The organism is Trichocoleus sp. ST-U1, assembly GCF_039961835.1.
In the GTDB taxonomy this organism is placed as follows: Bacteria; Cyanobacteriota; Cyanobacteriia; order Cyanobacteriales; family FACHB-T130; genus FACHB-T130.
Window position 1 is genome coordinate 57,672 of record NZ_JAMPJZ010000006.1, and the last position, 57,671, is coordinate 115,342.

The 57,671-nt window shown below is 47.8% G+C and carries 47 protein-coding genes (2 of these 47 cut by a window edge); 23 read left to right on the plus strand and 24 right to left on the minus strand.

The genetic code is table 11. The features are described 5' to 3' along the window. Together acnB and NDA06_RS04160 are read left to right on the plus strand one after the other, a co-directional pair. Window positions 1–344, plus strand: partial view of a bifunctional aconitate hydratase 2/2-methylisocitrate dehydratase gene (gene acnB, locus NDA06_RS04155; RefSeq protein WP_190985578.1) — the 3' end only. 2,266 nt of this gene lie to the left of the window's left edge; the window shows 344 of its 2,610 coding nt (coding positions 2,267–2,610); the start codon falls outside the window, past its left edge; the stop codon is at window positions 342–344. A 66-nt stretch (window positions 345–410) separates the two neighbouring features. Then, window positions 411–1,058, plus strand: a complete 648-nt coding sequence (locus tag NDA06_RS04160; RefSeq protein WP_190985579.1) for a Uma2 family endonuclease — start codon at window positions 411–413, stop codon at window positions 1,056–1,058. Window positions 1,059–1,478: 420 nt separating this feature from the next. Here NDA06_RS04160 and NDA06_RS04165 read toward each other — a convergent pair whose 3' ends face one another. After that, complete coding sequence (locus NDA06_RS04165; RefSeq protein ID WP_190413787.1) at window positions 1,479–1,808, minus strand: phosphomannose isomerase type II C-terminal cupin domain; 330 nt, start codon at window positions 1,806–1,808, stop codon at window positions 1,479–1,481. A 277-nt stretch (window positions 1,809–2,085) separates the two neighbouring features. Here NDA06_RS04165 and NDA06_RS04170 point away from each other — a divergent pair, with 277 nt between their 5' ends. Further along, on the plus strand, window positions 2,086–2,517 hold the full coding sequence (locus tag NDA06_RS04170) for a nuclear transport factor 2 family protein (RefSeq protein WP_190985580.1): 432 nt from the start codon (window positions 2,086–2,088) through the stop codon (window positions 2,515–2,517). A gap of 161 nt (window positions 2,518–2,678) precedes the next feature. Continuing rightward, a complete protein-coding gene (locus NDA06_RS04175) occupies window positions 2,679–2,897 on the plus strand; it encodes a hypothetical protein (RefSeq protein WP_190413665.1) in 219 nt (72 codons plus the stop codon). A 451-nt stretch (window positions 2,898–3,348) separates the two neighbouring features. On the opposite strand, the gene NDA06_RS04180 is transcribed toward NDA06_RS04175, so the two are convergent. After that, window positions 3,349–3,882, minus strand: a complete 534-nt coding sequence (locus tag NDA06_RS04180; RefSeq protein WP_190985581.1) for a hypothetical protein — start codon at window positions 3,880–3,882, stop codon at window positions 3,349–3,351. A gap of 95 nt (window positions 3,883–3,977) precedes the next feature. On the opposite strand from NDA06_RS04180, the gene NDA06_RS04185 reads away from it, so the two are divergent. After that, window positions 3,978–4,211, plus strand: a complete 234-nt coding sequence (locus NDA06_RS04185; RefSeq protein WP_190528204.1) for a Nif11-like leader peptide family natural product precursor — start codon at window positions 3,978–3,980, stop codon at window positions 4,209–4,211. A 242-nt stretch (window positions 4,212–4,453) separates the two neighbouring features. Here NDA06_RS04185 and NDA06_RS04190 read toward each other — a convergent pair whose 3' ends face one another. Then, entirely contained in the window at window positions 4,454–5,338 is an 885-nt protein-coding gene (locus NDA06_RS04190; protein WP_347276127.1) for a tetratricopeptide repeat protein, read from the minus strand. Window positions 5,339–5,658: 320 nt separating this feature from the next. Between NDA06_RS04190 and NDA06_RS04195 the strand changes: the two genes are divergently transcribed. The 3 genes from NDA06_RS04195 (at window position 5,659) to NDA06_RS04205 (ending at window position 9,384) form a co-directional block, all read left to right on the plus strand. After that, entirely contained in the window at window positions 5,659–7,245 is a 1,587-nt protein-coding gene (locus NDA06_RS04195) for an efflux RND transporter periplasmic adaptor subunit (RefSeq protein WP_190985582.1), read from the plus strand. A gap of 81 nt (window positions 7,246–7,326) precedes the next feature. After that, window positions 7,327–8,544: an ABC transporter permease gene (locus NDA06_RS04200; protein ID WP_190536971.1), complete on the plus strand. Its 1,218-nt coding sequence runs from the start codon at window positions 7,327–7,329 to the stop codon at window positions 8,542–8,544. 75 nt (window positions 8,545–8,619) lie between these two features. Next, window positions 8,620–9,384 (plus strand): ABC transporter ATP-binding protein, encoded by a 765-nt coding sequence (locus NDA06_RS04205; RefSeq protein WP_190434062.1) that lies wholly within the window; start codon window positions 8,620–8,622, stop codon window positions 9,382–9,384. Window positions 9,385–9,490: 106 nt separating this feature from the next. Here NDA06_RS04205 and NDA06_RS04210 read toward each other — a convergent pair whose 3' ends face one another. Beyond that, entirely contained in the window at window positions 9,491–10,012 is a 522-nt protein-coding gene (locus tag NDA06_RS04210) for an orange carotenoid protein N-terminal domain-containing protein (protein WP_190683219.1), read from the minus strand. A 207-nt stretch (window positions 10,013–10,219) separates the two neighbouring features. On the opposite strand from NDA06_RS04210, the gene NDA06_RS04215 reads away from it, so the two are divergent. Further along, entirely contained in the window at window positions 10,220–10,525 is a 306-nt protein-coding gene (locus tag NDA06_RS04215; protein WP_190985583.1) for a hypothetical protein, read from the plus strand. Window positions 10,526–10,898: 373 nt separating this feature from the next. Next, entirely contained in the window at window positions 10,899–12,704 is a 1,806-nt protein-coding gene (gene aspS, locus NDA06_RS04220) for an aspartate--tRNA ligase (protein ID WP_190985601.1), read from the plus strand. 147 nt (window positions 12,705–12,851) lie between these two features. On the opposite strand, the gene NDA06_RS04225 is transcribed toward aspS, so the two are convergent. Then, window positions 12,852–13,154: a Dabb family protein gene (locus tag NDA06_RS04225; RefSeq protein WP_199324059.1), complete on the minus strand. Its 303-nt coding sequence runs from the start codon at window positions 13,152–13,154 to the stop codon at window positions 12,852–12,854. A gap of 382 nt (window positions 13,155–13,536) precedes the next feature. Between NDA06_RS04225 and NDA06_RS04230 the strand changes: the two genes are divergently transcribed. After that, window positions 13,537–15,186: an alpha/beta hydrolase gene (locus tag NDA06_RS04230; RefSeq protein ID WP_190985584.1), complete on the plus strand. Its 1,650-nt coding sequence runs from the start codon at window positions 13,537–13,539 to the stop codon at window positions 15,184–15,186. 75 nt (window positions 15,187–15,261) lie between these two features. Here NDA06_RS04230 and NDA06_RS04235 read toward each other — a convergent pair whose 3' ends face one another. Beyond that, window positions 15,262–16,824 (minus strand): hypothetical protein, encoded by a 1,563-nt coding sequence (locus tag NDA06_RS04235; protein ID WP_190985585.1) that lies wholly within the window; start codon window positions 16,822–16,824, stop codon window positions 15,262–15,264. 521 nt (window positions 16,825–17,345) lie between these two features. Here NDA06_RS04235 and NDA06_RS04240 point away from each other — a divergent pair. The 4 genes from NDA06_RS04240 (at window position 17,346) to NDA06_RS04255 (ending at window position 20,865) form a co-directional block, all read left to right on the plus strand. Then, the gene (locus NDA06_RS04240) at window positions 17,346–18,029 is read left to right on the plus strand and encodes a general stress protein (protein WP_242047430.1); all 684 of its coding nucleotides are present in this window, start codon (window positions 17,346–17,348) and stop codon (window positions 18,027–18,029) included. Window positions 18,030–18,106: 77 nt separating this feature from the next. Further along, entirely contained in the window at window positions 18,107–18,625 is a 519-nt protein-coding gene (locus tag NDA06_RS04245; RefSeq protein WP_190985586.1) for a BON domain-containing protein, read from the plus strand. 83 nt (window positions 18,626–18,708) lie between these two features. Beyond that, complete coding sequence (locus tag NDA06_RS04250) at window positions 18,709–19,269, plus strand: DUF1269 domain-containing protein (RefSeq protein ID WP_190985587.1); 561 nt, start codon at window positions 18,709–18,711, stop codon at window positions 19,267–19,269. A 198-nt stretch (window positions 19,270–19,467) separates the two neighbouring features. Then, on the plus strand, window positions 19,468–20,865 hold the full coding sequence (locus NDA06_RS04255) for a TldD/PmbA family protein (protein WP_190985588.1): 1,398 nt from the start codon (window positions 19,468–19,470) through the stop codon (window positions 20,863–20,865). Window positions 20,866–21,007: 142 nt separating this feature from the next. On the opposite strand, the gene coaE is transcribed toward NDA06_RS04255, so the two are convergent. From coaE to NDA06_RS04290, 7 genes are all read right to left on the minus strand, one after another. Next, window positions 21,008–21,598, minus strand: coding sequence for a dephospho-CoA kinase (gene coaE, locus NDA06_RS04260; protein ID WP_190985589.1), 591 nt, complete (start codon window positions 21,596–21,598; stop codon window positions 21,008–21,010). Beyond that, on the minus strand, window positions 21,595–23,796 hold the full coding sequence (locus NDA06_RS04265; RefSeq protein ID WP_190985590.1) for an EAL domain-containing protein: 2,202 nt from the start codon (window positions 23,794–23,796) through the stop codon (window positions 21,595–21,597). Before NDA06_RS04265 ends, coaE begins: the two co-directional genes overlap by 4 nt. Before the next feature lie 140 nt (window positions 23,797–23,936). Beyond that, window positions 23,937–24,380 carry a response regulator gene (locus tag NDA06_RS04270; RefSeq protein WP_190413703.1) on the minus strand — a complete coding sequence of 148 codons (444 nt, stop codon included), beginning with the start codon at window positions 24,378–24,380 and terminating at the stop codon, window positions 23,937–23,939. Further along, complete coding sequence (locus NDA06_RS04275; RefSeq protein WP_199324060.1) at window positions 24,373–28,365, minus strand: PAS domain S-box protein; 3,993 nt, start codon at window positions 28,363–28,365, stop codon at window positions 24,373–24,375. The genes NDA06_RS04270 and NDA06_RS04275 overlap by 8 nt, the downstream gene beginning before the upstream one ends. Before the next feature lie 316 nt (window positions 28,366–28,681). Continuing rightward, window positions 28,682–30,199 (minus strand): glycosyltransferase family A protein, encoded by a 1,518-nt coding sequence (locus NDA06_RS04280; protein WP_190985591.1) that lies wholly within the window; start codon window positions 30,197–30,199, stop codon window positions 28,682–28,684. Between the two features lie 175 nt (window positions 30,200–30,374). Then, window positions 30,375–31,895, minus strand: coding sequence for a carotenoid oxygenase family protein (locus NDA06_RS04285; protein WP_190985592.1), 1,521 nt, complete (start codon window positions 31,893–31,895; stop codon window positions 30,375–30,377). A gap of 274 nt (window positions 31,896–32,169) precedes the next feature. Continuing rightward, window positions 32,170–33,618 (minus strand): folate/biopterin family MFS transporter, encoded by a 1,449-nt coding sequence (locus tag NDA06_RS04290; RefSeq protein WP_190429056.1) that lies wholly within the window; start codon window positions 33,616–33,618, stop codon window positions 32,170–32,172. 514 nt (window positions 33,619–34,132) lie between these two features. Here NDA06_RS04290 and NDA06_RS04295 point away from each other — a divergent pair. Beyond that, on the plus strand, window positions 34,133–36,103 hold the full coding sequence (locus NDA06_RS04295; protein WP_242047431.1) for an adenylate/guanylate cyclase domain-containing protein: 1,971 nt from the start codon (window positions 34,133–34,135) through the stop codon (window positions 36,101–36,103). A gap of 292 nt (window positions 36,104–36,395) precedes the next feature. Further along, the gene (locus NDA06_RS04300) at window positions 36,396–37,241 is read left to right on the plus strand and encodes a universal stress protein (protein WP_190414684.1); all 846 of its coding nucleotides are present in this window, start codon (window positions 36,396–36,398) and stop codon (window positions 37,239–37,241) included. Window positions 37,242–37,352: 111 nt separating this feature from the next. On the opposite strand, the gene psbM is transcribed toward NDA06_RS04300, so the two are convergent. From psbM to NDA06_RS04325, 5 genes are all read right to left on the minus strand, one after another. Continuing rightward, window positions 37,353–37,469, minus strand: coding sequence for a photosystem II reaction center protein PsbM (gene psbM / locus NDA06_RS04305; protein ID WP_190414683.1), 117 nt, complete (start codon window positions 37,467–37,469; stop codon window positions 37,353–37,355). A gap of 261 nt (window positions 37,470–37,730) precedes the next feature. Beyond that, on the minus strand, window positions 37,731–37,871 hold the full coding sequence (locus NDA06_RS04310; protein WP_190985593.1) for a hypothetical protein: 141 nt from the start codon (window positions 37,869–37,871) through the stop codon (window positions 37,731–37,733). A gap of 327 nt (window positions 37,872–38,198) precedes the next feature. Beyond that, on the minus strand, window positions 38,199–38,498 hold the full coding sequence (locus tag NDA06_RS04315) for a 2Fe-2S iron-sulfur cluster-binding protein (protein WP_190414681.1): 300 nt from the start codon (window positions 38,496–38,498) through the stop codon (window positions 38,199–38,201). A gap of 127 nt (window positions 38,499–38,625) precedes the next feature. Beyond that, window positions 38,626–40,317, minus strand: coding sequence for a TolC family protein (locus NDA06_RS04320; protein WP_242047432.1), 1,692 nt, complete (start codon window positions 40,315–40,317; stop codon window positions 38,626–38,628). Window positions 40,318–40,576: 259 nt separating this feature from the next. After that, entirely contained in the window at window positions 40,577–41,143 is a 567-nt protein-coding gene (locus NDA06_RS04325) for a PadR family transcriptional regulator (RefSeq protein ID WP_190985594.1), read from the minus strand. 229 nt (window positions 41,144–41,372) lie between these two features. On the opposite strand from NDA06_RS04325, the gene NDA06_RS04330 reads away from it, so the two are divergent. Continuing rightward, window positions 41,373–42,758 carry an efflux RND transporter periplasmic adaptor subunit gene (locus tag NDA06_RS04330; protein WP_190985595.1) on the plus strand — a complete coding sequence of 462 codons (1,386 nt, stop codon included), beginning with the start codon at window positions 41,373–41,375 and terminating at the stop codon, window positions 42,756–42,758. A gap of 109 nt (window positions 42,759–42,867) precedes the next feature. Beyond that, on the plus strand, window positions 42,868–46,059 hold the full coding sequence (locus tag NDA06_RS04335; protein WP_190536531.1) for an efflux RND transporter permease subunit: 3,192 nt from the start codon (window positions 42,868–42,870) through the stop codon (window positions 46,057–46,059). Window positions 46,060–46,213: 154 nt separating this feature from the next. On the opposite strand, the gene NDA06_RS04340 is transcribed toward NDA06_RS04335, so the two are convergent. From NDA06_RS04340 to NDA06_RS04350, 3 genes are all read right to left on the minus strand, one after another. After that, window positions 46,214–48,043 carry a ribonuclease J gene (locus NDA06_RS04340; protein ID WP_190985596.1) on the minus strand — a complete coding sequence of 610 codons (1,830 nt, stop codon included), beginning with the start codon at window positions 48,041–48,043 and terminating at the stop codon, window positions 46,214–46,216. A gap of 204 nt (window positions 48,044–48,247) precedes the next feature. After that, window positions 48,248–49,132, minus strand: a complete 885-nt coding sequence (gene dapA, locus NDA06_RS04345; RefSeq protein ID WP_190536533.1) for a 4-hydroxy-tetrahydrodipicolinate synthase — start codon at window positions 49,130–49,132, stop codon at window positions 48,248–48,250. Window positions 49,133–49,238: 106 nt separating this feature from the next. Continuing rightward, window positions 49,239–50,282, minus strand: coding sequence for an aspartate-semialdehyde dehydrogenase (locus NDA06_RS04350; protein WP_190414675.1), 1,044 nt, complete (start codon window positions 50,280–50,282; stop codon window positions 49,239–49,241). A gap of 448 nt (window positions 50,283–50,730) precedes the next feature. Here NDA06_RS04350 and tig point away from each other — a divergent pair, with 448 nt between their 5' ends. The 4 genes from tig to NDA06_RS04370 all read left to right on the plus strand — a co-directional run bounded on the left by tig (window position 50,731) and on the right by NDA06_RS04370 (window position 55,417). After that, the gene (tig, locus tag NDA06_RS04355) at window positions 50,731–52,185 is read left to right on the plus strand and encodes a trigger factor (RefSeq protein WP_190414674.1); all 1,455 of its coding nucleotides are present in this window, start codon (window positions 50,731–50,733) and stop codon (window positions 52,183–52,185) included. 157 nt (window positions 52,186–52,342) lie between these two features. Beyond that, window positions 52,343–53,035 carry an ATP-dependent Clp endopeptidase proteolytic subunit ClpP gene (clpP, locus tag NDA06_RS04360; protein WP_190414673.1) on the plus strand — a complete coding sequence of 231 codons (693 nt, stop codon included), beginning with the start codon at window positions 52,343–52,345 and terminating at the stop codon, window positions 53,033–53,035. 9 nt (window positions 53,036–53,044) lie between these two features. After that, entirely contained in the window at window positions 53,045–54,385 is a 1,341-nt protein-coding gene (gene clpX, locus NDA06_RS04365; RefSeq protein WP_190414672.1) for an ATP-dependent protease ATP-binding subunit ClpX, read from the plus strand. A gap of 114 nt (window positions 54,386–54,499) precedes the next feature. Next, window positions 54,500–55,417 (plus strand): alpha/beta hydrolase, encoded by a 918-nt coding sequence (locus NDA06_RS04370; protein ID WP_190985597.1) that lies wholly within the window; start codon window positions 54,500–54,502, stop codon window positions 55,415–55,417. A gap of 60 nt (window positions 55,418–55,477) precedes the next feature. Here NDA06_RS04370 and NDA06_RS04375 read toward each other — a convergent pair whose 3' ends face one another. The 3 genes from NDA06_RS04375 to NDA06_RS04385 form a co-directional block, all read right to left on the minus strand. Next, a complete protein-coding gene (locus NDA06_RS04375) occupies window positions 55,478–55,732 on the minus strand; it encodes a hypothetical protein (RefSeq protein ID WP_242047433.1) in 255 nt (84 codons plus the stop codon). 326 nt (window positions 55,733–56,058) lie between these two features. Then, the gene (locus tag NDA06_RS04380) at window positions 56,059–56,673 is read right to left on the minus strand and encodes a hypothetical protein (protein ID WP_190676968.1); all 615 of its coding nucleotides are present in this window, start codon (window positions 56,671–56,673) and stop codon (window positions 56,059–56,061) included. Between the two features lie 34 nt (window positions 56,674–56,707). Next, window positions 56,708–57,671, minus strand: partial view of a glycoside hydrolase family 10 protein gene (locus tag NDA06_RS04385; RefSeq protein ID WP_199324061.1) — the 3' portion only. The gene runs 302 nt beyond the window's last position; the window shows 964 of its 1,266 coding nt (coding positions 303–1,266); its start codon lies beyond the right edge, outside the window; its stop codon occupies window positions 56,708–56,710.

The following is a 57,671-nucleotide window of genomic DNA, read 5'->3' on the forward strand; positions in this document are numbered from 1 at the left end:
CGGGATGTAGTCTCTGCATGGGAAATCAGGCGCGTGTGGATGACGGTACAACCGTATTTTCAACTTCCACTCGCAACTTCAATAATCGCATGGGCAAAGATGCGCGAGTGTATCTCGGTTCTGCTGAATTAGCAGCCGTTTGTGCGATGTTGGGTCGCATTCCCACAGTGCAAGAATACATGGAGATAGTGGCGAAGAAGATTCATCCTTTTGCAGGTGATTTGTATCGCTATCTCAACTTCGACCAAATCGCTAATTTTGAGGATGAAGGTCGCGTAATTTCCCTGGAAGATATGCCTAAGATTGAGGATATTTTGGGTATTCCCTCTGGTGCGTTGCGCTAGTCGATAATTAAAGTAGGGTGGGCATTCCCCACCTTACTTTCCTAATAGTGAAGATGAGGCTTAAAGATGCTGTTGGAATTAAAGCGATTTAATATCCCGCCTGGTCATAAAGTTTTTCTAGAAGATATAACCTGGAAAGAATTTGAAACCATTTTAGAAGAGTTAGGCGAACATCGGGCGTCAAGAGTAGCCTATGACAATGGAATATTAGAAATCATGACACCCTTGTCAGAGCATGAAACCAATAAACTGTTTATCAGCAACTTTATTGAAATTATTCTAGAAGAAATAGATATTGATTTTTATCCTCTTGGTTCTACTACTTTTAAAAACCGGGATATGCTGAAAGGGATAGAACCCGATAACTGTTTTTATATTCAAAATGAAGCAGCAGTACGAGGAAAAGAAAAATTAGACTTATCCATCGACCCACCTCCAGATTTAGCCTTAGAGATAGATATAACTTCTCGCACTCATCCGAGTATTTATGAAGCATTAGGAGTGCCTGAGCTTTGGCGATTTGAAAAAGGGAAGTTACAAATTAATATATTACGAGACGGTAAGTATATCGAGTCAGATTTTAGTCTGATTTTTCCTAATTTACCACTGGCTCATGTAATTCCCCAATATTTAAGTCAGGTAAAAGCTATTGGTAGGAATAAGACAATAAGAGCTTTTAGAACTTGGATACGAGAACAAATTACAGTATCGTAAAATTTCAGGTTTTACTTTAATTAAATACTTGACTTTTTCAAAAATTAAATTCCCAGAATTTCGTTAAAATGAATGCCCCAAATTTAATAGATTTTGGCTATCTTTACTAGGGCAGGACGGCAGGGCTAGATCAAATCAAGTTACGATTTGTGATAGACCTTTTGGTTTATAGGAGGGATTCCACTCTTGTCAAGCTGCAATTGCAAGGTTTATAGGAGGGATTCCACTCTTGTCAAGCTGCAATTGCAAGGGTAATGTTCATCCAGATTTTTCGTCAATTTTAAAGAACCTTCAAGAAGTATTTCTATATTTCTGTGTTTGTATAAAACCCCTAGCCCCTTCCCTTATAGAGAATAGGCTAGGGGTTCGCTCTTGTATTTGATTCAAGTGAGAACCACGATATCCTTTGATTTTGCGATGTTAGGTTTCCGCGTCGTCGAAACGGATGATGTCATCCTCTCCCAGATATTCTCCATTTTGGACTTCAATCATCACGAGAGGAATACACCCTGGATTTTCAACCCGGTGAGCTGTAGACATCGGCACGTAGGTTGACTGTTTTTGAATTAAGGTTGTCTCTTTACCATCACAAATCACTTTGGCGGTGCCAGATACAACGATCCAGTGTTCGCTTCGGTGATAGTGCATTTGGGTACTAATGTGATGACCTGGGTTGAGTTCAATGCGATTAATCCGGTAGCGTTGCCCTTCTTCTAAAACAGTGACTGTGCCCCAAGGTCGTATCCGCATTGTGTCACTATCTTCAGGTAAGGGCAGAATCGAAGCCTGCCCCTCATTTTGGTTGCTATTCATCCCTGCTTGTCTCCGAAGATTCGCATCTCAATTTTGCCGCATTTTTGAAAGTTCCTCTGTACTAATTATCGGTGGGACAATATATCGAGGGTGCTAGTAGCTGGTAGCGGCATCCGAAGCGTGCAAGCAGGCATCCTGCGGTTCCGATGAGATTTCTACGGCTTCTCTCCGCTTGTTTTTGCCACAATTGATTTAGTTGCAGCAGCTTACAAACATGGCACAAACACAACAAAGCACGATGGAAACTGCCCAGCGTGCATTTGGGCACTTCACTCAGGGGATGGGAACCGGCAAGTGGGAACCGTTTTTGGAAATGCTTGCGGATGACTTTAGCTTCTGGTTTCCAGTGGGGCAATATCAGGGGGAAAATGTCGGTAAAGCACGGGCAGCTGCTTTCTTTAAGTATGCGTCTGAAGCTTTCAACAATGAGCTGGTGGTGACGCCATCTAGCGTCACCAGTAACGAGACGACCGTTGTGTTCGAGATTCGCTCTCAAGGGCATCTGCGGGGGAAGCCTTATCAGAACCGAGGGGCGATCGCTTTCGATGTTCGTGGCGACAAGATTTGTCGTTACCGCGAGTATCTTTCGGTTGTGGTTCAGCCCAAAGTAGAATCGCACCCAGAACAGTCTCCGTCGCAGGGCTAGTTGTGTGATTTATATCACTCAGCAATTAGCTGCTCATCACCTTTACTTAAACCCGCGATCGCACGATTATCTAGGGTATCGTCACATTTTTTACAGTGGTTAATCACTTAGTAAACCGGGCAAAAGCGTGATATTAGAAGTATCGAGTTAATGTCCGTAAGATGCCTGTTCAAATCTGCCCTCTCGACTCTGCGATCGCTGAACTATTTGCTCAAGCTACCTACACTGGTAGCATTACCCTGGCTGACCGATATGGGCTGATGGCTGCACTGTTGGAAGATGCAATCAGCGAAGAAGACAAGCGAGCAATTGATCGGCTACTTTACGCTGTCCGCAAGAACCGGCTGAAAGTTGTAGATGAAATTTCTGCCCTAATCTAAATAGTGCCGCTGATTAAAAATTTCTATTACTTTATTGTTGAATCTTTTAGTATTTTGCTGCGCTTTGATTCTACAAATATACAACATTGAATATTTAGAGTAACCATTAAGTTTTACCAAAATTTTTTATGACCTAAAAATAAATATTATAAAAATAATAATTTGATATTTTTCCTATAAATCTCCTGCTAATTAAATCCATAGTAATCCTATTGGATTTGCGAGATGCTACCCTTCATATCCCCAGCTTCTCTAAGAAGTTGAGGTCTCATAATTCACGAATTATTTAGGACGGCTATAGCCGTTATCGTACTCTAGTTTGTGCTTTTCATCTACCAATCAAAATAATTACTAAGTATTATTAATATAAATTCCTGGCATTAAGATGTGAATACGCTGCCATAATTCATCTACTCACATACTTTTACCTTTCAAGAACTGCCGCTAAATTTTAATCACTTTGAGGTTTTAATTCCCAATTAAGAAGCCGGGGAATCTGCGACAAGTGTACGCCGTAATTAAAAATCCAAAGGACGATTTCCAGCACTAATAATCTCTGTATCCAGATTGTCCCACTCTCACAATTCAGAAGCGTCAATCCACTATATAATTGCCAAACGCGATAAGGAAGGTATAAGCAAGGAACCATCACGAACGTACAGGATTGAAACCGTCTCGTTGTCACGCTTTCGGATAAAATTTGTAACCCCAAAATGACAAAGTACGGCACCAGTACCTGAAATACGCTGGGATGATTCCACCATATGCCCCACAGAACCATTGCTACTAGGGGAAGCGCCACTCCCACTAGCAGTACAACAAATAACCACGCTCTAAACCAAGGCGGCAGTGGTTGAGGAATCGTGAAGGGAGGTGAATGTCTCCAAAGCCAACCCGCAAAGATAAGAAAAGACGTAACAATTACTAGGAAAAGGAGGTTTTCTAAAAGAATATTCAGGTTGGTAGATGCGGCTGTCTGTAACATAGGATTAAAAAAGAATTTCAGCAGTATAGCGCACGATTAAAATGGCTATAGTGCATGAACTAAAAAAGACACAGTAGAGTAGGGGGATTGTCAAAATGTCTAAAGAAAGTGCCTGTCAATTTCTGGAAGCTGCTACCTACGATCCAGGTTTACGCGAAAAATTCCAAGAAGTAGCTAGTCCAGAGGAATTCGTAAAAGTTGCTCGTGAATTAGGCTACGCCTTGACCACTGAAGAATTGAAGGATGTCGTCAAAGAACATAGTGAAGGTGTCATCTTGAGAAGGCAGACAGGCGTTTGGCCTTGGCTGCGGAGGGTTAACTGGATTTAGTGTATTGTCGCAGAGATGCTCCTAAGCGCGATCGCACTGTGGAAGTAAAACAGCGAAGCAATCGGGCATTCACAGTAAACAGCAAGCTGTTGACCCTCTCGATGCATTTGGCGTAGATCGTACACCCTATCTAGTGTCTGTGGGTTTGCCCTGAGCTTCTATGCCTTTACGTTTAAAACTACCCGCAAAAAAATAAAGGACGAAGGATAAAATCTTATCCTTCGTCCTTTATTCTTCATGCTTCACTCAGGGGCGTTTTGCGGTTGTCGAGGTTCGTTGTCATTTTGGGCAATTGTTTCCTGAATTCTGGGAGTTAACAGGAACTTTTTCGTTTCTGTGAGTAAGCGATCGCCCCAAAGATTTTCTTGGAGAAATTTTACGTCGGCGTAGCGACTGTCTAACCGAATCGCAGCCTCTCCCAAAGACAAACCCTGTTCGCGATCGCCCTTCGCATACAGCGCCACCGCCATCGCCAACCGGGGTTCTGCCGCCTCCTTATCGAGAGAGCTAGCGGAACGCCACTCACTAAGCGCCCCATCTATATCGCCCATTTCGTACTTAACTAGCCCAATATTATTAATTGCAGGCCAGAATTTCTTTTCCTTAGCAACCGCCTTTTGGTACTGAGCGATCGCATCTGGAAACCGTTTCAGTTTGTAATAGGCATTGCCTAAATCAAACAAAGCTTCCGGGACATCGGGTTTGATCTTTAACCCAGCTTGCAAAACACTAACAGCTTCCTGATACTTTTCCTGCTGAAAGTGCCCGCTTCCCAGAGCAAATAGAATCCCTGGTTCGTTGGGTTGAAGGGTTCTCGCCCGTTGCAAGGCATCAATGGCATTATTTACCTCCTGCGCTTGCAAAAACAAACTCCCCAGTAAAAACCAGGTTTGATAACTGGTGGGAGCCAGCTGAGTCGCCAATCGCGCTCTGGGCAATGCTAGATCGTATTGTTGGAATCGCGCTAGCTGAGCCGCATCTTGTGCTAGGTTCAAGCCCTGCTGCTCTAGCTCTTTTGACTCCATTTGTAGCGTATAGGGCACAAGCGCTTGCCCAGAGGCGGGGAGAGCAACGCTCCCTAAACCAAGGAAAACAAGAAGCGGGAATATCGAAAAACGTTTAGGCACGGTGCAGCCTCAAAGAAATAATGCGAAGAGAAGAAATGTTCAGCAACCTTACCAATAATTTAACTGACCGTAGCAGAAATCGAGAGCAAAGCCACACGTCAATTTGGGGATCGCTATAACGGATTGACGGGAAACACTAAACAAGGTTCGATCCGTCAGGAAGTTCAAACTCGCTAAAATAGGGAAACAATAAGCAACTTGCTGTAGATAAATGCAGTTGAGTGTGACTCCTTGGTGCTAAAGCTGAATCCCATCGTCATTAAAAATACCCTCATTGAGCAGTCTGTTCATTCGTACTACCGGACTTAAAAACTACGCGAATGCAACTTCCACTAATAAGCAAAGTCAAGAACCCTTCTCGGTGGGTCATTGGGCTGATAGCGTCTAGCATCTTGGTAGTTGGCTCTACCACTTATTTCATCATGGGTCGGGCAACGCCCAAACTAGACATCGAGAGCCTGACCGTACCTGTTAAATCGCAAACCTTGAAAGTACGGATTATCGCTAGCGGTACCGTCGTGCCCGTTCAAAGCGTCAATCTCAGCCCTCCAACATCTGGGCGTTTGGCAAAGTTATACGTCGAGCAGGGAGATAGAGTCCAGCAAGGGCAAAAAATCGCCCAAATGGAGAATTCCCAGCTTCAGGCTCAATTCTTTCAAGCCAAAGCCAATCTGGAGCAAGCTCAAGCCAAACTGCAACAAGCTCAAGCTGGGAGCCGTCCTGAAGAAATCAATCAGGCAAAAGCCCGTCTAGAGCAAGCGAAAGCTCGTTTAGCCGCGGCGCGGGTGGGTCGTCCCGAAGAAATTTCCCAATTCAAAGCTCGTCTGGAGCAAGCCGAAGCGAATCTAGCATCGGTACAAATTGGTCGTCCTGAAGAAATTGCCCAGACTGAAGCTCAAATCTCTGCCGCCGAAGCGCGGGTAGAATTGGCACAAAAACGAGCCAATCGCAATCAACAGCTCGCTTCTCAAGGAGCCATTTCTAAAGACCAGTTGGATGAGGTGCTGACAGAGTACCGCAATGCCAGCGCCAACCTGAGAGAAGCCCAACGACGGTTGGAGCAACTCAAAAACCGCACTAGCCAAGAAATCCAGCAGCGTCAAGCGGCAGTAGCAGAAGCGCGATCTGCCTTACAGCAAAGCCAAAAGGGTGGTCGCAGCGAGGAAATTTCTCAGCGAGAAGCGGATGTCGCAGAAGCGCAGGCGGCTCTACGACAGTTAGAAAATGGGACGCGCCGAGAGGAGATTGCTGGGTTAAAAGCAGCCGCTGACGCCGCCAGAGCTTCGATGCAGGCGGTGCAAGTCCAGCTCTCTGACACGGTAATCATCGCTCCCTTTTCGGGGATTGTGACGCAGAAATACGCCACAGAAGGCGCTTTCGTCACTCCCACAACTTCTGCTTCGACTACGGCTTCCGCCACTTCAACTTCGATTGTTGCCATTGCCAGAGATTTAGAAATTCTGGCGAAAGTCCCAGAGGTTGATGTTGGGCAAATTACCCAAGGACAGCCGGTTGAGATTGTGGCAGATGCCTATCCCGACCAAGTGTTTAAAGGCAAGGTCAAGCTGATTGCGCCGGAAGCGGTGGTCGAGCAAAATGTCACGTCTTTTCAGGTGCGGGTCGCTCTGGAAACGGGTAAGGAACAACTGCGGTCGGGAATGAATGTTGACCTGACTTTTTTGGGGAAACCTGCGACTAATGCCTTGGTCGTTCCCACCGTGGCAATTGTCACCGAGAAAGGAAAGACGGGTGTGTTAGTCCCTAATGAAGAGAACAAACCCCAGTTTAAAGCGGTGACGATTGGCCCATCGATTGAAAACCAAACGCAGATTTTAGATGGTATCAACGAAGGCGATCGCGTATTCATCGATTTGCCCAAAGATAGCAAACCTAAGCCAGAGGAATAAGGAGAGTTGGTAATCGGGAATCGGTAATTGGTCATGGTTCTGATTCCCCATTACCGATTACTCGATTACCCATTATTAAATATGGATATTGTAGAAAGCGTCAAAATGGCTGCCACGACCCTAGTGGCAAACAAACTGCGTAGCAGTCTCACCATGCTCGGCATTATGATTGGCAATGCCTCGGTGATTGCGATGGTGGGAATTGGACAAGGAGCGCAAAGGTTAGCCGCCGAACAGTTTGAGTCGTTGGGGCCAAACGTGCTGTTTGTGGTTCCTGGTTCCCAGAAAACTCGGAATACGACCTTTGAGGTACCGAAAACGCTAGTTCTTGAAGATGCCAGAGCGATCGCGTCTCAGGTGCCTTCCATCCAAGATGTCGCTCCCCAGATCAATTCCAGACAATTAGTTACCTACCGCAGCAAAAATACGACTACATTGATTCTCGGTACAACGCCAGAGTATCTCTCAGCGAGAAGTTTTGATGTGGATCGAGGACGATTTATTACCGATCTTGATATTAAGCGGAGTAATCAAATTGTCATCCTGGGGTCAGAATTAGCAGATAAATTATTTGACAATCAAGATCCGATCGGGCAACAACTGCGGATTAAAAATATCAGCTTTCAAATTGTTGGCGTGATGAAACCCAAAGGTTCGGCGCTGGGAGATAATCCGGATGAAGCAGCTTATTTACCCATCACTACCCTAGCGAATCGGATTGTGGGAAATACGTCTCCCTATGGTCTTGAAGTGACAGCTATCTCTATTTCTGCCAAAGATGAAAATAGCATTGGAGCCGCTCAATTTCAGGTAGCCAATCTGCTGCGGTTGCGGCACAAAATCAACGGTGAAGATGACTTTACCGTTCGCAGTCAAAAAGACCTTTTGGGCATTGTAAACACGATTACCAGTGGTTTGACATTCATGTTAGCTGCGATCGCGGCAATTTCCCTGTTTGTCGGTGGCATTGGCGTCATGAATATTATGCTCGTCTCCGTCACCGAACGCACCCAAGAAATCGGGCTTCGCAAGGCGATTGGCGCACGGGAGCAAGATATCCTGATTCAATTCATCATCGAAGCAGTAATTCTCTCAGCGGCGGGTGGCTTATTAGGGACTCTGATTGGCGTTGGCGGGATCTCGCTCGTCAGCGCTTTCACCCCTCTGAAAGCTGGCATTTCACCCGTGGCAATTGTTATTGCTGTCAGTGTTTCTGGCGGGATTGGGCTATTCTTTGGCGTCGTCCCGGCGCGACGAGCCGCTAAACTCGATCCAATTGTGGCTTTGCGGAGTGCTTAAAATGCACGAACAATGTTTAGGATTCCTCGTTCCTCGCTAAAGCTTTTGAACAATTAGCCATTATTCCATCCTTCAATGAGCAATCAACAACTCACTCCTGAGTCCTCAGCCCTCAATCCTTCAAAAAAACCTGTCGTCATTCGTATAGAGGATGTCACCAAGGTTTACGGCGTCGGCGATACAGAAGTTCGCGCCCTGGCTGGTGTGAGCTTAATTGTAGAGGAGGGCGAATATTGCGCGATTATGGGGGCGTCTGGATCGGGCAAATCCACTGCGATGAATATTATTGGTTGTCTTGACCGACCCACTGACGGACGATATTACTTAGATAACGTAGATGTGTCCTCTCTAGAAGATGCTGACTTAGCGGGAATTCGCAATCGGAAGATTGGTTTTGTGTTTCAACAATTCCATCTCTTGCCACAACTAACAGCGTTAGAAAATGTCATGCTACCGATGGTTTATGCGGGTATTCCGAGTGCTGAAAGACGCCAGAGAGCAACCGTTGCTCTGACTCGCGTTGGTTTAGAGCATCGACTGAATAATCGACCGAATCAACTATCTGGGGGACAACAGCAGCGGGTCGCGATCGCGCGTGCGATTGTCAACAAACCCGTCTTGCTGCTTGCTGATGAACCCACTGGCGCACTGGATTCCAAAACGACCGAAGAAGTGATGGACATCTTCACAGAACTGAATACCAGCGGCATCACTGTGGTCATGGTTACGCACGAACCCGAAGTTGCTCGTCTCACCAAACGCATCGTCTGGTTCCGCGATGGACAAGTGCTGCATTCCCATTTGACCCCAGGCGATATTGGTAAAGTCGCCGTTTCTTAATTGCAAAAAGAGCGTTCAATTCCAAGAACGCTCTTCTTTTATGGCATTTCGGATCAAATCATGGGACGCACGGCTATACGCCCCTGCGATGGCATAAGGAAATAATTTACAGGCTGGCAGTCTTACCAGTTTCAGCTTGAGAGGGAATTGGCTTCACGTCCGTATAGCCCATGTTGCTAACGATTGTCCGGAACATGGAAATTTGTCCCTCAAAGTCAAGACCTTCAATTTGACCCATTAGGTCGTTAACGGGGTTATTTGCTTGGTAGTCCGAGGGCACATCTACGACCGTATCACCCATACCCTGCGCCCAAGCATACCAAACCATTAACTGATTATTCTCTTTCAAAGCCCCATAAGCATGGGAATATTCTGTGTTTTCGCGATTGACAATTTCTCGCATAATTGCCAACTGGCGATCGTCATCCAAATCAAAAAATTCTCCTAACAGCTTCGGAGCCAGTTCTGGATCGGTTGCAGTTGGGGCAGCGGGAGTAATCGAATCTCCCATCTTTTCATAAACGTAATAAAACCATGCTAGTTTGTCATCCGTGTTCAACGCTTCAAAAGCCTCAACCACTTTTTGAGTTTCACTGGAAAGAGCTTGAGATTTTTGGTTTGTATTCATAAATTTTATCCGACAGTGAGGTTAATATTTCCAAGAGTTGCAAACTTGGTGGGTTAAAATCGCCCTCCAAGAGAGAGAGTTTGACTCACTCGGTTTTGCAGATTGAGAGTTGGCTAAGGATCTATCTCAAGAGGGTCAGAGGAACGGGGATCGCTCCTTTAAAATCTAAATTGCAGATAAAAAAGTCTAAATAAATAGGAGTTACTTATGACTGAAGAAGTGAAACCCGATCCGAATCAAGCGACAACTCAAGATGCCCAGCTAGCTGCCGAACGCATGGTTGCAGGTGAAGAAGCAACGCAAAATGTCGATTTCGACGCTGACTACGCAGCATCAAAAGAATTTAGCGTTAGTGAAGTTGACCAGAGTGGTGCTGGTGCCCAAGCGGCTGAAGCTGCAACAGGTGCTGCCCGGAAAATGCCCCAGCCAACAGAGATGAAATCCTCACCAGAGGCTCATAGCAATCCGGACGACTTCCGGGAAATGGCGAAGGATGTCAATCCTAGAGCTTAAGAAAAAAACAGCCAATAAAAGCGATAAATCGTGGAAAAAGCGATAGGACTGGGTAAACCAGGGAAGTAAAGCCGTATTCACTAAAAAAAATCAGGATAGCGATCGCGTAGACGATGCCGCAATGATTCGGCTCTAGGCTAGTTTAGGGTCACTGCGACGTATCCCAATCGCTAAAAATGCAAAAATATGGCTCAACCAAGCGTTGGTTGAGCTTTAGTTATTTTGGTACCAATGTCAGGAATTGTTAGGGGTTCGGTAGGTTCAGCCCCTAGCAGTTTGAACAGAATTACAAAGAATGCAGGATAATGGGCAAAGCTTTCACATTTTGTTACCTTTAAATCCCAATCTTTCAGCAAGCATTCGATCGGCAACCATGCGAACCCATTACTGCGGCGAACCTAGAAGCGAACATATTGGACAAACTGTCACCTTGTGTGGATGGGTAGACCGTCGCCGCGACCACGGGGGGGTGATATTTTTAGATTTGCGCGATCGCACTGGCATCGTTCAAATTATCAGCGACCCAGTGCGGACGCCTGACTCTTACGCAGAGGCGGCAAATCAGCGCAACGAATACGTCCTCAGAATTACAGGTCGAGTCAGCAAACGTCCCGAAGACTCGCTCAATCCTCGCCTCCCGACTGGCGAAATTGAAATTTACGCAGACAAAATTGAACTGCTCAATCAGGTATACAAGCAGCTGCCCTTCCAAGTAGGGGCGGGAGACACAGAATCCCTGCGCGAAGACTTGCGCCTGAAGTATCGCTATCTAGACTTAAGACGCGATCGCATGACTCGCAACCTCCAGTTGCGTCACCAAGTCGTCAAAGCCATCCGTCGCTACCTAGAAGATACCGAAAACTTCATCGAAATAGAAACGCCGATTCTCACCAAATCGACTCCCGAAGGCGCACGGGATTACCTCGTACCCAGCCGCGTCAATCCCAGCGAGTGGTATGCGCTTCCTCAGTCGCCGCAGCTATTTAAGCAAATGCTGATGGTATCCGGCTATGACCGCTATTACCAGATTGCTCGTTGCTTCCGAGATGAAGATTTACGCGCAGACAGACAGCCAGAATTTACTCAGTTAGATATGGAGATGAGCTTCATGTCTCAAGAAGAGATTCTCCAGCTCAACGAAAGTTTAGTTTGCCATATCTTCAAAACGGTCAAAGGCATCGACTTACCCCGCCCCTTCCCGCGCCTGACTTATGCAGACGCGATGGATCGCTACGGGTGCGATAAGCCAGACACCCGCTTTGGCTTAGAACTTGTCAACGTTTCCGATTTGCTGAAAGATTCTGGGTTTAAGGTATTTTCCGGCGCTGTCGCCTCTGGCGGTATCGTCAAAGTATTGCCCGTTCCTGGCGGAAACGACGCCTTCTCCAACGTGCGGATTAAACCAGGCGGTGACCTATTTAAAGAAGCTAGCGAAGCCGGTGCTAAGGGTCTTGCCTATATTCGCGTGCGAGATGACGGCGAACTCGACACCATTGGCGCGATTAAAGACAACCTCACCGAAGCGCAAAAACAAGAATTGCTAAGTCGCACAGGTGCAAAATCCGGTCATCTTTTGCTATTTGGTGCGGGCGATACGAATACGGTTAATAAAACCCTCGACAGATTGCGCCAGGTGATTGGTCGCGAATTGGGACTCATCGATCCTGACAAAAACAACCTGCTTTGGGTGACAGACTTCCCCATGTTTGAGTGGAATGCGGATGAGAAGCGCCTAGAAGCGCTGCATCATCCGTTTACGGCTCCCCATCCCGATGATTTGCACGACCTGAAGACGGCACGGGCGCAAGCTTATGACCTGATTCTCAATGGCGTGGAAGTTGGCGGTGGAAGTCGGCGGATTTACCAGCGCGAGGTTCAAGAGCAGGTGTTTGAAGCCATTGGCTTAGGGAAAGAGGAAGCGTATGCCAAGTTTGGATTTCTCCTAGAGGCATTTGAATATGGCACGCCTCCACACGGGGGGATTGCCTACGGTTTAGACCGCTTGGTGATGCTCTTAGCAGGAGAAGAATCGATTCGGGATGTGATTGCTTTCCCGAAAACGCAGCAGGCTCGTTGTTTATTGACCGATGCGCCCTCTGGTGTCGATGGAAAGCAGTTGAAGGAATTGCACGTTGCTTCGACATACAAGCCGAAATCCAGCGAAAAAGACAAGCAGTAACTCGCGCGATCGCGACAAAGGTTTAGAGGCGCACAATTCTCATTGTGCGCCTCTAAACGCTTGGAAAGTAAAACATGGAAAGTGAAACAGAGGCGTGAGGCAACGATCGCGATCTCTTCCCTATCTTCCCAATTTCTCCAAAGACTATTAAGCTTCAAAATCAAAGATGATGAAATCGTCTAAGCATTCTAATATCGCAGACTTCACTCGTTCGTGTTCCGGATGTGGCAGATAGAAATCGCGGGCATCTGCGCTCTCAAATGTCATCAAAAATCCGTGGTTGTAGCCCTGGTTCAGCCCCTCGTGACTAGAGTAGGCTCCCCCTGCATAGTAGGTAATGCCTGGAATTAATTGCTGAAGTTCACCCAGTTGGTTTAACAAATCTGCAATCTTTTCCGACGTTATTTCTGGTTTAAATTTGAGCAGAACCATGTGTTGAATCTGAGGCATTTGCTTAGGTTACTGATGGTAGAGTATCTAAAAGCTTAGCTGGGAACAGAAAGAACACACAGCCCGATGCGATCGCTCTCAATAAAATTCAGTCACAAGCGATCGCCCCTTAATCCTGCTTCTTTGGGTGCTTGCTGTCTTCAACAAATTCACTCGCAAGACCAAATGGTTCTCAATTATTCTGCTGCTTGTGAGCTGCTTGCTGCACTTGCTCTATGGTTGAAAGTCGCGGCTGTACAGACAAAGGCCACAACCTAACGTCAGACGCTTCGTGCCTGTGAAGAATAAATTGCACGGTATACATCTATAGGGGCGTACAGCCGTGCGCCCCTACAATAATTGCAAGCAGATAGCGAAAAAGCACAAGAAAGGAGAAATATTCATGCGATCGCGCTTGAGATGGCTGTTGTCAGTTATCAGCGTCCTCAGTGGTTGCGCCTACATCAGCAGCGCAACTCCTTCTGTACAAGCCGCTCAAACCATCGTGGTTCGGAAAGGCTCCTCTACTGAATCCATCAATATCGCGGATCTCCGCCAGCTTGCGGAAACGGGAACCACCCCATCGTCTTTGAGAAGTTTTGCAAGAAACCTGTCTTCGCAACAACGAAGCCAAATTCTGTCAGCGCTGAGGGCAAAACTTGATATTGATGTTGTGCAAGTGAGTCGGTTACTCGATACTCAAATTGGTAGCGCGATCGCATCTTCTTTGGCTAGTACAACATCGCGTCAGGATAATGTCGGAGTGCTAGATGTGCGATCGGGACTCGTATTAGGGGCTAGGGCACCAGAAGGACTGTCTTTACTCAGCTTTATCGAAGCTTATCCCCGTCAAACGCTTGATATAGACTTAAGTCGGGCGTTTAAAGTTGTCGAAAATTTTAACAGCGCTTTTTGGCAAACTCAGTGGTTTATGGCAGAGATTGCCCCCCAACTGACTGTCAAGCGCCCCCAACTTAATTTACCTTTCGATCCCACGCTACCGGGAACTGCAACTGTGCAGGTGCTGAACTTGAAACTCAATGATACCCAGCGCCGCCGGGAAATTCCCCTTGATGTTTACTGGTCGGAAGCGGCTTCTCCTGCCAAGCCGATGATTGTTCTATCGCATGGCTTAGGTTCGGTTCGCACTGATATGCGCTACCTGGCAGAGCATTTGGCATCCTATGGCTATGTAGTGGCAGCCTTAGAACATCCTGGGAGTAACGAAAGTCATGTGAAGCAGGTAGTTAGAGGCAAAGCTCCCTTATTGGATGCTCAGGAGTTTTTGAATCGTCCCAAGGATATCAGTTTTGTTATCGACGAACTAGAAAAGCTGAATCAAGCCGGGGAACTTCAGGGGAAACTGGCACCCGATCGCGTCATGGTAATCGGGTATTCTCTGGGGGGTAGTACAGCTTTATCGGTTGCGGGTGCCGAGTTGCAATTAGCGTCTTTAAAAGAGCGCTGTAAAGGGAATGTAATTTCCTTCAATCTTGGGGAAGCTTCCCAGTGTTTTGCGAGCGGACTTCCAGAAGACCGCTATCAACTGCGAGATCCCAGAGTCAAAGCAGCGATCGCGTTTAATCCCACCACGTCTTTGCTTTTTGGCGAAACGGGTTTAAGCGCTGTGCAAGTTCCTACTTTAATTGAAGCTGCTTCCGCTGATAAGACGACTCCCGCTTTAACCGAACAAATTATCGGCTTTTCTAAAATACCCAGCCCAAAATGGCTGGTGGGTGTGGTGGGAAGCACCCATTTAAGTGTGAAAGATCCTAGCACTACCCAAGATCAAGCGAGACAGCCGAATACACTTTACACGGGCGGGGAAATCGTCGGCGAACAAGCGGTTGCCATCCGTAGCTACATGAAAGCGATCGCGCTGGCAATGGCAGGACAACTCACCGATGATGCTGCCAAGTACGCAATTTTCCTCACCCCAGAATATGCTCAGTTGGCTTCAACCGATGCTTTCCCGATTCGTCTCGTCACTGAGATTCCACCGGAAGCACAAGCCGTGGTGGACGATTTTCTTGAGAATCAATCCAAGAGATAATTTCGCGCCAAGACGCAAAGACGCTAAGAATAACTTCTTTGCACCTTGGCTCGAAATAAAATCACCGATTACCCACTACTGCAACTTGATGTACTTTTCCACATCTTCAATCTGGGGATCTGGAAACTGAGTTAGCACTTGCCATAAAACCGTGTAACTGCCATCAGCGCGGCGGCTGACGGGACGGAAGGCGACCAGGACATCGCTACTGGGCAATTCTAAAATTTGGTCAAGATAGCGGCGTTGTTCCCTGGAAACGGTACCTCCCGTCTGAACCACTTCCGGCACCTGGAATTGGACTAATCGCATTAAGTAGGTGTGGTTCAGCATCGCTGGTGCATTTGGAGAGAGGCGGTCGATCGAGGATGCGATCGCTCTCGTCTGTTGCACGGGTTCGCTGAAAGCCACCTGACCCAGCTTTCCCGTGATAAACCGCTGTCGATCTACCTGAATCGATGCCAACTGATTCGGCGGACGATAATTCAGGAAAAACTGGCGTGTTTGCGGCGATAAGGCGCGGACTTTCTTCAAGGTGGGATCGAGGTTTTCTAAGGGGACTTCTCCCAAATCCACCATGAAGCCATAATCCAGCCCTTGCTGGGCAATCTCAAAGTTACTACCTTCCATCCGAACCGCAAAGCGCGGAGTAAATTCATCCCCAGGACCAACTCGCACCGATGAGGGAGTCGATTCCTCATCGCTACCACCGCCCACCCCTTGCAGCAAAGCTGGAAATGGGAAACGCTCTGCTACGCTGGGCGAGAGCCGATTTCCTAGTGGATTCAGTTGTTGACGGTAAGCCTCAGATGGTAAAACGCGGGCAATGCCGGTGTTGGGTTGAGAAAGAAATTCGCTATACAGGCTTGGCTCTTGCCGATATAGGGCGTAAGAGTTGCGTTCGTTTAATTGGTACGTTTCCGCGATATCAGTAAAACGGGCGGAGGGGGGAAATGCTGCCACAGCTTGCCCTAAGAACTTTTTGGCAGTTTGTAGGGTTGTCACTGTTTGCTGGGAGGGCGCGATCGCTGGCTGAATTGGCGGCTGATAGCCAGAAATCGGTGTCTTTGCCGCTACACCAACGACTGGCGGTTCCGGAGCGGGAAATCTGGGCACTGGAACCGCCAAACGCTGAGGAGGTACGGTCAAAATCGACGGTTGACCAATTGCCAAAGGATTTCCTCTGGTAGGAGCGAGAATGGACTGTCGCCGTTCTAGCACCGGACGCAAGGGCAATAATTGCTGCGTCGAAGCATAGAGAGCGCAGTACACCTGCGCCTGCTCCAAGGTTAAATTAGAGCCTGCCGGGGTAACGCCGTTCGTGCGGGTACACAGCAAAGCAGGATTGGGATATTGGCTCTTGAGAAAGCGGTCTACTTCTCCCTGGTGGAGGAGGATTTGCCCCTCCGCCGCAAAAGCCGGGTAGGGTTCGGGAGACGCACTCGCTCTTTCGATTCGATTAATTAAATTGATTTGAGTTTGTACCAATCGCTGAGCTTGGGGCCAGAAACTTTGATCCGAAGCTGAACTCGAAGGGATTTGGCGGCTTACACCCAGCCTTTGGGACTCTGCCTGCGCGATCGCCTGTCCGGAAACCAAGCTTAGTAGGGAAGACACAAAAATTAATAATAAGTACCGCATCTGAAACTCCTCAATCTGACAACTTGATGAAACAACGCAGTAGACCTTATTTATACTTCCCTGTTTTGACCCAAAAATTAAAGTCCTCTGTTTTTAATAAAATCATTGAATAGGAGAAAATATTTTTTTTGTCTATCACTTCTTGCGCCTCCTATTTAACAGTTTACAGAACTCTAACTATTTGTTTTCTTTTTACTAGCGTTTCCTAATATATGTTTTTTTGTTAAGAAAATAAGCTTTTGTTTCTCAAACTCTTACTGTGCTTGCTAGTTGAAGACTCCTAAAAAGATTGTTAATAAAGAGCAGACGGTCAAAGTGCAACTCCCTCAATTAGTAACGATCTAATTCTTAAGGAAGATGGTAAATTACAAAAAAACAGAAAATTGGAGATTGAAGTTATATCTGAAGATTGATGGCTTCGGTCAAATAAAAAGCAAGAATTGAACTGTTACTGACAGACTAATGCTGCTGTGTTAGTAACACAATTTGGTTAGGTTCAGTGGCAATCGGAGAAAACACTGATGTTAGGACAACATAAGCGTGCTGTTGGCGTATTTTCAAACTATCGAGACGCCGAAGTAGCACTGACTGAACTAAAAAATTCTGGTTTTTCTATGGACAACGTGTCCGTAGTAGCTCGTGACGCGGACAAAGGAAACGACATTGCTGGTGCCGATGTAAGCGATCGCGTTGGCAATAAAGCCGACGAAGGTGCGAAAGCAGGTGCCGTCACCGGCGGTACTTTGGGCGGTCTAACAGGCTTGCTCGTTGGTCTGGGAGCCTTGGCAATTCCGGGACTTGGCCCTGTCATGCTAGCGGGAGCAGCAGGCACCGCTATTGCTACAACCCTTTCTGGCGGTGCCATTGGTGCAGCCGCAGGAAGTCTTTTAGGTGCATTAATCGGTTTGGGAATTCCTGAAGAAAGAGCCAGACACTATAGCGATCGAGTATCCCGTGGGGATTATTTGGTAATGGTAGACGGCAGCGACGACGATATCCGTCGTGCCGAAGCGATTCTCAGTCATCGGGGAATTCAAGACTGGGGTATCTACGATGCTCCTGCCACCAATGCAACGACTACAACGACAACTCGCACGTCTGATATCGCCGATCCCAGTGGTACCTATCAAACTCCAGTAGTTGATCCGACTCCACGCACGGATAGCCCGGTTCAAATCATCGACCGCCGGGAACAGACTCTTTAGGCTGAATGAGAACGATTGAACGGGGTGGGGGGTAAAGTGCTTCCACCTCTTATCTGCTCGAAGTGAGGAATTGAAAAATGAACAAGTTTTTAACATTACTGTTTAGTGGCGTCTTGTTGGTGAGTGTTGCTGCTTGCGACAACAATGAGAAAACGTCCCAGGGAGCCGATTCGGATGCAACTCAGACTTCTTCGCCTGCTGCAACCGGAGCCGCCAGTCCAAATGCCAGCGCCCCAGCATCGCCCTCGGCTGATGATTCGGCAAAACCCGATCAAGGCGCGAAAAACGATGCATCGAGTGATGTCCGCAAAAGACAGCTAGAATCTGATATTCGGGCACGCGAACAACGCAATGAAGTGGCAGGCGACCCCCTAAAAAGAGCTGATAGCGACTTGGAAAGCGAGGTTCGCAGCAAGTTAGAAGCGAACCTGCCCAGCAGCAAATTAGAAATTGATGCTAAAAACGGAGCTGTAACAGTTGTAGGAACTGTAGAAAAGCCGGATCAAGTGGCAAAAATAGAACCACTGGCGAAGGAAATTAAGGGTGTTACGACGGTAGATGTTCAAGCGAAAGTTGCCCCGAAAGCTAAAGACTAATGCAATGGCTTTGAAAGTGTAATTTGATTTCGCTTGTGGCAAAATCACGAATAGATTCCTAAAGAGTTAGAGAGGAAAGGGTAATGGTGCTTACTCAGCCAAAACGAGCTTTTGGCGTGTTCTCAAGCTTGCAAGATGCAGAAGGCGCAATTCAGGAATTAAAAGCTGCTGGCTTTCCAATGAATCAGGTTTCTGCAATCAACAAAGAGTCTGAGCCAGTATCCCCGCCTCCGGCTTCTAAAGCGCAAGAAGGAACGACCCTTGGCGCGATCGCGGGTGGTGCAGCCGGAAGCGTCTTGGGTTTGGCGCTGGGACTAGGCACCATTGCCGCCATTCCCGTATTAGGGCCAATTAGCATTATTGGGGTGGCAGCCACGGCTTTAGCGACTACTTTAACCAGTGGTGTGATTGGTGCAACCGCAGGCGGCTTATTAGGTGCCTTGACTGGCTACGGGATTCCTGATGAGCAAGCCGCAATTTACAACGATCGCATTCATCATGGGGACTATTTCTTGATCGTTGAGGGCACAGAAGCAGAGGTGCGTCAAGCTGAAGCAATTCTCAACCGTTGGAACGTCCAAGAATTAAGAATTTACGATGCTGCGGCATCACCACCGCCATCCATCAATGAAATGCCTCTTTAATATTAGAGATTCTTGTCCAGGTAGTAACAGGTGCATCTGACTTTAAAAACCCCTTTTCCTAGGGAAAAGGGGTTTTCGTATTTTGTATCTCTATTGATTACCATAACCTCCCCCGCTCCTCGTTTCCTGCTTCCAGTGGCAAGGTGCGACCAAATAATTGCACAATGGAAGCAGTTTATTAATGTTGCTGCAAGACAAATGCCGACCTTACTGGCTGATGCCAAAAACTTGCTCGCCGACTTAATCGCTCGTTACTCACCTCAAGTCGATTATTTGGCAGTTCGGATAGAAGAAGCCGAAGGAACTGATATCTTTTTGCGCGGCGATAAGGTCGAAACCCTCACTGAAGGCATCTCCATTGGTGGACAAGTCCGGGCTTGTTACCAGGGCGGCTGGGGCTTTGCCAGCTTTAATCAGCTTTCTACCTTAGCAGACCGAATTGAAGAAGCGATCACTGCCGCTCGGATTATTGGCGATGAAGAAACCCTGTTGGCTCCGATTGAGCCAGTACAGGCGACTTGCCAACTTCCCCTAGAAGGCAGCGATCCGCGAGAGATATCGCTGGAAACCAAGAAGCAATTGTGCGATCGCTACACTGAAATCCTCAAAAGCGCTAGCCCTTCAATCACCACCACCTCTGTGCGCTACAGCGACAGTTCCCAGCGAATTATCCTCGCCACCTCAGACGGAACGCTGATTGAGCAGTCTTGGGTAGATATGGAAATGCGCTTTGCCGCCACTGCGCGGAATGGCGAAACCGTGCAAACTGGACGCGAAACGACTGGCTCCCGCAAAGCCTACGAAGACTTAACTAATTTGGACGATCAGGTTCGGAGTGCGGCTCTCCGCGCCGTGAACGCCCTCTCTCTGCCTCCTGTGAAAGGCAATACCTACACGGTCGTCATCGACCCCATTCTCAGCGGTTTATTTGTCCATGAAGCTTTTGGGCACCTTTCAGAAGCAGACATGGCTTATGAAAACCCGGATATCTTAGAAGTGATGACCCTGGGACGCCGATTTGGACCCAAAGAACTGCAAATCTTTGACGGTGCTGCTCCTCCCGGTCATCGTGGCAGCTACTTATACGATGATGAAGGGACGCCTGCTACCACGACTCAGCTAATTAAGGATGGCATCTTAGTTGGACGCCTCCACTCCCGCGAAACTGCTGGAAAGCTGAGCGAAGCCCCCACTGGCAACGCCCGTTGTCTGAATTACCACTATCCCCCCCTTGTTCGGATGACGAATACTTGGATTGAGCGGGGTACAACGCCCGTGGAGGATTTATTTGCAGGGATCAAAGAAGGCGTCTACGCTCGTAACTGGCTGGGTGGTATGACGAATGGAGAAATGTTTACTTTCTCCGCCGCTGAAGCTTGGATGATCCGCGACGGCAAGATTGCTGAACCCGTTCGGGATGTGACGCTGTCGGGGAATGTTTTCAGCACCTTGGCGGATATTGAAGCAATTGGGGATGATTTCTACTGGGATGAATCCGGCGGCTGCGGTAAGGGAGGTCAGAACGGCTTGCCAGTTGGTTGTGGTGGGCCAAGTCTCCGCATTCGCAATGTCATTGTGGGAGGCGATGCAGAATAGTTAAAAATTAGAAATTTCGTCAGTGTCATGAAGTTTTCACGATTGGAAGGACCTAAACCTCGGCATTCTTCCTTTCAAGAGACAGAGAAGAAGTCAAGATATAGGCGATAAAAAACTCATGACACTAACAACTCCCACATTTTTAATTTTGCATTTTTAATTGCATATCTACCTGTTTGAGCAAAGCTTCTAGGCTAGAAGAGTTATCTAAAATTACATCAGCGCGATCGCATTTCTCCTGAATGGGCATTTGGCTAGTAATCCTGGCTTGCGCTTGTTCTAAAGTTAGGCGATCTCGCTTGATTAATCTCTGAAGTTGATGTTGTTCGGAACAGTATACGACCCAAGTTTCCGTACACAGAGCCGTCATCCCCACTTCAAACAGCAAAGGCACCACCAACACTACAGTCGGATGCGAGTTGAGTGCTTGCATTTTTTCAATCATGCGATCGCGCACGTAAGGATGAATCTGTTGCTCTAGCCAACGCCGCTCTTCGGGCGAATTAAAGACAATATTGCCCAGCTTTCGGCGGTCAAGCGTTCCATCCGGTAGCAGAATATCGGCTCCGTAACGCTTAACAATTTCGCCGAGAATCGGCGAACCCACTTTTACAGCTTCTCTAGCATAAATATCCGCATCCAAAACCGGCAAATTGTAGTGACTGGCAAGATAATTTGAGACAGTTGTTTTGCCAGTACCAATGCCTCCCGTCAGACCAATAACGCGCATCATGAATTAACTTGCAACTGTGCCAAAATCAACTGTCCCGCAGCCCCATTATCTAAAGGTTTCGAGAAAAAATATCCCTGTCCTCGTTCGCATTGCAATGCCTTGAGTTGTGCCAACTGTTGAGCCGTTTCTATCCCCTCCGCCGTCACACTCATTCCTAAATTATGAGCCAACGCCACGATTGCCTTGACAATCTCTGCATCCTTGCCACCCGCTCCCATCCGGTTCACAAAAGAACGGTCAATTTTCAATGTATTAAGGGGAAAGCGGTGCAGATAATTCAAGGATGAATAACCCGTACCAAAATCATCAATCGATAATTGAATATTTCGATCTCGCAATTGCCAAAGCAGGATGGCGGCAGCTTCAGCATTTTCCAGCAAGCAGCTTTCAGTAATTTCCAACTTTAAATAGTGTCCATCCAAGCCAGTCTTCCTCAAAATTCGGTCAATCTGCTCAATCAAATTTGGTTGCGAAAACTGCTTACCAGAGAGATTCACGCTAATTGCCAAACCCTGAGTCGTAGAATACTGCTGCTGCCAAACTTTTAGCTGACGGCAAGCTTCGTTCAATACCCAAGTACCCAAGGGAATAATCAGACCCGTATCTTCTGCCACAGGGATAAACTCGCTTGGGGGAACCATGCCACGAGTCGGGTGATTCCAACGCACCAGAGCCTCAAAAGCCTTAATTTTACCCGTCGCCAGCTCGACGATTGGCTGGTAGTAAAGTTGAAATTCCGTAGCGATAATCGCTCGTCGCAGATCCGTTTCTAACTGCAAATGTGCCACGGCAAGGGTATGCATGGCCCGATGGAAGACAACATAGCGACCTTTACCCTCTAACCGGGCATGATACATAGCCGTGTCGGCTGCCCGTAGCAGGTCTTGCGGACGAGGCAAGAGGTTATTGTGAGAGGGTGCAGAGGGACAAAGCGGCATAGAGGCAGATGCTTTCCGAACCGGCTCCCATCCCTCTTGTCCCTTTCCTGCAAAGGCAATCCCAATGCTAGTCGTGGTGAATACTTCGCGCCCATCCAAGTTAAAAGGCGAATTCAGTTCCCCCTGGATCTGCTCGACAACGCGAATCGCATCGCTAACATCGTGAATATCCTCCAGCAGAATTGCAAATTCGTCTGTGCCAATCCGAGCTAGGGTGTCCGTAGGACGGAGGCAGGTCATCAGTTTGCGAGCTGTAGCGATGAGCAGTTGGTCGCTTACCAGGTGTCCCAGACTATATTTGACCATCTCGAAGCGATCCAAATCCAGAAACAGAACAGCAAATAAACTGTCTTTGTCTCTTTGGGAACGCTTGATTTGGCTGGCAAGACGTTCGAGAAATAATGTCCGATTCGGCAAACCGCAAAGCGAATCGTAGAACGCATGGTGTCGTAGTTGCTCCTCGGCTTGCTTGCGCTCAGTAATGTCGTGGCAGTTGACGACAATCCCCTGCACCGCCGGATCGTTCAGGAGGTTAGTGGTGACTGCCTCGAAGATCCCCCAAGAGCCATTGCGATGCTGCACGCGATACTCACCGAGTCGCTGAGTCACATTGGGATTTTGAATCGAATTTTTCAGCCTTTGCTTAACCAGTAGCACATCCTCTGGGTGAATAAATGTCAAAGCATTTTTGCCTATGAGTCCATCGGGTGCGTATCCTAGAATCCGATTGACAGAGGGACTCACATAAGTCACTTGACCGCTGGCGTTAACAATGATGATGATGTCGGTCGCATTTTCGATCAGCGCTCGAAATCGTTGCTCGCTCTCTTGTGAAGCGGCGATTAATCTGGTTTTTTCCGCCTCAGACTGCCGCTTTTGGTCGCGCATTTGTTTGGCTTGTAGGGCTTGCGCTACTGCCGATCCTAGCCGCATCAGACGGTCTTTCAGTAGATAATCCGCTGCCCCTTGCTTCATGCACTCCACCACCACTTCTTCGCTCACCGTACCCGTGATAACGATGAATGGAATATCTAAGCCGCGCTCTTGCAAAAGTTGCAGCGCTCTGAGGGCGTTAAACTGAGGCAAGCTATAGTCAGCCAAAATTAGCTCGATACCGGGATGCAGTTGGGCGAGGTAGTCGGCTTCTGTCTCTACACGCTGCCAGTCGGGTTTAAAGCCAGCCAAACGTAGTTCGTGCAAAGTTAATTCAGCATCAGCCAGGGAATCCTCAAGCAGTAAAATCTGGAGCGGAGCGGACATGATGATCTTCTTGTAAGCAAGGGAATTGAGCCGTGGGCGGGGTTACACCACTGTTCGCTTTTAGAGAGCGTGCAGTCTGAATTATGAGGTGTTGAGCGTAAATTTAATTGCGGTTTTTAGAATTTTTAGCCTGAAGAATGCTAGCGGCTTGGCAGCTGGTTTAACAGCAGCCAGTACAAGCCTAATTGCTGCACTGCTTCGGTAAACTGTTCAAAGTTCACCGGCTTCACGATATAACTGTTGACGCCCAACTGGTAACTTTCTACGATGTCGCGTTCTTCGTTCGACGAGGTGAGGATGACGACTGGAATCATGCGGGTTTGGGGGTCAGATTTGAGGCGTTGCAAGACTTCCAAGCCGTCTACTCTGGGGAGTTTGAGGTCGAGGAGAATGACTTTGGGGTAGTTTTCCGGATAGCGATCGCGATAGGCACCTGTCCGGAAAATGTAGTCTAAGGCTTCCGCACCGTCGCGGGCAACTTGAATGCGATCGCCAAGGTTGTGCTTTCGCAAAGCATAAAGTGCTAATTCTAGGTCGTTGGGATTGTCTTCGACCAGCAAACATTCTGCTGTGCGCTCACTCATGAATATTTCCCTCTGCCAGGGTAAAGTAAAATGTTGTGCCTTGGTTAACGCCTGACTCAGCCCAAATACGTCCGCCGTGGCGATGGATGATGCGCTGCACGATCGCGAGTCCGACTCCGGTTCCTTCGTAATCTTCCGCACGATGCAGCCGTTGGAAGACGCCAAAGAGTTTATGAGCGTATCGCATATCAAAGCCTGCGCCGTTGTCTTTGACGAAATAAACGACAGTGGTTGAAAAGACATTTGTCTCTAGTTCTGGGTCATTCGTAAATGACTGATGACGATAGCCAATTTCAATCTGGGCGACTTCCCGACCGCGCGTGAATTTTAGAGCGTTTGTCAGCAAGTTGACAACTACTTGCTTAAGTAAAGCAGGATCGCCTTCGCAGGCGGGTAAATTGCCGATATTTATTTCAAATTGGCGATTTTGCTGTTCGTGCCATAAGTCTGCCAGTACTTGACGTACCAAATCAGCGATCGCTACAGTTTGTTTTCTCAGTGGCTGGCGCGAAAGGCGCGAAAATGTCAGCAAGTCATCAATCAGCTGTCCCATTTGCTGAGCATTATCCCGCACCAGTTTCTGGTAGCGTTGGGCTTCCGGATCGAGTTGTTCTAGATATTCTTCCAGCAAAATCCGCGAAAATCCGTTGATAGCACGCAAGGGCGATCGCAAGTCGTGAGAGATGGAATAACAGAAAGCTTCTAACTCTTGATTTGCAGCTTCCAGTTGCGCGGTTCGTTTGATGACTCGTTGTTCAAGTTCCGCGTTCAACTGTCGAATTGCTTCCTCTGCCTGGACTTTTTCGGTAATGTCGGTGCAGGTGCCGATCCACTCTCGCACATCGCCGTCTTTTGATAATACTGGAACCCCACGGACATTGAAGTAGCGGTAAATACCATCAGCACGCCGCAGCCGAAACTCTGTGTCATAGAGGCTTTTCGTTTGGATAGCGTTAGACCACTGCTCGGCAATGCGATCGCGATCGTCTGGATGAATGGCATCTAGCCAGTGCCAGCTTAGTATTTCTGCCTCGCTTTGACCCGTATAGGCTCTCCAATCCGGTTGATCCGTCACAACCTCACCTTGGGGGTTGGAAGTCCAAACCATCTGTGAGGTTGCCCGTGCCAAAGAACGATATCGTTCCTCACTCTGCCGCAACGCTTCCTCAGCCACTTTTCGTTCGGTGATGTTGCTGACTAAGGCAATAAATCCTTTGACTTCACCGTGTTCCCCAAAATGTGGCAGGTAAGTAGCATTGACCCAACGCATCCCTCCATATTCATAGGATATAGGGCTTTCGTAGGTTACTTCCTGCCCGGACAATGCTGCCTCGACATACGGCTGAATTGCCTGATAAGCCGAGTCCCCTAAAATTTTTCTAATGGGCTGTCCGATGACTTCCGCCTGAGATTTGCCGAACCATTGTTCGTAAGCCCGATTGTTAAAGTGATAGCACTGTTCCGAATCGACATAGGCAATCAGCACCGGCAAAGCATCTGTAATCAAGCGCAGTTGATCTTCACTCTGTTGCAATGCTGCCTCTGCTTGCTGGCGTTCCAGAGCAATTCCCGCAATTTGGGTCGCAATCTCGGTCAGATATAACTCATCCTGATTCGGTCGCCTCGCGTCGGGATGATACATTACAAAAACGCCTAATACCTTACCGTTACTGGAAAAAATAGGCGTAGACCAACAGCTTTGTAGTTGATGGCTTAATGCCAAATCTCGGAAATCCGCCCAAAGGCGATCGCTCTCAATATCTGAGACAATCACGGGTTTACCGAAATACGCTGCCTTACTACAGCAACCAAAACCAGGACCAATCGCGATACCATCAATCGCCTGAGTGTAGCTTTCGGGAAGGCTAGGAGCGACTCCATGTCGTAACTTGTTCTCTTTTTCGTCAACTAGCAGAATCGAACAAAAGCCCTCACCGGATTGGGTCTCGATAAACCGAGCCAAAACATCCAGAACATCACCCAGTGCTGCGCCGGTGGCAATCATTTCGAGTACCTGTTTTTGCCCTGCGATCAGCGCCTCAGCTTGCTTGCGTAGCGTAGCGTGCCGCAGGCTTTCGCTGATGTCTATCATCGCGCCGATCATCCGCACTGGATTCCCCTTATCGTCATGGACGATAAATCCCCGATCGCTCGCTAAGGCATAAGAGTTATCGGCGCGACGGTAGCGGTATTCATCCGACCAGATTTGTCTTCCACTGTCAATTGCAGCATGAATCCCACTGACAACCCGCTCTCTGTCTTCTGGATGTATATTTTCGTACCACCACCTGGCATCAAAACCTACTTCAGTTTCCGCATAGCCGAAGAGTTTTTGCAGGGATTCGTTCCACTCTACGCGGTTTGTCAGTAAATCCCAGTCCCAGATTGCATCGTTGCTGGCTTTAGCGACGAGGCGGTAACGGGTTTCGCTTTCCCGCAGCGCTTCCAGAGCGCGATTGCGTAGCGTAGCGTGCCGCAGGCTTTCGCTAATATTGGCGAAGATGCCAATGCTGCCGCTCATCTTGCCATTGACATCTTGCAGCAGGGCTGTCCAAAGGCTAACGTCAATCAAGGTGCCGTCTTTCTTTTGGCTGCGGAATTCCCTGCCACCGCTACCACGATCTCCTCCGCCATGTAAGTCAGCCTGAAGCAAGGCATGAAACGCTTCCTGTTGATCCGGGGGGAAAATCGGCAGCGGATAGCCGACAACTTCTGCTGATTTCCACTCAAAAAGATGCTCAGCCTCTGGATTCCACAGGGTGACGTTCCGATTAACATCGAGCGTTACGATCGCTAACGGTGAAGTTTCAATCAGGGTTTGCAGCGTTTGATTTGTGGTTAATAGGGCTTCTTGTGCCTGTTTTTGATCGGTAATGTCCCTCAGGGTGCCGGACGTACCGATAATCGTTCCGTCGGAAGCCAATGTTAATTTGCCGTGTCCTTCCAGCCAACGATAGTCGCCGTTTGCACTCAGATATCTCGCCTGATACCGATAAAATTCTTTCTGGCGTTCAATGAGGGAGCGAAATTCTTCGCGGTGTTGTGGGCGATCGCTCGGATGAACAAAATCGATTAAATTCTTACCAATACTTTCTTCGAGGGCGAAGCCGGTAATTTCTTTCCAGGCGGGATTAAGAAATGTCCAATATCCGGCTTCATCAGTCTGGAATAGCACCTGTGGCAGGCTGTTCACCAATGAGCGATATTTTTTTTCTCGTTCTCGCAAAACAGTTTCTGCCGACTGGCGATCGCGCTCAGAACGTTCTAGCGACGCCGCCATCGTGTCAAAAGCACCCGCCAATTCCCTGACTCCGAAACCGTGAGTCACCCCGCTACGAACGCTCAAATCGCCTTCTGAGAGCTGCTGCATTGCCTTCAGGAGCGCCTTCACCCGACGCAACATCAACACCTCGCTACCCATCCAAGTAGCAGCGATCGCTAACACGGCGACCAATCCCATGCCTGCTATGTTGCGGTACAACTGCCGATCGGCAGCCGCAAAAGCGACGGTTTTGCGGCTGCCCGCCAACACGTAGAGGTTGCAGCGATCGCCCTGATTCCTACAAGTGCCCTCCAAGGGCGCGATCGCATACAAGCGCGTTATACCATCCACGCCAGAAGCTTCCACCGTACCTACCCTTTTTTGCGTCAGCATCGTTTTAACCAAAGCTGCTTCCGGTGCGGCTTGCCTAACCCAGGCTTCGGGGTTAGGGTAGTGAGCTAAAATTATCCCTTTGCTGTCAATCAAGCGCTCTTGGTTAGCGGTAGCCAGCCTAGTTATTTGTAGCGCCTCTGCCTGAATTTGAGTTGTTTGGTGTCGGCGTTCCTCAAAGTTTGTGTACATCAACGCCAATACCAGGACAACAACCAGCAATACCAAGCCGATGAGGCGCGATCGCAGTGAAACTGCGTATGTTTTTGCTTTTCGCAAACCCGGTTCAACAGAGTTCGGTAATTTTGATTGCGATCGCTTAGGCCAGCCCATTCTTCAACAATTTCCTTTTGTGCAGGAGCAAGGCTATACCCCGGTGAATGGCTGCCGCTTCGCTAAGGGCTTTTTAAAGCTTGGGGTGAGATGAAACCTAATATAGCAATCCTATTTTAGTTGGGAGATGCTAGTGTTTCAGCTACCCAGCTTTTTTAAAAAAGTCGGGTATCTCGCTTCACAAATTATTTAAGACAACACTATATCAAGCTCAAAAAGCGATTCAAGCAATATTCTTTAGAAAAAAAAGCGATTGAGGCAAAGGGACAGAGAAAAGTAATATTTTCACAAATCTGGGAAGGTGCTATCTTCCCTTTCAATCCTTATTTTTGCCTTCTGGTAATCTGTATAGCACTAACCGGCGAATTAAGGGTTCTTTACTATGGTGTTGCCGCAATAAAATAACTTTTACTAATAGCTTCCATGCAGCAAAGGAAAATATAGCGGGGAATACCATTTGAGAAGTGATCGCTAATTTTCCTTGCCGAATCGCTAAAAATCCTGCACGCAGTTTGAAATAAGCTTGCCACTCTTGAAGGTTGGAAATAGTAGATTGGTGTTTTTCACTAACTAAAGCATAGATTTTTTCCATCACTAGAACATTTCTATCTAGTAAATGATTTTGGTTCTGGAGCTTTTTGTTAAGAGATTGAGGAAAATCCGTTATCCCAAAAAGCTTCCATCCAACTAACGAAACGAGACCATTTCCAGCCATTTTGATAGCGCTAAAAAATTCTCCTTGCTTGAAAGCAATCCGGCTACAGCGGAATTTTAGAGAAATGCGTAATTCTTGAAGTTGTGCTGTTTTAGACCGAACTTTTGGAACAATAGAGCTATGAATAGATTCCGAATAAGGAATTGATTTAGACAGCGAATCATTGGTATCAACTTGCTTTTGAGGCAAGAATAGTTGCTGAGAACTTGATAGATTGTTAATTACTAAAAGCTTCCATGCACTCACTGAAAAAACTGCGGGAAATGCCATTTTGATAGCACTCAAAATTTTTCCTTGCTTGAGAGCTACAAGACTCCAATGTAGTTTAAGATAAGCTTGAATATTTTTAATGGGTGGAGTTTTAGGACGGTGAGTTTCACTCACCAAAGCATAGATTTTCTCCTTGATTAAAATATTAGTATCCATCCTCGTTTTAAGGGGAAACTTTTGATTGTAAGCTCCAGGCCAAATTGTGCGATAAGCAAGGCACTGATTTACAAAAACAGCATCTCCAAACTGGGAAATTTTGATCCAAGAATCAATGTCATCAAAGTTCGCATCTAAGCTAGAATCCCAACCGCCGGATTTCAGAAAAGCCCAACGAGCGAAGACAACTTGAATCGGAGTACCAAAGGGGATAAGTTCTAGTAGCATCCCAAAATGAAGGTCTTCTTGGGGAATAGAGAAGGCTTTGCCGGGACCAATTTGTCTGGTTCTGTAAAGTTCGACCTCGTTGACATCAACCTGCGCCGCCTGACAAGAGGCAATGACAGCGTTTGGACACAGGGCGATCGCCCGATTCATTTCCTCTAGAAAATTCGGTGCTAAATAGTCATCATCATCAACCGGCTTAATCCACTCGCCTTTAGCAAGCTGCACTCCAGCGTTCATCGTCGCCGAGTGACCCAGGTTAATCTGATTGCGGTGATAAACGAGGCGTTCGTCACCTTTGGCACGAAGCGCTGCCACTAAACCGCTTACATAGGCTTGGGTGCCATCCGAGGAGCAGTCATCCGCAACAATGACTTCACAGGGGAATGTTTGGGCAAGAGAAGTGTCAATTGCCCGTTTTAGCAAGGAAAGGCGATTATAAGTCGTAATAACGATGCTGAATTTCATCCCAGCTCCGCTTGGGATACTTCAGCCAAAGGTATCCTATCTTGATGCAAAAGAGAAGGTGGAGATTACTAGGTTTGCAAAGATTTATAGTACAGCGGTCAGCGAATTTTAGCTTTTAGAGGAGCGATCGCTCCTCCATAACCGCTTTAAAATCCAAAATTGGCTGACTAGAGAGCTAGTGGCTGGGCGCAAAGCAGTGGGACGTAAAGTTGCCATGCAACCCATAAGGGATATGATGCTTCAAGTGCAATCGCGCCACCGGACCTCGATCGACGTGTGCGGCATCTAAAATAACGACATCAGAGCGGTGGTGAGAAGAGTCGTAAACTAACGTCAGCACCCAACCCTCATCTTCACGGGTAGCACCCGGACGAGGGACAAAGATCGGTTCGCTAACATAGCCTTGGGGTGCTGCACTCCAGAGTTGGCGACAATCTGATTCTAAATCCACCTTGAGGATAGCTTGGAGAGGCGCATTGCCCTCGGCAGCATGAGCTGCACCCAGATATAGATACTGATAAGGGCGTCCGACTCGTTCGGGATGAACGAAGGGAAACTCGCAGCAACGGCTTTCTAAAAGCCTCCGCCGTACCGTTTTATCTTTATCCTTTAAATTAAACTGGAACCGCCACATTTGTCCGGGGGATAGTGCCTGAAAGTCTACCTCCCGATAGTCTGATTCCGGCTCAACTTCTGGAAAAGACTCATAGCAAATTGAGTCAATACAAATTTCGTCCCCTTGCTCAAAGGCATTGGCATGGTGGAAGACAAAACCCGACTGAGTTTCAAAAATTTGCATTTTTTCCCCTGGTTGGGGGTTGCGGGGAATCACCACAATCCGGGTGAGTTGCTCCGCCTGGAACTTGACACACTCACCCGCACCGCGAAATCCCAGCAGGAAAGGCACCGGGTTGAAGGAAACCGGATTTTGGAAGAAGATGCAGTAATTGGGCGTAATCGCAAAATCGTGAATGAAGGCGAAGCCAGGAACGCTGTGAGAGTTCTGCTGCACAACTTTGCCAGCCGCGTCTAATTCATAGATGATGATGGTGCTGGAAAGACCCGGTTTAATGGCAAAGTTCACCAGGCAAGGGGCACCACCCTGGCGATCGCATCTAGGGTCAATGCGAGGATGAGCGGCAAAGGCGTCACCATTTTGCAAAACCCCGTCCAAATATTCTTTCCCCAGGGTTTCCAAGGTGTTGGGGTCTAAAAGATGAGGTTCGGCAGCTTCCCAAAGCGCCAGGAGTTTGCCCCCCCAGTAAATGACGTTGGTGTTGGCAATATTTTTGAGTTTCACATCAAAAGCATTGGCTAGCCAACCACCGGGCTTCTGGGTGCCAAAGACGCCGCGATAGAGAATTTTACCGGCTTTCTGTTCTTCCACATAGCCCTGTGTGCGGACAAAGCGATTGCGAAAGTGGGCGCGACCTTCTGAAAAAGCGATCCTGGCAATCATGCCATCCCCGTCAAATGGGTGATGGATGCGTTGACCCTTGACATCTAGCAACCCGGGGCCATTCCGAAACAGCGTTCCTTCTAGTTCTGCGGGAATCTCCCCTTCAATGTCATCAATCCAATAATCGAATTCTTGCGGCAAAGATTCATAGCCCTTTTGCCACTTTTTAATGTGGTAGGGAATTTGATCGGGCACCTCTGTGGGCACCGGAAAGCGTTCTGGTGTGGGTATTTGCATATTAAACAGTTCGGCTTAGAAAAACTCGTGACGCGATCGTGAACTATAAACAGACGTGTTAGCGCCGCTGCACGTTAAGTCACACGGATGAATGATTTGTCGGATGGGATAGCGATCGCTACCCGATGCAGGTGTTGGGTTTCCTGGCGTCCCAACCGACGAAAATCTTCAATTTCATTGCATCCGCCTAGTGAGTGCAGCAGCTTTCTGATTTTCGTTTCCAGTCTGAAACGGGAAACGGAATCAGCACTGCCTACTCTCGATCCTTCCTCTTTTAGTCGGCGGGTTCTTCTACTGTGGGGATGAGTTCTGGAAGAAAGTCAGGAACAAAAGACCGTTCCCGATGCTGAATGGGGGCTGACTGAATATGTATGGCTGATGACGGTTGCAAGCTTGGCATCTCGCCAGATGGCTCAGTTTCCGGTTTGCCTGCGGGTAGCCAACCAATCAGCGGCAGCGGCAAAAGGGTTGATAGATTCGTAATCACGACCAACTGCCAGAGATGGTCAAAATTCCTTTCGGTGATGCCCAGCCAATAGGTGAGGACGGCTCCCAGTTCGTGGGACAATAACCCTGCCATATTTGTCACCGACATCAGCAGCGCAAACAAGGTTGCTTCTACTCCAGGCGGACATAGCCGCGCCGCGAGTACCAACAAGGGCATATAAGCAATCTGTCCCATAACGGTCAGAATCAGACTGTCTCCCAGGCTGAACCAGCGATCGTCGATGCCTAAAGAGCGGTTGGTATGAGTCACCAGCAGCAGCGTGGTCATTCCGAGTGCCGCTGCGATGATCGTTGTCCAGGTGAAAATGGTGCGAAAGGGGACGGCTTTGAGAAATCGTTGAAAAATTGCAATTCCGAGCAGGGAGGCGAGACTGGTGACGAGACGTACCCGTCCCAAAAATTCTGGCTCAAACCCTAGTTCGTTGGTAGTGAAGTAGAAAAAGGCACTATCTGCGGTCGGTGTGGCTTGCAAAAGGAACAGAAAGGCGGTTGGTAGCCAGATTGATTTTTGGCTAACCGCTTTTCCCAGTTGTTTGATCTGGTTGGCAACGGTGGAGACATCCGGGCGATCGCTAATTGGCTCTTCTGCAATTAACCAAGCAACCGCTGACACAATTAAGGGGAAACCAGCGGTAATGGCAAAAATAGTATGGCTCCCGAAGTGTTGCAAAAGGAAACCGCTAAAATACGCAGTTACTAAGCCTCCCAGCGATGAGGCACCCCAGGAGAGGGATTGCAGGGAACCGGCATCACTCTGAGACTCTGCCCTGGCTCGTTCTACCACCAGCGAGTCTACAATTACATCGCTAACCGCTACCGAGAGGGACGAAAGCGCGATCGCCACTGTCGCCGCCCAAGCTGTATGCACAATCGTTGCCAGACTAAACCAGGAAATCGCTCCCAATAGTCCAGATAAAATCAGATAGGGTCGCCGCCGGTAGCCAAACAACGGTAGACCATCTGACAGAAAACCAAATAACGGCTTTACCACCCAAGGAATGGCAGCAATGCCCATCAAAGCCGAAACTTGAGCCGGACTTAGCGACAGTTCATCTTTGAGAAAAAAGCTGACTGCTAGACGCGCTAAACCCAAGATTCCCTGCACCAAATAGACCGTTAGAATGGCGCATAACTCAGGAGTCGGCTCATGACCAAAGAACACCTTTTTGATCGCGGAGTTCTTGATTTCGGACATACCAGAGGGGGAAAACTGCATTGATAACTTTTTTTAAGAAATATCAACATTCACCCTATGATAACCTCCCACTTTGGATGTGTTGTCAGTCCAAAGCCGGGATGATGCAGTGGTTGGTAGCCCTTAATTCCTTCCTCTCAAGAGAGTACAAATTAGGCAGGATAGGAACTTCAGAGGCTTCTAGGGAGAATGTGGAAATAACTGCATTCGGTAATCTTGTTGTGGGAAAGAAGTCGTCTATAAAGATTGACTTGTATAGGGTTGGCGATATTTGTAAGTCGCTTTCCTCTCTCGATCGAACCTATTTCTAGAAATTAGCGATTTTTTCTTTTTCCATGATTCCTGACTGTTTACCCAGAATGAGGGGTGTAGCCCGTCACTATCCAAGTGCCATAATGTGGTAATGCCAAATCAGCAGTCGGTAAATTTACCAGTTTTCAATTCCCGAAATTAGCCCAAAAGCTACAGTAGAAAATGCTATGGCTCTGTCTTTGCCTCTGTTTCTCCCCATGTTAGCTCCGCTAAGGCTAGGGCGATGATGAAAGGCTTTTTTAAGTCCCAGACATCCACGCTATTGGATCTAAGCGATCGCCTCAAGATTGCGTTGTCGGAATTCACGGGTGTGCGAGTGGTAGCGATCGCTAGTCTTGTTGTGAGCGGGTTCGTTTTAGGAGTGCGTCATTTGGGCGGTCTACAACCTCTAGAACTCGTCGCTTTAGACCAACTGGTGCGGTTACATTCCGATCCAGGTCCCGACCCTCGCCTCTTAGTTGTGGGCATTACAGAAGGCGACATTCGCACTCAGAAACAATGGCCTTTATCCGACCGGACAATGGCGCAGCTATTGGCAAAGTTGCAATCATTGCAGCCTCAAGTAATTGGCTTAGATGTGTATCGGGAAATCCCGCAACAACCAGGAAATGCCGAACTTAAGGTGCAACTCCGGGAAAAAAATATCTTTGCCATTAAGAAATTTGGCGATACGGAGCTGGAACTGGTGTCGCCGCCGCCGGGCTTTCCAGAGGATCGAGTTGGTTTTAACGATTTGCTGCTCGATCCGGATGGCGTTGTCCGTCGCAATCTATTGTTTGTCTCGGATGATACAAGCACTTATTTCTCGTTTTCCCTACGGCTAGCGATCGCTTACTTAGAAAGTGTAGGCATCACACCAGAGTCCAGCCAACAAAATCCCGATTATATTCAACTGGCAAAAGCGGTATTTGTCCCGCTCCAACAAAACTCTGGCGGGTATCACAACATCGACCCGCGGGGATACCAAGTTCTGCTAAATTACCGATCTTCAAACGTGGCGCGGCAAGTTACGCTCACCCAAGTATTAAAGGGACAGATTGACCCGAACTGGGTGAAAAATAAGATTGTGCTGATTGGCACAACGGCACCCAGCGCCAAAGATACTTTCTCAACCCCCTACAGCCCAGCCGAAAAGACAATCGCCAAGATGCCCGGCGTCTTGGTTCATGCCCAGATGGTCAGCCAATTCCTTGACGCTGCCACGGGGGAGCGACCCCTATTTTGGTTCTGGGATGAACGGATAGAGGTGTTATGGATTGTCGGATGGACGCTGCTGGGAGCGATCGCGGCTTGGTGGTTGCGGCATCCCGTTGTCTTAATTTTGGGCTGCGGCGTTGGTTTGGGGGTTCTGTTGGGCACCTGCTTCTATCTATTTACTGTGCAAGGATGGGTGCCTCTGTCGGCTCCCGTACTGGGATTTATCCTCACCAGCGGGGTGGTCATTACCTACCGCTCTTATGATGCACAGCAGCAGCAACAAATTATCATGAAGCTTTTGGGACAGAATACTTCACCGGAAGTTGCCAAAGCTCTCTGGAAAGGACGCGATCGCTTGATCAAATCTGGGAAATTACCAGGAATTAAGCTAATCGCAACCATGATGTTTGCAGATATCAAAGATTTCAGTACCATTGCCGAACAAATGCCTCCGGAAGCTTTGCTGGAATGGTTAAATGAAATGCTGGATGTCGTCACCCACGAAATCATCGGCCATGAAGGCATTATCAACAAGTTTACCGGGGATGGCTTCATGGCTGTGTTTGGCGTGCCGATGGATCGCATCCACAAGGAGGAAGTCGCTCTTGATGCCCAGCGCTCGATAGAATGCGCTCTAGCAATCGGCGAAATTCTAGAGGAATTGAACCAAAACTGGAAAACTCGTGGCTTGCCAGTCATCCAGATGCGAATTGGAATTTTTACGGGTCCCGTCGTCGTTGGCAGTTTAGGAGGCAAAGACCGCCTAGAATATGGCGTCATTGGGGACAGCGTTAATACTGCCGCTCGCTTGGAAAGTTGCGAGAAACACCGCCAACCAAGCAACTGCCGCGTCCTCATCGGCAAGGAAACCCTGGTTCATCTTGATAACCAGTTTCTGGTTGAATCTTGGGGGCCATTGCCACTGAAGGGCAAACAGCAAATGGTTGATGTCTATCTTGTGGTGGGGCGTCAAAGGGAAAGAGCGTCAGAAGTTTGATGACTAGCAAATTTTCTAAGATACAGCGAGTGTAGATGCTCCTTTGACGTGTTCCGATTAATTAAGTTACAAAAATTAATGAATATTTTTTGCGCTTATTAAAGCAGTGTCATAAATCGTTAAAAATTAACGTCACTATCAGAAGTATGCTGAATGATGAAAAACTCACTTCCCAGATAAATCGGTTACTGTTGTTAGCAGTTATCACACTTTCATCAACATCTACTTCCCGATTCATTGGGTCAGAAAGCAATAAAAACAGAGCGATTTTTTCTGATAAAGAGGCATTTCGATGATTGAAAAAATTTTGTTAGCAGACTCTGGAACTGGACATTCTGAAGAGATGCTCAAGGCTTTGATAGAACTGCCTTCGATCCAACGGGCAGCGGTCACTATCTTGCACGTCGTTCCTTCTCAAATTACCACTGAGTCCATGACTTCAAAGTGGGAAGAGGGAGGCAGGATTCTCGCTACAGCCATCCAGACTCTGAACCTAGACCCAAATCACGTTAACACCATGCTGAGGCAGGGCGATCCGAAGGATACGGTTTGCCAGGTAGCAGAAGAAATAAATGCTGATTTGATCATTATGGGTTCGCGGGGGTTGAAGCGCCTGGAATCCATTTTAGAAAATTCGGTCAGCCAATATGTTTTCCAATTGTCTTCCCGCCCAATGTTGTTGGTGAAAGACGATATTTACGTCAAGAAAATCAACCGCATCATGGTTGCAATGGACGGCTCAGAATCGGCACAACAATGCTTAAATCTGGCTTTGTTTCTGTTGCGAGATAAAAAGGGTGGGCAGTTGGTTCTGGTTCACGTTAACAAAGCTCGGACAGGTTTTGAAGAAGCCGCTAACGCTGAAAAAGATCCTGTACTTGCTCCTGCGATCGCTGCCGCTAAAAAACAAGGCATTTCTTATAAGTGTGTCACCGGAAATGGTAAAGCAGGCCCAGAAATCTGTCGTTTGGCAGAGGAATCAAATGTTGATTTGTTAATGCTGGGTTCTCCCGATCGCCGTCCTTCGATTGCCAAAGGTTTACCAGATTTGGATCGCTTGCTGGGAACCTCGCTATCCGACTACGTGCGAGTTTATGCAAATTGTCCCGTTCTCTTAGGCCGCACGGCGACTACCTAAGAAACGCCAAACCTAAGCCAAGCCTAACCATAAAAAAATTCCCCTCGCCAGAAGGACATGGCAAGAGCCTTGTCCGTACTACAGCGGGGGGATTTTGTTCGATACAGATGATTAAGGATTCTTGTTGCTTTCGCGGCTAGCAGTTTGGATGTACAGAATCAACAAGAAAACTGTGGGAACCAGCACAAACAGGATGCTGGCGACAAAACCAAGATCGTTAACTTGCATTGAACCCAGCCTCTAATTAACTTTAAAGCACCACCCTTAAGCATATCATCCGGCGTCTGTCTTGAGGAGAGTGCGATCCCAAGAAGCCAAAATAGCGATCGCGCACTCTTCCCCTAAACAGTGGGATCGCTCTCCTGGAGCAGACATTGAGGCGATCGCGCTCTCACCAATATAAAAAGCGAACCGACAGGTCGGCCCTTCGCGATCGCGCTTTATTCTTAAAGGAAAGAGAAAAGCGATCGCATATTTTACGCAACAACCTTACTCAGACTCGTCACCCAAATAAGCTTGGCGACTGTGCCGAACATGAAAAACGGCTACGACATCTTGTTCGACCACAAATAGAATGGGATATTTCCTTAGTTTTCCGACCCACAATTGCCGAATTTCACGACCAATCATCGGCGCTTCTGGTGCTGCTGTGCATCGGTTGGGTAAAGTTCTGAAACGATGCGATGCGATCTCAAGATGTTCCCTTATTTTTAGGTACGACTTTTTAGGTACGACCGGGTATGCTCACATCCAACCGGGAAGATTCCAATTTATCAAAAGATCAAGCAAGAATTTTTCAAGCTAGTGCCGCTAGGAGGATGGTTCTAGGCAGTAGAGCGAGAAAACTTAAACGCAGAGGATGCAAAGGAATCGCAGAGTCCGGCAGAGAATTTCTCATTGCCTTTGCGTAACTTTGCGAAATCCTTGCGATCTTTGCGTTAATAAACCTTCAATTTTTTATCGCGGCTTTGTTTTCACACTTGTTGGGCCATTTACAAGAGTTTGACAAGCTAAGCGATAGGTTTCTGGCTTTTTCTTCAGTTTGCGATTTTCTACCTCAGTGCGAGGCGAAAGATTTTCCATACCTTCCACAATTTCCACAATGCAGGTACCGCATTGACCGTAGCCCCCGCAGTTCATCATCTTTCCCCTAAAGGTATAGATATCAATGCCGTTCTGGAGGGCTTTTTCTCTTAAGTTAGCCCCATCCGCTGCGATCGCTTCTTGATTTTCATTGACAAATGTAATATTAGCCATCCGCCTTTTAACTCACCTCGCTTCTATTAACAAATCTTAAGAAATTATACAAATTTAGCAAAGCCCATCTCTACTGAAATGCCAGTGGTGTTTTGAGACACCGTAGGATCGATTTACTTTGATCACCCTATTGGGGCTGATCGAAAAGTTGACTATCTGGGAGATTGCTGATCGCCCGTTCGAGAGCTGCCAGAGAGCGATTGTAATCCAGAACCGCGGTAAGACGGTTTACTCTAGCACGAGTTAGCTCGGTTTGAGCGCTAATGACATCTGTCTGGGTGCCAACGCCGGATCTAAATCGTAACTCTGCTAGACGCAAGCTTTCTTCTGCCTGGGTAACGGCAAAAAAGGCAGTTTGAATATTCTCAGCATTCGACCTTAAGTTGAAATAAGCTTGTTCCACCTCCAAGCGGATTTGGTTGCGCTGGTCGGCAAATTGAGTTTCAGCGATCGCTATGTTCGTTTCTTCCTGACTGGCTCTCGCTCTGGCGGCTCCCCCATCGTAAAAATCCCATCGGAATTGCGCCCCCAGGGTTAAACCATCGGCTGGCCCGATATCGTCATTTAATACCCCTAAAACGCTGTAGTTGGCAACGAGGTTGACTTGCGGTCTGGTTGCCGCTAGGGCAATGCGCCTTTGCTCTTGGCTGATGTTCCGTCGAGCCAAGAGCTGTTCTAGCTCGGCGCGATTCTTCACGGCGAGGATAATACTCTGTTCTAGTGTTAGATTCCATTCACCAGCGACCTCAATTTCATCTGCTGCCGCCACCTCAACGGTTTCCCCTAGACTCAACAGCCTCGTTAATTGCCTGCGGGCAATGCTCTGCTGACTCCGGCTGCGAGTGAGATCCTGCACGGCATTTGCCAGCTGCACCTGCGCCCGCAGTACGTCAAATCGCGTTCCAAGTCCAGCTTGTTCTAGCAATTGAGCATCCCGGAGACTCCTGGCGGCATCTGTCACTGCTGCTTGGGAAATCTCAGTTTGGGAGTCGGCTTCTTGCAGATCGTAGTAAGCATTGCTGACATCCAGGCGTAGTTGCTCGGACTGGCGTTCTACTTCTAACTGATCGAATCGCAGCTGTTCTTCTGCCGCCCGGATACGTGCCCCGCGCCGCCCGGAGGTGTAGAGTTCGTAACTCACTTGCAGGCCGGTGTCAAAGGATGTCGAAACAGTATTATCGTCGTCATTCCCCAAGAATGGGTTTAATGGGGATGACTGTTGTCGCCGATTTTGTAGCTCAGCATTCGGGGAATCTGACCTAGTAAAATTTGATTCTACGCCGATTGTTGGAAACTCAGCCGCCCGAAATTCTCGCACGGATGCCCGCGATCGCTCTAGGGTAAGAATTGCCACTTGTAAATCCCGATTGTTGCGCCGTGCCAGCTCCAGAGCTTGTTGTAGGGTAATTCGTTGGAAGTTTTGAATTTGCACTTCCTCAGATCTGGTCGGAAATTGTAGGGGATTAGCGCTGGGGTTGAGATATTCAGGGGGTAGGCTTTCCAGCGTGGCGGGTGCTTGTGGCGATTGTGCTGGAGCCGACTGGGAAACAATTGTCTTGGCTCCCGTTGAGTCTGGAGGGTTAGCTCCATCTCGGCTAACGGCTTCCTTTAGCGTCTGGGAAGAGATTGCGGGAAGCGCTGGGGTAGGGGCAACCGACGGGGTTCCCTTACTTTCAGCGGAAGTAGGATTTGGCTGAGTAAGCGGAGGCTTTTCTTGTGCAACACTGACTTTTGCACAGCTCATGGCGATCGCTGCACTCGCACCCACAGCCATGAAACCAGTTCCTACCCAGTGAAACGGATGACTAGAATTTGGCATAAGTTTTTGAATTTGGTCTGCGCTGTTAGAAAAACTTCTTTTCTTTAGCTCAAGCACCTTAAGAAGGATACTGGGTTGCGAATGTGCTTGGCAAACGAATTTTTGTGAATTGGGGCAAGAACCTGAAAATGCAGAACCCTAAGCCTGATATTGGTGCATTCTGCCAGAAATAATTGATTTCCTTAGCCCTAAAGCAGATAGCCCCTGTATTTCCCTTGACATGGCTTTGCCATTATTTGATTGCAGTATTCGATGTCTCTCAAGTGGCGATGATTCCCGCCTCTACCTGGCTTTGCCCCGAAATTCCCAGAGAGGGTTCGCTTCGTTCAGACGCCAGTCGTTCGTTCAACCATTCGATTTCGCTTTGAATCACTGCTTTACATCTGTGCCAAACTTCTGCCTGGTAAGGTTCTGCTGGCAGCGATTCTCTTTCTTGGCTTTCCAGGCGCAGCCGACAAACCATCAAGCGATGCTCCAGCAACTTAATCCGTTTGGCAGGTTCTAAGTGACCAAAAAAGAAAAACTTGATCGTGAAGCGAGAGCGAGCATTCACCCAGCTTTCATGGGGATATTCCATCATTTTGTGCATCCATCGCTCGCGCCCTCGATCCGTAATGCTGTAAATCTTGCGGATCGAACCCGCTTCTCCTTCCTCCTCTACCAGCACTGATATTGCACCCCGTTCTTCCAGGCGCTTCAAGAGCGGATAAATAGCTCCATAGTTGACGCTGATACAACCACTCATGAACAGCTCTAGTTGCTGTTTTAGGCGGTAGCCATGTAGCGGTTCGCGTTGTAGTAAACCTAAAGTAGCTAATTCCAGCATTTATATCAAACTGATACAATTAATTGTTGCATTTGATTTTAATATATGTAGATATTATCTTGCTGTCTCTCTTTCGCAATCATCCGGCTGAGGTGGGGTGGCGATGAGCGCAAGCCGATTAAGAAAACTATATAAGCCAATCGCGACGTTGTTAAAAGTCGTTTAAGTACCGCTTTGTAAGCGTAGAGCGGTTTGCTATCAAACTTAAGTAAAAGGAGAGGAAACGACAATGCCCGATCCTGATTCCCCGTCTCCAGTTCCAATTGACGCAGAACCGTCTGCGATCGCAGACGATCGTCAGGCTCTAGAAAACGATGAGTTTGCGTATCAACCAAGGAAAAGACAGCGTTGGTCTGTGGCGCTGGGAATTATCCTTTTAATCGTCGGTGCAGGTTTTGGTTGGCGGTGGTGGCATAGCCGTGCTAATGATGTACCGAATGCGACTGCGGCGGCGGCGGGTCAACCTCAAGGAGTTCCTGTCAAGCTATCAACGATAGAGACAGCGACAATTCAGGAAAGTTCCGAGTTTGTCGGTGCTTTAGAAGCGCAACGTTCAGTGGTATTAAAGCCTGAAATTGACGGGCGAGTGAGTCAGATTTTTGTTGCTGAAGGCGATCGCGTTCCGGCTGGGAAGCCCTTAGTCCAACTCAGCCGCGAAAAGAGACAAGCAGAATTAGCTGGCGTCCTCCAGGCTGTTAACGCCGCCCGCGCCACCCGTGCCAATGCCGCCTCCCAAATTAAAGCCTTAGAAGCAGAACGGGCTTCTCGTGTCGCTGAAGTGGAACTACAACAGGAAAACCTCCGCCGCACTTCCACCCTCGTACAGCAAGGCGCGTTGCCCAGAGCGCAACTAGACCAAGTTACCCGCGATATCCGCGCCGCCCAAGCCGCCTTAAATGCTAGCAACCAAGGCATTCAGGCAGCTCAAGCCAGCCTTTCCGAAGCGCAAGCAGGGGTACGGCAAGCTGAAGCCAACGCCAATCTTTCCAATGAAGAACTGAAAGATGCCACAATTATCGCCCCCATCGCTGGCGTTGTCGGACTTATCCCAGTCAAGTTAGGGGACTACGTTAAGAGTGGCGATACGATTGCCACGGTTACTCAAAACCAAGCGCTAGACCTGCGGTTATCTATCCCGCTAGAACGAGGGCCAGATTTACGCTTGGGGCAGAGAGTTGAAGGGAAGGATTCTCAAGGAAAGGTGCTAGGTACAGGTCAAATTAGCTTCATTTCGCCTAGAGTAACGAGCAATTCTCAAAGCATCCAAGCAAAAGCTAGCTTTGACAATTCACAAGGACAACTGCGGGATGGACAATTTATCAAAGCTAATTTGATTTGGCAAGAACGGCCGGGAGTTTTAATCCCAACTAGCGCTATTTCTCGCTTGGGTGGAGCAACTTTTGTTTTTGTGGCGCAAACACAACAACCTCAACCAGGACAACCAGAACAATCAGGACAACCCAAACTTGTGGCTAAGCAAAAGCCCGTAAAATTGGGTCAGATCCAGAAAAATAACTATCAAGTGCTAGAAGGATTAGAACCAGGAGAAAAAGTTATCATCTCAGGCCTTCAGAATTTGTCGGATGGCGCTCCCATTCTTCCTGAGTCTAAGTAATCAGTAATGGGTAATAGGTAATGGGTAGGATAATGGAGAATCTTCTCCACAAATCTCTAATATCTAATACTTAATACCCACTAATTACCAATTACCAATTATCAACAATATGTTTGCCGATTTCTTCATTAAGCGACCAGTCTTTGCTACAGTCTGCGCTATAGTTATTTTGCTAGTGGGAGGAATTAGTATTCCCACTCTACCTATCGCCCAGTTTCCAGAAATTAGCCCGACTCAAATTAACGTTACGGCTAACTACAGCGGAGCTAGTGCTGAAGTCGTAGAAAACGCTGTGACCAACATTTTAGAAAGGCAAATTAATGGAGTCGAGGGATTAAAATATCTGAGTTCGAGCAGTAGTAACGATGGCACCAGTACAATTACAGCTACCTTTGACTCATCCCGGAACAAAGATATCGCCGCAGTCGATATTCAAAATAGAGTTTCCGTCGCCCAACCGCAGCTACCACAAGCCGTACAACAAACTGGGGTCACGGTAACAAAACAGTCCAGCAACATCCTCTTAGCAATTGGTTTGTACGCCGAAAATAAAGAGTACGACAACATATTTTTAAGCAATTACGCAGACCTCTATTTAACAGATTCTCTGAAAAGATTAAAGGGCGTTGGTGACGTGCAAATTTTCGGCGAACGCCGATATTCTATGCGTTTATGGCTAGACCCGAATCGGCTTGCTAGTCGTAGTTTAACGGCTCAAGATGTAGTCAACGCACTCCAAGAACAGAACTTACAAGTCGGTGCTGGGCGAATTGGTCAGGAACCTGCTCCAGAAGGGCAAATGTATCAAATTGACCTGCGTGCAGTCAGTCGGCTGACAGAAGCTTCTGAATTTGAGGAAATTGTCTTAAAAACGGATACTGACGGCACGCTTGTCAAACTTAAGGATGTGGGGAGAGCAGAATTAGGAGCGGAAAATTACAGCTCTTTTCTGCGATTTCGAGGCAATGATGCTGTAGGTTTGGGTATTTTTCAGCTTCCCGGTAGTAATGCTTTGGATGTTGCTAGAGCAGTGAAAGCAGAAATGGCAAAACTGGCTACCCGCTTTCCGCCTGGTTTGCAATATCGGGTGGCGTTTGACACAACTTTGTATGTTGAACAATCGCTCAAAGAAGTAGTTAAAACACTATTTGAAGCGATTGTTTTGGTCGTCTTAGTTATCTTTGTTTTTTTGCAAGATTGGCGAACAACTTTGATTCCAGCAGTGACAATTCCCATTTCCTTGATAGGAACTTTTGCTTTTATCAAGGTATTCGGGTTTTCGATTAATAGCTTGTCTCTGTTTGGTATTACATTAGCTACTGGCTTGGTGGTTGATGATGCGATCGTTGTAGTTGAGGATATCGATCGCTTGATCCAGCAAAAGGGGATGACTCCTCGTGCAGCTGCAAGTGAAGCGATGCGGGAACTTTTTAGCGCCTTAATTGCAACTTCACTGGTGCTAATGGCGGTGTTTGTTCCAGTTGCATTTTTTCCCGGAACAACGGGAGCGCTGTACAAGCAATTTGCATTAACAATTGCTTTTTCAGTTGCTATTTCTACCTTTATTGCTATTACATTGACTCCATCTCTTTCAGCTTTGTTATTGCGTCAGGGACAAAAGCCTGGAGGATGGCTTGGCTGGATTTTTGACCGAATTAATGGAGCGATCGACTGGACGCGGCGAGGATACAAGCGATCGCTTAACTTCCTGACACGCTTTCGAGGCTTCGTAGTCGGGTTGTTTATCGTTTCTTTGGGAATAACTGCTTGGCTTTATCTGAGCGTACCTACAGCGTTTCTTCCCGAAGAAGATCAGGGTTATTTCATCACGCTTGTCCAAGGGCCAGAAGGCGTTTCCCTGCAATATACAGGCGAAGTTATGGACAAGGTAGAAAAAGAAATTCTTAAAAACCCTGAAGTAGTCGGAACTTTCGTAGTAGGTGGCTTTAGTTTTAGCGGTAATACTTCTAACAATGGGATTATATTTACTACTCTCAAACCTTGGGAAGAACGCCATAAAAAAGAGCAGTCAGTGCAAGCGATTATTGGCAGTTTATTTGGTACGCTATCAGGTATCACCGAAGCAAGAGTCTTCCCCGTTAATCCTCCATCAATTCAAGGTTTGGGCAGTTTTGGCGGCTTCCAATATCAGTTGCAAGACCAACGCGGTAATAGTCCCCTAGAGTCTTTGGTTCAGTCAATGGGTCAACTATTAGGTCGTGCTAACCAGACACCTGGATTGCAACAAGTATTTAGCACTTTTGCCGCAAATACGCCACAGCTACTAATCGAAGTTGACCGCAACAAAGCTAAGGCGTTGCAAGTTTCGGTAGACGATATTTTTAATACACTGCAAACATTCTTGGGTTCGCAATATGTAAATGATTTCAATTTACAGCAAAGAAATTATCGGGTGTACGTGCAAGCAGACAAACAGTTTCGCTCTAACCCGGAAAATATTGGTAATCTGTACGTCCGCTCCCAACAAAATCAGATGATTCCTTTGAGCAATTTGGTAAAAGTTACTCCAACGACTGGAGCGCAAACTATTAATCACTACAATCTATATCGCTCCATTGAAATCACTGGTTCTGCTGCTCCTGGCTATAGCTCAGGACAAGCAATTAAGACAATGGAGCAGGTATCCAAAGAGGTTTTACCAGCTGGCTTAGGTTATGAATGGTCGGGGACTTCACTAGAAGAAATTGAGTCTGGCGGTCAAGCACCAATAATTTTTGGTTTGGGACTTATTTTTGTGTTCTTGGTGCTGGCTGCTCAGTATGAAAATTATGTTGACCCCTTCATTATTCTGCTTTCAGTTCCGCTGGCAATTTTAGGGGCATTGTTAGCTCAATCGATGCGCGGGTTGTCTAATGATGTTTATTGCCAAATTGGTCTAGTAATGTTGATTGGTTTGGCGAGTAAAAATGCAATTTTAATTGTGGAATTTGCCAACCAACTCCGAGAAAGCGGGATGTCAGCAACCAAGGCGGTGGTTGAAGCTTCCCAAGAGCGTTTGCGACCAATTCTGATGACTACTTTCGCCTTTGTCTTGGGTATTGCTCCTCTGGTAAATCCCGAAGGAGCAGGAGCCGCCAGCCGACGTTCTCTAGGAACTGCGATCGCAGGCGGTACCATTGTCTCCACTGTCTTAAGTTTATTCATTGTGCCAGTTCTGTATATCGTAATTGTGACGGCACGCGATCGCTTAAAAGGTGGTGGGAAAAAACCCGGTGGAAAGTCTAAACTGACTAAAAAACCAGAACCGAGTCGAGAAGCTGATATTTTGCACCATCACTAAGCGCACAAATTCAAACTGGCGATCCAGAAAGGATCGCCAGTTCTGAGGGAATTTTATTCCCAACTCCAATTTTGCACTGTTATCTGTTCTAGCGTTAGGGAAGCTTTGTGCGCTCGCCCTACATTAACGATCCTCAAGCTCCCTATCTGCCTGATTAGGATGCGACCTTCGCAGTCGAACGGCGGCGGCGTCTTCCCGCAGCCTTCGCAGGTGGCTCTTCTTCCGGAGTTTGCAGTAAGAAGACGAGCAACGGGCGAGAAGACTGGAATTCGCGGCGGATCAATCGCTGGAGGGCAGACTCCATTTGAGTTTGCAGCCCTATCCAGTCAACTTCTAAAAGTTCATCATCCAAGGTGCGGGCGAATTCTGACCAGCGATCGCTCAAAAGAGATTCTAGGGTTTCGCGGACAATTCCCTGTAGGCGATCGCGTTCCATTGATGTCACAACACCGCGCAGGTGAACTTCCGGCTTAGCACTCAGTTTGCCTTCCCAGTTCACTGCCGCTGCAATCGTGACAATTCCATCCTCAGCCAACTGCTGCCGTTCCTTCAGCACATTGGCTTTCACCACGCCAGAATTATCTACCAGCTCAATGCCAGAAGGAACTTTACCTTTGACGCGGATGCCACCTTCAGACACCTCCACGACATCCCCATTGTCAATAATTACCATATTTTCCGCAGGGATGCTCATGCTCTGGGCAGTCTTGGAGTGCTGAATCAACATCCGATGCTCGCCGTGAACTGGCAAGAAGAATTTCGGACGAGTCAAAGCAATCATTAGCTTTTGGTCTTCCTGACAGCCGTGACCGGAAACGTGAATCCCCTTATCACGACCATAGATGACATTCGCACCTTGCATCATCAGCTTATCAATGGTGTTAACCACTGCAACGGTATTTCCCGGAATCGGGTTTGCCGAGAAGATCACCGTATCACCCTTACGGACTTTAATTTGTCGGTGTTCGCCGTTGGCAATTCGCGTCATTGCTGACATTGGCTCCCCCTGCGAACCTGTAGTTAGAACGAGCACTTTGTCTTCAGGCAGCTGATGAATCGACTGCAAAGGTTGAAATAAATTGTCCGAACACTTGATATAACCCAAATTGCGTGCTTGGGCAATCACATTCAGCATCGAACGACCCACAACGGATACCACCCGTCCCTGTTTTTGGGCGATTTCCAAAACCATATTGATCCGGTGTACAGACGAAGCGAAAGTCGTCAATAGCACCCGTCCCTTTGCTTGACTGATAAAGCGCTCGAGATTGGGATACACTGAGCGCTCAGAAGGGGTAAACCCTGGTACTTCCGAGTTTGTAGAATCGCTAATCAGGCATAAAACGCCTTTTTCGCCGTATTCAGCCAGCCTCTGTAAATCAAAAAACTCCCCATCTACGGGTGTGTGGTCAATCTTAAAGTCACCCGTATGGATGACGACGCCAGCTGGAGTATGGATAGCGACGGTAAAGCTATCCGCGATGGAGTGAGTGTTGCGAATAAATTCGACGAAGAAGGAAGCGCCTATTCGCACCATGTCGCGGGGCCCTACCCGTTTGAGCGTGGTGCGGTTTAAAACGCCCGCTTCTTCTAACTTGCCTTCTAGCAACGCCATTGCAAGGCGGGGACCATAGATGACTGGAATATCAAATTGTTTGAGGTGATATGCAATTCCCCCAATGTGGTCTTCATGACCGTGGGTGACGATCATGCCCTTAATCTTGTGGCGATTTTCTCGCAGATAAGTCATATCGGGCAGGACGATATTAACGCCGTGCATTGAATCGCTAGGGAAAGCCAATCCAGCATCTAATAGAACAATTTCGTCGTTGTATTCAAAAACACAAGTATTCTTTCCAATTTCATGCAGCCCGCCCAGGGGAATCACTTTCAGGGCGGGTGCGGATGATTCGTTCTTATTTAGGATGGGTGCGGATGATTCGTTCTTATTCAGGATGGGTGCAGATACTTCGTTCTTAGTCATTTGTTTCCTTCTATTAAGTCAATCAATGTCAATCAATACAAAATCGTTGAAAATTTGCATAAGATAGGGCAGCTTTGGCACGTAAAAAGCCCCAAGTAAAAAGAGAAGGTTGTGTCTTTGGTCTTTTTACTTTGTCCTTTTTTGCCGTTTGCCTTTCTACTCTTGCCTTTGTGGACGTATTCAGTTTTTCAAAAAACCGTCGCCTTACATCAAAGCCATCTGAGTCATTACAGCCTCTACCATTTGCCTATCTGACTCTGAGAGATGGCACAGTGGTGGACGAGTGGCACCTACATTCCAACCTTGCAGTTGTAGAGCCGCTTTGACGGGAATAGGATTGGTTGAACAAAACAAAACTTTAAATAAGGGAAAAAGTTTCAGGTGAATCTCGGTTGCTACCAGAGGTTGACCGTTTTCAAAGGCTTGGATCATCTGTTGGAGCTGAGTCCCTACCAGATGGCTGGCAACGCTAATAACTCCCGCAGCCCCAATGGCTAATAAAGGCAGCGTCAGGGAATCATCCCCAGCGTATATCTGAAACTCTGCGGGGGTAGTGCGTCGAATTTGACTCGCTTGGTCTAAGTTGCCACTGGCCTCCTTTATTGCCACAATATTCGGAATCTCTGCTAAACGAGTCACGGTTTCTGGCTGGAGATTCTGTCCGGTGCGACCGGGTATGTTGTAGAGGATCAGGGGCAGGTCTGGGCAGGATTGGGCGACGCGGAGGAAGTGCTGATACAACCCTTCTTGCGGGGGCTTGTTGTAGTAGGGAACAACTTGTAAAGATCCATCTAATCCTAGTTTAGCGGCTTTTTCGGTGGCTGCGATCGCTTCTTTGGTTGAATTTGACCCCGTACCTGCGATTACCTTCGCTTTGCCAGCTACCGCCCGCTGCACTACCTGAAATAACTCGTATTCCTCATCCCAAGTTAGCGTCGGAGATTCCCCCGTCGTGCCGCATACTACTAAGGCATCGCTGCCATTTTGAGCCAAATGAGCCGCCAGTTGCTCTGCAACAGCGTAATTCACACTGCCATCTTCTTTAAACGGCGTCACCATTGCGGTGAGAACGCGCCCAAAATTTACCACACTCTTTGAACTCCTCCCTGTTTTCGTGATTAGTTTTGTGATGGGTTGTTTGTTGGTAGGGGTACACAACGACTGTGCCCCCTACTGTTGTAAATCGCTTAAAAAACTATTTAGAAAAAGCTGGGGTTGTTGGTTTCAGTAGATGCCGTTCTACCAATAATTCGGCAATCTGGATGGCATTAAGAGCCGCTCCCTTGCGAATTTGGTCTCCACTCAGCCACAGTTCTAACCCACAAGGATGAGAAATATCTTGCCGAATCCGACCCACTAACACTTCATCCCGACCGCTGGCTTCAATAGGCATCGGGAAATAATTGGTCTGCCAGTTTTCGACCAACTTAACGCCAGGAGCATTCGCTAACACTTCCTTTGCCTTTGCTACCGGGAAGGGTTGCTCAAATTCTAGGTTAATCGCTTCTGAATGGGCGCGGAGTACGGGAACCCGCACGCAGGTTGCTGTCACTCGCAGATCGGGCGCACCGAAAATTTTGCGCGTCTCGTTAAGCATTTTCAGCTCTTCCTCACAATAACCCAGATCGGTCATCGGGGAATTATGGGGAAACAAATTAAACGCTAAGGTGTAGGGAAAAATGCCTGGTTTCGGGTCTTCTCCCCGTAAAATTGCTGAAGTGTGGGTTTTTACTTCTTCCATTGCCCTCGCACCCGCACCGCTTGCCGATTGGTACGTAGCGGCAACAATGCGTTTGACTGGCTGCACTTGATGCAGGGGCCAAACCGCCACTGCCAACAAAATCGTCGTGCAGTTGGGATTGGCAATGATTCCTTGATGAGTTGCTGCTGCTTCTGGATTTACCTCTGGAACCACGAGAGGCACCCCAGGATCGAGTCGAAAGGCGCTGGAGTTATCAATCACCACTGCCCCAGCGTCTACTGCTTTCGATGCCCAAGCTTTAGAAGTAGAGCCACCAGCAGAAGCTAGCACGACATCCACATTATCAAACGAGCGATCGCCCACTGCCTCTACAGGCAAATCTTCGCCTAAAAATTGCAAAGTTCGACCGGCGGAACGGGGAGAAGCCAAGAGTTTCAACTCAGCAACCGGAAAGTTACGGGATTCTAGGAGTTCTAGCAACTCCGTACCCACCGCACCCGTTGCTCCCAGAATGGCAACGCGATAGGAATCAGACAAAGATGGTTCCTCCTCTTGAATACATAGTAGGTGTCAAAAGCTTTAATGAGAGTGAGCCAAAACAGTTAAATATTTTTTTTCGTGAAATTTGAGCTTGTACGGGAAGACGCTTTTTATTGACTGTTGCTTGTTATATAACGAATATCTCTAAAGAAATTTTACACAGCTTAGCACCGACTTTGTCGAAGTTTCCAGTCCCGAACAAGCTAAATTGAATTCGCAACAGAGCGATGGCTTAGTCAATGTACTATCATCAAATATGTCAACGAGAGGGATAGGTAAGGTTTTATTTACCAAAGCTCCAACTGTTGCAAAACTAGGATATCACGGGGTTGAGACAGAAATTGTATCCATTTGGCTTGAACCGACCATCCGAAAACGTCTGCAATACCCGCCCTCTCGAATTGTTATCAACCTTGTCGCTCTGAGTTTTGAGAGAAGTTAACTGATGAAAGTTACCCAGGAAAAGCTTCCCGCCAGCAAGATTGGCTTGGAAATTGAAATTCCAGCCGATATGTCAAAAAATGCCTACGAGCAGGTGATTCAAAAGCTCGCACGCTCAGCCAATATTCCTGGGTTTCGCAAAGGAAAGGTGCCTCGCCAGATCCTGCTACAGCAACTGGGAACGACCCGAATTAAAGCAACTGCTTTGGAAGAACTGATTCAAGATGGTCTCCAGCAGGCTCTCAAGCAAGAAGCAATTGAGGCGCTTGGTAACTATGAGCTGCGTTCTGACTTCGAGGAATTAGTCAGCCAGTTTAAACCTGGAGAACCTATCACTTTCTTAGCTGCGGTAGATGTCCAACCGCAGGTGCAGCTAAGCGATTACAACAACCTCTCTATCACAGCCGAAGAAGTCCCCTATGACTCCAGTGCGATAGAGAAGTTTTTAGAAGAGCGTCGCGTCGAGCAAGCTACGTTAATTCCAGTGGCAGGTCGTCCGGCACAGATGGGAGATGTGGCGGTAGTCGATTATACCAGCCGCTTTGTCAGCGAACAAGAAGATGAAGCACAGGAAGAAATTAGTGGGGGTCAGGCAGAAGACGCTCAAATAGAGCTGTTAGAAGGGCGGTTCTTGAGGGAATTTATCGATGGGATTGTGGGAATGAATCCCGGAGACAGCAAAGAAGTAGAAGTAAAGTTTCCGGAAGATTATCGCCAAGATTTAGCCGGTCGCACAGCGATGTTTACCATCACGCTCAAAGACCTCAAGGAAAAAGAGTTACCGGCGGTGGATGATGACTTTGCCCAAGAAGTCAGCGAGTTTGAAACCCTGGCTGAATTGCAAGCTGACTTAGAGAAGAAATTCCGAGAGAAGGCCGATCAAGAAATGTCAGCCAATAAAGAGCAAGCACTTGTCAAGGAACTTTTGAAAAGAGTTGAAATTGACCTGCCGGAAACCCTGATTCAGCGGGAAGTTGAAACCATGCTTCGTCAAACCATCATCCAGATGGGGCAGATGGGGATGGATGTCAAGAAAGTGTTTACTCCCGACATGGTAAAACAAATGGGCGTGCGATCGCGTCCGGAAGCCATCGAGCGGATCAAACAAACTCTGGCACTTGAGGAGATTGCTCAGCGCGAATCCCTCAAAACCGAGCCGCAAGAGGTGACAGACAGAGTCAATGAGCTACTCCAGCAGTTCCCCGATCAAGAGATCGACCTAGAACGGTTGCGTACCATTGTCGAAGGCGATTTGCTCAAAGAAAAAGCGATTAAGTGGCTGGAAGAACACGCCACGATTGAACTGGTTCCCCAAGGCTCTCTCGCACCTGAGGAGACGGAGGAACAGGCTGAAACAAACACTCCAGAAGCAATAGAAGCGGCACAAGCGGAAGATTCGGAAGTAGAAGCAACCGCTACTGAATCCGTACTAGAAGCTGAGGTGTCTGAGGTTGAATAAACCTTGTGTCGGGGCAATTTAAAAATTGCCCCAACATCTGCACACGCAGTCCTGAATGGTCAAATACAGCGGATTCGGATATAACGGAAGTATGTGGTGACAAGCCACTCGCCAGTTCACCTGATAGTGCAGCGTTTAAATATAAGTTTCGCTCGTTATGGATTTATCTCTGTCCCGGAATTACGAAATCACAAACCTAAGGAAGAGTAATATTTACTCGCAACTCCCCAGCAACGTCGTCCCTATGGTGGTGGAACAGTCCGGAATGGGGGAACGGGCGTTTGATATCTACTCGCGGCTGTTGCGAGAGCGCATCGTTTTCTTGGGGACGCCGGTTGATGATAATGTGGCTGACTCGATTGTGGCTCAGATGCTCTTTTTAGACGCCGAAGATCCAGAAAAAGATATTCAGCTATACATCAACTCCCCCGGTGGCTCAGTGACAGCTGGGATGGCGATCTATGACACGATGCAACAAATACGCCCTGATGTTGCTACCATATGCTATGGTTTAGCAGCCAGTATGGGTGCGTTTTTGCTAGCAGGTGGAGCGCAGGGTAAGCGTATGGCTTTGCCCAGTTCCAGGATTATGATTCACCAGCCCCTGGGAGGCGCTCAGGGACAAGCGGTTGATATAGAAATTCAAGCAAGAGAAATTCTCTATCATAAGCAAAAGCTGAACGAGCTACTAGCTCAAAATACTGGTCAGCCGTTTGATAAAATTTCGGCAGATACCGAACGCGACTTCTTCATGTCATCTGCTGAAGCAAAAGATTACGGTTTGATCGATCAGGTCATCTCCAGACAGAACCTTCCCCACTCGGAAGCAACTGTTACTTCACTCAGGTAAGAGGCAAGTATGTCTAAGTACGACTCCCATCTAAAATGCTCATTTTGCGGCAAGTCTCAAGAACAGGTACGCAAGTTAATTGCAGGGCCGGGAGTCTACATCTGTGATGAATGCGTTGACCTATGTAATGAAATTTTAGATGAGGAGTTGCTGGACTCTGGGGCACCCGCACCTCAACCAGTACCTCGCGCCGAACCTCCCCAGAAGCGTCGAACCCGTTCGGGGAATATTTCTTTAAGTCAAATTCCCAAACCGAGAGAACTGAAAAAGTATCTCGATGAACACGTCATTGGTCAGGATGAAGCCAAAAAAGTGCTTTCTGTAGCGGTCTACAACCACTACAAGCGCCTGAGTTTTATCCAGTCTAAAGGTAGTGGCAAAGGTGGGCAGGAAGATCAAGTAGAGCTGCAAAAATCTAACATTCTTCTGATTGGCCCGACGGGATGCGGGAAAACTCTGCTGGCGCAAACGCTGGCGAGTATTCTGGATGTGCCCTTTGCAGTAGCAGATGCTACCACGCTTACAGAAGCGGGGTATGTGGGGGAAGATGTAGAAAATATCCTACTGCGACTGCTACAGGTGGCAGACCTCGACGTTGAGGAAGCCCAGCGGGGGATTATTTACATAGATGAAATTGATAAGATTGCCCGAAAGAGCGAGAACCCCTCAATTACGCGGGATGTTTCCGGTGAGGGCGTTCAGCAAGCTTTGCTGAAGATGTTGGAAGGGACGATTGCGAATGTGCCGCCGCAGGGTGGACGCAAGCATCCCTACCAGGACTGCATCCAGATTGACACCAGCAACATCATGTTTATTTGTGGTGGTGCTTTTGTCGGTCTGGAAAAAGTAGTAGAGCAGAGAACTGGGAAAAAGTCAATAGGCTTTGTCCAAGGTGGCGAAGGGCAACCGCGAGAAAAGCGGACAGCAGATATTGTGCGGAACCTGGAGCCGGACGACTTGGTGAAGTTTGGGATGATCCCAGAGTTTATCGGTCGGGTGCCCGTGGTGGCGGTCGTCGATCCGCTGGATGAAGAGGCGCTGATGGCAATTCTGACAGAGCCTCGGAATGCTTTGGCGAAGCAGTATCAGAAGCTGCTGAAGATGGATAACGTGCAACTGGAGTTTAAGCCGGATGCGCTGCGAGCGATCGCGCAAGAAGCGTATCGGCGGAAAACAGGCGCACGGGCACTGCGTGGCATTGTTGAAGAACTGATGCTGGATGTGATGTATGAGTTGCCGTCCCGCAAGGATGTGACTCGCTGCATGATTACGCGGGAGATGGTCGAGAAGCGATCGACTGCCGAACTCATCGTACATCCCTCCTCGATGCCAAAGCCCGAATCTGCCTAAAGCTTGTATTCGCCCTAGGGACAAAAAAGCTGAAAATAATATAGAAACCCGTTTTCTTTCTCGAAGACGGGTTTTTTACATAATAAGCATCACTCAAAACTCAAAAATTTCAACATGGCTCATATTCAAGTTCGTGGCATCGCCCATTATTACGAGTGGATTAAGACACCCAGCGAGGAAGGTAAAAATAAGCCGGTGATGGTCTTCGTGCACGGATGGGGGGGATCTTCTCGATACTGGGAAAGCCCTGCAAAAGCCCTTTCAGATACGTTTGACTGTTTGCTGTACGATATGCGAGGATTCGGGCGATCGCGTAAACTTTCGCCTGTGGGGAACGGTAGCGCCTTAGCAGAAGAAATTTCGTCTCCACTAGCAGACGAACCTGCAACAGCGGAAGAGTTTACTTACGAAATGGAAGAATACGCAGATGACCTAGCAGGCTTATTAGATGCCTTAGAACTGGAGCGCGTATACATCAATGCTCATTCTATGGGCGCATCTGTCGGGGTCTTTTTTCTAAACAGCTACCCAGAACGAGTATTCAAGGCAATCTTAACCTGTAGCGGCGTTTTTGAATACGACGAAAAATCATTTAAAGCCTTTCATAAATTTGGCGGTTACGTCGTCAAATTCCGTCCCCGTTGGCTGTATCAACTTCCGTTTGTTGACCGAATGTTTATGGCGCGATTCTTACATCGCCCCCTACCTAGTGCTATCAGTCGTGCTTTCTTAGACGATTTTCTCATGGCAGATTACCAAGCTGCTGTAGGCACCATGATTACCTCAGTTAGCGAAAAAGCCTCTGAAGTGATGCCGAATGAGTTCGCCAAGCTTACTGTTCCAACACTTTTAGTTGCTGGCGAATACGACATTATTATCCCCGCAGCAATGGGGCGTCAAGCAGCAGCATTGAGTGACAAAGTCGAGTATGTTGAGATTCCCGATACCGCTCACTTCCCGATGCTAGAGGCACTGGAAGCTTACCTGAAGGTAGTGCGAGAGTTTCTGGGAACCCCAGCTTTAAATGAATAGAACACGCATTCTGTCTTTTTGGCGATCGCAGGGGATGATTTTGAACAGTTTGCCAATCTTTCAAACTGAATTCTCCCGTGCCATTTGAGCTGCCATGCGAGATTTGAACCCTGCCATTGTCTCTGGTGTAGCTTCAGTAGCCTGCCACGTCTCTCGTGCGATTAGGCCATCGCACCAAGCACTCAGCTTTGGATAGTCACTCAAGGATACGCCCCCTCTCGGCAACCAGGGTATTACACTTCCAGCAACAACCTCGGCTAGAGTTAGGTTTGGACTACCAAAGTAAGAGCGATCGCCAGCATGAGAAAACCTCACAGCTTTATGAGTAGGGCTGGCATTGCCAATCTTACACCCTATACTCAATTGAATTGTTATAAAAGTGTCTCAACACTGACGTTTCAATTCAGGAGAGCCAAAATTATTGCCTGTGCCAGTTTAAAGAGCGCGTGTGTAGGTTGAAAATTCACAGCAGGTTGTACTTCATTACGTCGCAACCTGCTGTAGTTGCTGATCAAAACTACTTTCTTCCTAGTATTAGATTACCAACATTTAGTAGGCACTTTTGAGAAACGAAAGAAAGCAAAAAAAGTTAAGTTAACCGCTTTTAATTATTTAATCTACGGATACAGATTCTAGAAAACTCAGCCAGGTTTAAAGCGCAGCAAGCCAATTAGGGCAACGCCTGTAATGGCAGCGACAACAAGCCATGCCACGGCTAAACCGACTACCTCACTAACGAATAAGCGCGTCGCTTCGCGCAATAGTCCGCCAACAGCCCAACCCATTCCTAGCCCCATCGCCCAGCTGACAGAACTGACCAAGATCCATATCCAAGCTTTTTGCGCCTGCTCAAACAGGACAAGCCCTTGCAGCAGTCCCAGCAAAGCGCCTGCCAGTGCCCCATTTAGGATTCCAAAGATTATCCTGGCTTCAAATAGTAAGGTTTTGGGTGCCACCCAGCCGATGGCTCCGATACCACTGCCGCCAATGAAGCCCCAACTCAGTACGCTAGTGAGTACCCACCAACCCGCGATCGCATTTGGCATCCCTTTGCCCACCTCAACTCGTTGTCTGAGAACTAACGCTTGTGCCAAACCAACCGCAACCCCGCCGATTGCACCCTCTACAACGCCAATATCGGGTCTTTCACCCACCTCAATCCACAACAAACTGACTAAAAATCCTACGAGGGTGACAGATACCCACTGGAACCAAAAAATGTAGTAATTGGTAATCGGCGATTGGTCATTGGTCATTGCTAATTGCGGATGGCTAATTGCTAATTGTTCATCACCGATTACCGGATGGCAAAACCTGGGGTCGTGTAGCGCTGGCAGGAAAAAGTGCCCGGAATGCCTCTCGGCGTCGCTTTGGTGGCTCTGGAGACATATAACCCCACAAGCTTTCCCAGTAGAAGAAGGATACCCCACTAAAACCGCGATCGCGCACCGCCTGAACTTGCTGCTGAATCTGCTTCATGTCAACCGGACGACTCACTAAGCCCGATAAGATCCCGACACCCACTGGAATCTGACGACGCGCCATCTGCACAGAGGGTTGCGACAATTCAGCCAAAAAACTTTTTAGGTCATCTCGATACACTTGCAGTACCAACTCCTCCACCAAACCCCGTTGTACCCAAGTCTGCCAATCTTGAAGATAGAATCTGTAGGCAAAAGAGTAGGGGTTAGGAGACAAAGACACCAAGCAGCCAGGTTTGACAGATTTAATCGACTGAAAGAGGCGCTGCATAAAATCAGTAATCTTATTTGCTCTCCAGCTCATCCACTCAGCATCTTTGGGGTTGGTGGGAGGGCTTTTACCCTGGTGTTCTTGCCGATAAAGCTCGACTGTAAAGGGATCGTAGCCAAACTCAACCGGCAAACCAAAGTGATCGTCCATCTGAATGCCAGCTACATCATACTCAGTGACGACTTCAACCATCAGATTTAGGATAAACTGCTGCACTTCTGGATGCAGGGGGTTAAGCCATACGACTTTCCTGGCAAACTGGTTGCGGATAAATTGTTCTACTTTTCGAGAAGCAGGCTGAACATTTGGCTTTGCCGGGTCGCGCAAGCCCTGTTCCAAAATCTCCGGCAAGATATTCTTGGTGCCGTCTTGACGTAGTGAGATCCAGTCTGGGTGGCGCTTCGCCAGTTCTGAACTCGCAGGAGCCATAAACCCATACTCAAACCAAGGAATCACTCGAATTTGCTGTCGATTTCCCTGGTTGATTATCTCAGCGAGGACA

Bases quoted from the DNA above. Each gene is read 5' to 3' on its own strand.
- NDA06_RS04295 (WP_242047431.1), top strand. From the start codon at position 34,133: ATGATGAAAGGCTTTTTTAAGTCCCAGACATCCACGCTATTGGATCTA.
- NDA06_RS04315 (WP_190414681.1), bottom strand. From the start codon at position 38,498: ATGGCTAATATTACATTTGTCAATGAAAATCAAGAAGCGATCGCAGCG.
- clpP (WP_190414673.1), top strand. From the start codon at position 52,343: ATGGATTTATCTCTGTCCCGGAATTACGAAATCACAAACCTAAGGAAG.
- NDA06_RS04280 (WP_190985591.1), bottom strand. From the start codon at position 30,199: ATGAAATTCAGCATCGTTATTACGACTTATAATCGCCTTTCCTTGCTA.
- NDA06_RS04310 (WP_190985593.1), bottom strand. From the start codon at position 37,871: ATGATTGGTCGTGAAATTCGGCAATTGTGGGTCGGAAAACTAAGGAAA.
- NDA06_RS04370 (WP_190985597.1), top strand. From the start codon at position 54,500: ATGGCTCATATTCAAGTTCGTGGCATCGCCCATTATTACGAGTGGATT.
- NDA06_RS04255 (WP_190985588.1), top strand. From the start codon at position 19,468: ATGCCGACCTTACTGGCTGATGCCAAAAACTTGCTCGCCGACTTAATC.
- NDA06_RS04175 (WP_190413665.1), top strand. From the start codon at position 2,679: ATGCCTGTTCAAATCTGCCCTCTCGACTCTGCGATCGCTGAACTATTT.
- NDA06_RS04195 (WP_190985582.1), top strand. From the start codon at position 5,659: ATGCAACTTCCACTAATAAGCAAAGTCAAGAACCCTTCTCGGTGGGTC.
- NDA06_RS04210 (WP_190683219.1), bottom strand. From the start codon at position 10,012: ATGAATACAAACCAAAAATCTCAAGCTCTTTCCAGTGAAACTCAAAAA.
- NDA06_RS04235 (WP_190985585.1), bottom strand. From the start codon at position 16,824: ATGCGGTACTTATTATTAATTTTTGTGTCTTCCCTACTAAGCTTGGTT.
- NDA06_RS04250 (WP_190985587.1), top strand. From the start codon at position 18,709: ATGGTGCTTACTCAGCCAAAACGAGCTTTTGGCGTGTTCTCAAGCTTG.
- coaE (WP_190985589.1), bottom strand. From the start codon at position 21,598: ATGATGCGCGTTATTGGTCTGACGGGAGGCATTGGTACTGGCAAAACA.
- NDA06_RS04185 (WP_190528204.1), top strand. From the start codon at position 3,978: ATGTCTAAAGAAAGTGCCTGTCAATTTCTGGAAGCTGCTACCTACGAT.
- NDA06_RS04380 (WP_190676968.1), bottom strand. From the start codon at position 56,673: ATGACCAATGACCAATCGCCGATTACCAATTACTACATTTTTTGGTTC.
- psbM (WP_190414683.1), bottom strand. From the start codon at position 37,469: ATGCAAGTTAACGATCTTGGTTTTGTCGCCAGCATCCTGTTTGTGCTG.
- NDA06_RS04330 (WP_190985595.1), top strand. From the start codon at position 41,373: ATGCCCGATCCTGATTCCCCGTCTCCAGTTCCAATTGACGCAGAACCG.
- NDA06_RS04240 (WP_242047430.1), top strand. From the start codon at position 17,346: ATGTTAGGACAACATAAGCGTGCTGTTGGCGTATTTTCAAACTATCGA.
- aspS (WP_190985601.1), top strand. From the start codon at position 10,899: ATGCGAACCCATTACTGCGGCGAACCTAGAAGCGAACATATTGGACAA.
- NDA06_RS04200 (WP_190536971.1), top strand. From the start codon at position 7,327: ATGGATATTGTAGAAAGCGTCAAAATGGCTGCCACGACCCTAGTGGCA.
- NDA06_RS04265 (WP_190985590.1), bottom strand. From the start codon at position 23,796: ATGTCCGCTCCGCTCCAGATTTTACTGCTTGAGGATTCCCTGGCTGAT.
- NDA06_RS04165 (WP_190413787.1), bottom strand. From the start codon at position 1,808: ATGCGGATACGACCTTGGGGCACAGTCACTGTTTTAGAAGAAGGGCAA.
- NDA06_RS04230 (WP_190985584.1), top strand. From the start codon at position 13,537: ATGCGATCGCGCTTGAGATGGCTGTTGTCAGTTATCAGCGTCCTCAGT.
- NDA06_RS04285 (WP_190985592.1), bottom strand. From the start codon at position 31,895: ATGCAAATACCCACACCAGAACGCTTTCCGGTGCCCACAGAGGTGCCC.
- NDA06_RS04245 (WP_190985586.1), top strand. From the start codon at position 18,107: ATGAACAAGTTTTTAACATTACTGTTTAGTGGCGTCTTGTTGGTGAGT.
- clpX (WP_190414672.1), top strand. From the start codon at position 53,045: ATGTCTAAGTACGACTCCCATCTAAAATGCTCATTTTGCGGCAAGTCT.
- tig (WP_190414674.1), top strand. From the start codon at position 50,731: ATGAAAGTTACCCAGGAAAAGCTTCCCGCCAGCAAGATTGGCTTGGAA.
- NDA06_RS04340 (WP_190985596.1), bottom strand. From the start codon at position 48,043: ATGACTAAGAACGAAGTATCTGCACCCATCCTGAATAAGAACGAATCA.
- NDA06_RS04160 (WP_190985579.1), top strand. From the start codon at position 411: ATGCTGTTGGAATTAAAGCGATTTAATATCCCGCCTGGTCATAAAGTT.
- NDA06_RS04205 (WP_190434062.1), top strand. From the start codon at position 8,620: ATGAGCAATCAACAACTCACTCCTGAGTCCTCAGCCCTCAATCCTTCA.
- NDA06_RS04215 (WP_190985583.1), top strand. From the start codon at position 10,220: ATGACTGAAGAAGTGAAACCCGATCCGAATCAAGCGACAACTCAAGAT.
- NDA06_RS04225 (WP_199324059.1), bottom strand. From the start codon at position 13,154: ATGCCTCAGATTCAACACATGGTTCTGCTCAAATTTAAACCAGAAATA.
- NDA06_RS04270 (WP_190413703.1), bottom strand. From the start codon at position 24,380: ATGAGTGAGCGCACAGCAGAATGTTTGCTGGTCGAAGACAATCCCAAC.
- NDA06_RS04275 (WP_199324060.1), bottom strand. From the start codon at position 28,365: ATGGGCTGGCCTAAGCGATCGCAATCAAAATTACCGAACTCTGTTGAA.
- NDA06_RS04180 (WP_190985581.1), bottom strand. From the start codon at position 3,882: ATGTTACAGACAGCCGCATCTACCAACCTGAATATTCTTTTAGAAAAC.
- NDA06_RS04170 (WP_190985580.1), top strand. From the start codon at position 2,086: ATGGCACAAACACAACAAAGCACGATGGAAACTGCCCAGCGTGCATTT.
- NDA06_RS04335 (WP_190536531.1), top strand. From the start codon at position 42,868: ATGTTTGCCGATTTCTTCATTAAGCGACCAGTCTTTGCTACAGTCTGC.
- NDA06_RS04300 (WP_190414684.1), top strand. From the start codon at position 36,396: ATGATTGAAAAAATTTTGTTAGCAGACTCTGGAACTGGACATTCTGAA.
- NDA06_RS04320 (WP_242047432.1), bottom strand. From the start codon at position 40,317: ATGCCAAATTCTAGTCATCCGTTTCACTGGGTAGGAACTGGTTTCATG.
- NDA06_RS04290 (WP_190429056.1), bottom strand. From the start codon at position 33,618: ATGCAGTTTTCCCCCTCTGGTATGTCCGAAATCAAGAACTCCGCGATC.
- NDA06_RS04325 (WP_190985594.1), bottom strand. From the start codon at position 41,143: ATGCTGGAATTAGCTACTTTAGGTTTACTACAACGCGAACCGCTACAT.